The organism is Mycolicibacterium sp. 624 (genome assembly GCF_040548615.1).
Lineage (GTDB): Bacteria > Actinomycetota > Actinomycetes > Mycobacteriales > Mycobacteriaceae > Mycobacterium.
The window spans coordinates 455,224-507,380 of the sequence record NZ_JBEPRZ010000006.1; the positions used below are offsets into that span (position 1 = coordinate 455,224).

Here is a 52,157-nt window from a genome sequence, read left to right on the forward strand (position 1 = left end):
GTGCAGATCCGTGGCGCGGCGCTGCAGTGCCGGATCACCACGGAGGATCCGACGAACGGGTTTCGGCCCGACACCGGTCGCATCGTGGCCTATCGCACGCCGGGCGGTGCCGGGATCCGACTGGACGGCGGCACCAATGTGGGGGCCGAGATCTCGGCGCACTTCGACTCGATGTTGGTCAAGCTCACCTGTCGGGGGCGGGATTTCGCCTCCGCGGTGGCGCGGTCGAGGCGTGCGGTGGCCGAGTTCCGCATCCGCGGGGTGTCGACGAACATCTCGTTCCTGCAGGCGGTGCTTGAGGATCCCGGCTTCGCGGCGGGACGGCTGACGACGTCGTTCATTGACGAGCGACCCCATCTGTTGACGGCACGCACATCGGCAGACCGGGGTACCCGCATCCTCAACTACCTGGCCGACGTGACGGTGAACAGGCCCCACGGGCCGCGGCCGTCGACGGTGTATCCGCATGACAAGTTGCCGTCGTTGGACTTGACGATCCCACCGCCAGCCGGGAGCCGACAGCGACTCGACGATCTCGGTCCCGAGGGTTTCGCCCTGTGGCTGCGGGAGTCACCGGCGCTCGGGGTCAGTGACACGACGTTTCGTGACGCCCATCAGTCGCTATTGGCCACCCGGGTACGCACGACGGGGTTGTTGGCGGTTGCGCCGTACGTCGCGCGGATGACGCCGCAGTTGCTGTCCATCGAGTGCTGGGGTGGCGCGACTTACGATGTGGCGCTGCGCTTCCTGAAGGAGGATCCGTGGGAGCGGCTGGCCGCGCTGCGCGAGGCCGTGCCCAACATCTGTCTGCAGATGTTGTTGCGTGGTCGCAACACCGTTGGCTACACGCCGTACCCGGACCTGGTGACCGACGCTTTCGTGGCTGAGGCGACCGCAACGGGTATCGACATCTTCAGGATCTTCGATGCGCTCAACAACGTCGAGTCGATGCGCCCGGCGATCGACGCGGTGCGTGAGACCGGTTCTGCGGTGGCCGAGGTCGCGATGTCCTACACCGGCGATCTGTCCGATCCAGGGGAGAGCCTCTACACGCTGGACTACTACCTCAAGCTCGCCGAGCAGATCGTCGACGCCGGGGCACACGTGCTGGCCATCAAGGACATGGCCGGCCTGTTGCGCCCGCAGGCGGCGACGACGCTGGTGAGCGCGTTGCGGTCGCGATTCGACCTGCCGGTGCACGTGCACACCCATGACACTCCCGGTGGTCAGCTGGCCACGTATCTGGCGGCGTGGCAGGCCGGAGCCTCGGCGGTCGACGGTGCGGCCGCACCGTTGGCGGGCACCACGAGTCAGCCCGCGCTGTCGGCGATCGTGGCCGCGACCGCGAACACGTGCTTCGACACCGGACTGTCGCTGTCCGCGGTGTGCGATCTGGAGCCGTACTGGGAGGCGCTACGAAAGGTGTACGCGCCGTTCGAGTCCGGGCTACCGGCGCCGACCGGCCGGGTCTATCGCCACGAGATTCCAGGAGGTCAGCTGTCGAACCTGCGGACCCAGGCCATCGCGCTCGGACTGGGGGACCGGTTCGAGGACGTCGAGACCAGCTATGCGGCATCGGATCGGGTACTCGGCCGGTTGGTGAAGGTCACGCCGTCGAGCAAGGTCGTCGGTGACCTGGCGCTGGCGCTGGTGGGCGCAGGCGTGGACGCCGACGAGTTCGCCGCCGATCCGGCGCGCTATGACATCCCGGAGTCAGTTATCGGCTTCCTGCGCGGTGAACTCGGTGACCCACCGGGCGGCTGGCCGGAACCGCTGCGGACCAAGGCGTTGACCGGTCGCTCGCGGGCCAAGCCAACTGAGACGCTGACCGCCACCGACACGATGTTGTTGACCGAGCCCGGCCGGGTGCGGCGGGCCGCGCTGAACAGGCTGCTGTTCCCCGGTCCGGCAATGGAATTCGACGCGCACCGCGAGCTGTACGGCGACACCTCACGGCTGAGCGCGAACCAGTTCTTCTATGGGCTGCGCCAGCGCGAGGAGCACCGCGTACAACTCGAACGCGGGGTCGAGTTGATCATCGGCTTGGAGGCCATCTCCGATGCCGACGAACGTGGCATGCGGACGGTCATGTTCGTCCTCAACGGCCAACTGCGGCCGGTGGCAGTGCGTGACCGCAGCGTCGCCGCCACCGTGCCGACGGCGGAGAAGGCCGACAAGACCGACCCCGATCACGTCGCCGCGCCGTTCGCCGGGGTCGTCACCCTGGTGGTGGGAGCCGGCGAGACGGTAGTGGCCGGCCAGTCCATCGCCACGATCGAGGCGATGAAGATGGAGGCTGCGATCACCGCGCCCAGGGCGGGGACCGTCAGCCGGGTCGCGGTGTCGCGGACCGCGCAGGTCGAGGCGGGTGACCTCCTCGTCGTGGTCACCTGAGCCCGCCACCCTTGACCGCCGCGCGCGATTGCTGCTAGACATGCGGCATCCAACGATGTTGAGCGATTGCTCAACATCGTGTGAGGTGACAGGGGATTGCCATGACAGCCGCGAACGACATGACAACCACGAACGGCACCGAGGTCTACTACGACCCCTATGACGTCAACATCGTCAAGGACCCGTATCCCGTTTACGCGCGGCTGCGCGAGGAGGCGCCGCTCTACTACAACGAGCGCTACGACTTCTGGGCGATATCGCGGTACGCCGACGTCGAGGGGGCGCTTGCCAACTGGGAGACCTTCTCCAACGACCGAAGCGACATCCTCGAGCTGATCAAGTCGGACTTCCCGATGCCCAAGGGCGTCATGATGTTCGAGGACCCGCCCATCCACTCCATGCTGCGGGGCCTGATGTCGCGAGTCTTCACGCCACGACGGATGGCGGCCATCGAGGGGCAGATTCGGGACTACTGCATCAGTTGCCTGGACCCGCACGTCGGCACCGACGGCTTCGACGTCATCGCCGAACTGGCATCGATGATGCCGATGCGCGTCATCGGAATGCTGTTGGGGATACCGGAATCCGAGCAGATCGCGGTGCGCGACGCCAACGACGCGAACCTGCGGACCAAACCCGGGGCACCAATGAGGGTGTCCAATCCCGACGCCATCGCCGACGGTCGGATCTACTCCGAGTACGTCGAGTGGCGATCGCACAATCCGTCCGACGACCTCATGACCGAACTGCTCAACGTCGAGTTCGAAGACGAGAACGGCGAGACTCGCAAGCTCACCCGGAAGGAGGTCCTGCACTACACGCAGGTGGTCGCCGGCGCCGGAAACGAGACCACCGGCCGGCTGATCGGCTGGCTCGCGAGAGTCCTCGCCGACCATCCCGATCAACGCCGCCAGATCAACGAGGACCGCTCGCTGGTGAACCGGGCCATCGATGAGACACTGCGCTTCGAGCCCACCGGACCGCATATCGGCCGCTACATGGCCAAGGACACCGAGTGCTACGGCCAGACCATTCCAGCCGGCAGCGCGATGCTGCTGTTGTTCGGCGCAGCCAACCGTGATCCGCGGCGCTACACCGACCCCGACACCTTCGACGTGCACCGCGACAACATCTCTCACCTCACGTTCGGCAAGGGTGTGCACTACTGCCTCGGCGCGAACCTGGCTCGGCTGGAGGGGCGCGTCGCGCTCGAGGAGATGCTGAACCGTTGGCCCGACTGGGACGTCGACCGCGAGACCGCCGAACTCGCGCCGACCTCGACAGTGCGCGGCTGGGAGAAACTGCGGATTGTGCTGCCCTGAGCGGGAGAGTCTGCGTTCGGTCGCGGTGGGGAGCCTGTCCTTTGAGCGCCGTCCCATGAATCACCGCCATGTCTCAATCTGTCAAGGATCTGTCCCGAGATGTCAAGACGGGCGGGGGTCCGGTGGTGCACAGTAAACTTCCGGTCGGTGTGACGCGGCGATGTGGCCTGCCCAACCCGGGTGGCCACAGCGGCGGTGTGCCTGAGGAAGGGGCAGTGTTGTCTGAGGATCTGGGTGCGCAGGTGGTAGCTCCGGTATTGCCGAACGGCGGTGTGTTGCCTTTCGCGCCTGTGCCCTCGGCCAGTATCGCGGGCCGAACGCTGCAGGAGTCGACATACACCCCACGTAAGGTGCCGCGTCGCCTGCATGAGGACACCCCGAATATTGTCATCGTGCTCATCGATGACGCCGGGCCAGGGTTGCCGTCCACGTTCGGCGGCGAAGTCAACACCGCGACCCTGGACCGGATCTGCGGTGAAGGGGTGTCCTACAACAGGTTTCACACCACCGCAATGTGCTCACCGACCCGAGCCTCGTTGTTGACCGGGCGTAACCATCACGAGATCGGCAACGGTCAGATCGCCGAGCTTGCCAACGACTGGGATGGGTACGCAGGCAAGATCCCGCGCTCCAGCGCCACAGTTGCCGAGGTGCTCAAACAGTACGGGTACGCGACCTCGGCGTTCGGGAAGTGGCACAACACCCCGGCCGAGGAGACCACTGCGGCGGGACCATTCGAGAATTGGCCCACCGGACTGGGTTTCGAGTACTTCTACGGGTTCCTCGCTGGCGAGGCCTCACAGTACGAGCCGCATCTGGTGCGTAACACCACCGTGGTCTCCCCGCCGAAGACCCCTGAGGAGGGCTATCACCTCTCGGAGGATCTGGCCGATGACGCGATCGGTTGGCTGCGCCGGCACAAGGCGTTCAACGCAGACAGGCCGTTCTTCATGTACTGGGCCAGCGGCTGCCTGCACGGCCCGCACCACATCATGAAGGAATGGTCGGACAAGTATGCGGGAAAGTTCGACGACGGCTGGGATGCGTACCGGCAGAGGGTGTTCGACCGGGCAAAGGAGCAGGGCTGGATCCCGCCGGACTGCCTGCTCACCGAACGCGACGGGACCCTGCCCGCGTGGGAGGACATTCCCGAGGACGAGAAACCGTTTCAGCGTCGGCTGATGGAGGTGGCCGCCGGCTACGCAGAACACGTCGATGTTCAGGTGGGCCGTCTCACCGACGAGCTCGAGGCGCTCGGCTACGGCGAGAACACGCTGTTCTTCTACATCTGGGGTGACAACGGGTCCTCGGGTGAGGGCCAGAACGGCACCATCGCCGAACTGTTGGCGCAGAACGGCATTCCCACCACGGTGCGTCAACACATCGACGCCCTTGACGAGTTGGGCGGCCTGGATGTGTTGGGGTCCTCGTTGGTGGACAACCAGTACCACGCAGGCTGGGCGTGGGCCGGCTCCACCCCGTACCAGGGCATGAAATTGCTGGCGTCGCACCTGGGCGGCACCCGTAATCCGATGGCGGTGCGCTGGCCGGCCAAGATCACCCCCGACCCTGCCCCGCGTCCGGTGTTCCTGCACTGCAACGACGTCGTGCCAACCATCTACGAGGTCGTGGGTGTCGCGCCGCCGCGGGTGGTCAACGGCGAACCACAGATGCCGATCGCCGGTGTCAGTTTCGCCCGCACCCTGACCGACCGGACGGCGCCCGGGGGCAAGAACACTCAGTATTTCGAGGTCATGGGCAGTCGCGCCATCTATCACGACGGCTGGATGGCGTCTGCGCGCGGCCCCCGGCTGCCCTGGGTGCCTGGACAGCCCGAAGGTATCGCCACCTGGACCCCCGATCACGATCAGTGGGAGCTGTATCACCTCGACGAAGACTGGTCGCAAGCCAGCGATCTCGCAGACCAGCTACCCGACAAGCTCACCCAGATGCGGGAGATGTTCGCGATCGAAGCGGCCCGCAACGGCGTGCTGCCCATCGGCGGCGGACTGTGGGTACCGCTGTACCACCCCGAGCTGCGGATCGCCCCGCCCTACCGAGAATGGGATTTCGCAGGCGATATGGTGCGGATGCCCGAATTCTGTGCCCCCGCGTTGGGCAACAAGAACAACGTCGTCACCATCACCGCCGACATCCCCGCCAACGCCAGCGGTGTGCTCTACGCGCTGGGGGCCGCGGCGGGCGGGCTCACGTGCTACCTCGACGAGGGCTACCTCTGCTACGAGTACAACCTGTTCATCTTGTCGCGCACCAAGATCCGCTCCAAGACCAAGATCGGCGCCGGCGCCGCGACCATCACGGTGGGGACGAGCTATGCCGAGCAGCGCCCTGGCGGCCCCCTGAACGTGACGCTGGCAGTCAATGAGGACACGGTCGCACAGGGGCAGGTTCCGGTCAGCGTGTCGTTGTTGTTCACCGCCAACGACTGCCTCGACATCGGCACGTGCCTGGGCTCACCGGTGTCGCTGGACTACCGGGAACGCGCACCATTCCCGTTCGAGGGCCGCATCCACCGCGTTCACGTCGAGTACACCTAGAACTAGGCAACGCGCTGCATCCCACGTATGTCATCGCAGAGCTGCATCACACATCTCCGTCACCGGCTGTCTGGGGGAGTGTTGCCGGGAGCGGTGGCAGGCAACCTGCAAGGCTCCCCGGCCCCACCGGCGCTGAGACCACTTCTGTATCACTATGACTCGTATCAACGAGAGGAACGATCGTCGCGTGAGTACTCGATTCCGGAGGCTGACGACCGCGTTGGCTGCCCTCGCCGCCGCGGTGCTGATGACCGCCACTACCTCGTGCTCGGGTGGCTCACCGGTCGAATCTGAGGCGCTGTCGCCGGCCGAGGCCAAAGCCATCGCGATGGATGCCTACATCTACGGCTACCCGCTGGTGACGGTGGAGATGACGCGTCGGGTGATGACCAACGTTGCCACTGTGGAGGCGCCGCGGGCGCCGATGGGGCAGTTGATGCGGATGCGCGAGTACCCCAACGCCGCGTTCCGCGATGTCACCGCCCCCAACGCTGACACTCTTTACACCAACGGGTTCGTCGACGTGGGCAAGGAGCCGTGGATCCTGAGCCTGCCCGACGCCGCCGACCGCTACTACCTGTTCCCGATGTTGTCGGGCTGGACCGATGTCTTCGAAGTCCCGGGTAAACGCACCACGGGTACCGGGGCACAGACTTATGCCATCACCGGACCGGGTTGGAAGGGCACCCTGCCGGCCGGAGTGACAGAGTACAAGTCACCGACCGCGATCGTCTGGCTGTTGGGGCGCATCTACTGCACCGGCACGCCGCAGGACTATGCCGCTGTGCACGCGATGCAAGACGAGATCTCGCTGGTGCCGCTCAGTTCTTACGGCAAGCCCTACACCCCGCCGGCCGGTCATGTCGACCCGAGTATCGATATGACCACCCCGGTGCGTGACCAGGTCAACAACATTGGCACCCAGGACTACTTCAGCCTGCTGGCCACCCTGTTGAAGGACAACCCGCCCGCCGATCTCGACAAGCCCATGGTCGAGAAGATGGCGAAACTCGGCATCAGACCGGGCGAGAAGTTTGACGTCGACAAGCTCGGATCCGACACCGTCACCGCGCTGCAGTCGGTCCCCAAAGACGGCTACGCCAAGATCATGTCTCGGTTTAAAGATCTCGACGATGTCAACGGCTGGCAGTTCACGACCCAGACCGGCCAGTACGGCACCGACTATCTACAGCGCGCCATGATCACCGCGGTCGGGTTGGGTGCGAACCGACCCCAAGATGCGGTGTATCCGACCTCGGAGGTCGATGCCGTCGGTCAGCCCTATGACGGCGCCAACAGGTACGTGCTGCACTTCGACAAAGGTCAGTTCCCTCCAGTTGACGGCTTCTGGTCATTGACCATGTATGACGAAGGATTCTTCTTCGTTGACAACCCGCTCAATCGCTACAACCTCAGCCAGCGTGAGACCTTCACTCCCAACCCGGACGGCTCGGTGGACCTCTACCTGCAGCACGACAATCCAGGGCCAGAGCGGGTTGCGAACTGGTTGCCCGCCCCCGCCGGCAAGTTCAACCTCATGATGCGGTTGTACTGGCCCAAGCAGACCCCGCCGTCGATCATCGACGGCACCTGGAAACCCCCAGCCGTCAACAGAGTCGGTTGAGCGCAACCACCGCGAATCGCCCCATCACACAAGGAGAGGCCATGAGGAAACGCACCACAGTTCTGGTGCCGGCTGCAGTGTTGGTTGCCGCAGCCATGGCGATCGCACCGACGGTCACCGCACCGATAGCGCAGGCCGACATCTGCGCCGGTGCTGGCGGACGCCACTTCGCTGCGGGCGGCTGCGCCAACGTAGCCGGTGACGTCGCCGCCGGCACGGCTATCGCGGCCGCTCATGTTCCCTACGTCCTCGGCGAAATCCCCTGCTACACAGTTGAAGGCGTTCCTTACTTCACTCCACCCGGAGACCCCTGCTAGGCCGCGACCCCAGTGGTGGCCCAGACCATCATGAAGCTGGGCCTCTCGATAGCGCCAGTCCGAGGTGGTCGCGCAGCGTCGTGCCCTCGTAGTCGGTGCGGAAGACGCCGCGCTCCTGCAGGAGCGGGACCACCCGATCGACGAAGGGGTCGAGCCCGCTGGGGGTGACGTGAGGAACCAGGATGAAACCGTCACTGGCATCGTTCTGAACGAGGTGGTTGATCGACTCGGCGACGGTCTCAGCGGAGCCGATGAAGTTCTGCCGGCCGGTGACCTCGATGATCAGTTCCCGTGTCGTCAGATTGTGGGCCTGCGCCCTGGCGCGCCACTCATTGGCCGTCTCGATCGGGTCGCGGTGCATCCGAACGCTGGCGCGGCCGCGCGCGATGGTGTTCTCGCCGACGATCGGATCGACCGACGGCAGTGGCCCGTCCGGATCGTGATCGGACAGATCGCGGTTCCAGAGTTGTTCGAGGAATCGGATCGCCGTCTGTGGCGACACCTGTGCCAGACGCACCTCCTGGGCGAGGTCCGCTGCCTCGGCGTCAGTGTCACCGAGCACGAACGTCGCGGCAGGCAGGATCAGCAGGTCCGCGGGCCGGCGGCCGTACGCGGACAGGCGCCCCTTGACGTCGGCATAGAACGCCTGGCCCTCCTCGAGCGTCCCGTACCGGGAGAAGATCGCGTCCGCGGCAGCAGCGGCGAACTGGCGCCCGCGGTCGGAATCGCCGGCCTGGAAGATGACGGGTCTGCCCTGCGGGCTGCGCGGCACGTTGAATCGGCCGCTGATGTCGAAGTGCGCGTCGGCGTAGGAGAACGCGCCGGCCGCAGGGTCGGACAGGAACGTCCCGCTGTCCTTGTCGGCGACGATCTCGTCACCGCGCCAGGAGTCGAACAGCGTATGGGCCGCGTCGAGGAAGCTCTCGGCGCGTTCGTAGCGCTGATCCTCCGCCAGGAACCCGCCGCGCCGAAAGTTCTCGCCCGTGAACGCATCCCACGACGTGACGACATTCCATGCGGCACGGCCGTCGGAGAGATGGTCCAGCGACGCGAACTGCCGCGCCACCTCGTAGGGCTCGTTGAACGTCGAGTTGATGGTGCCCGTCAGGCCCAGGCGATCCGTCACGGCGGCCAGCGCCGCGAGCACGGTGAAGGTGTCTGGGCGGCCGACGACGTCGAGGTCGTAGATCTCGCCGTTCTGCTCTCGCAGCCGCAAGCCCTCGGCGAGGAACATGAAGTCGAACTTGCCGCGCTCGGCGGCCTGGGCGAACTGGACGAACGAGTCGAACTCGATGTGGCTGCCGGACGCGGGATCGCTCCACACCGTGGTGTTGTTCACGCCGGGAAAATGGGCGGCGAGGTGAATCTGCTTGATGGGCTTGTTCTTGCTTGGAATACTCATGAGCGTTCCTGGATCCTCATGCGGTCGCGTAGCGGTTGGCGGGGCGGGGGAGTCCCAGCGTCCCCCGCAATGTGCTGGCCGAGTAGTCGGTTCGGAAAGCTCCGCGGCGGCGCAACTCGGGTGCCAGACCCGCTGTGATCTGAATCAGATCATGGGGGAGGGTGGCCGGCCGCAGTCGGAATCCGGTCGCCCCTGCCGCATGCCACTGCTGCAGCACATCGGCCAGTTGCGCCGGGGTGCCGACGAATACCTCCGCGTCACTGGTGTATTCGACCCCGGCGCGTTCGTCGAGCCGCTCGCGCCGTGCCGATGCCTCTGCGGCGGTGTCGGCGAGGAAAACCACCAGATCGGCGAATACCCGCACCGGCGCGAGGCCCGTGGGTCGTAGTGCCGCGATGGTCTCGACGACACCGGTCGTCTCGGCGGCTCCGTGTGGCGTCACGAACCCGACGTCGGCGCTCGTCGAGATCAGCGCGTGGGACGCCTCGCCGTGCCCGAGGGCGGCGACGATCGGCTGCCCCTGGGGCGGTCGCGGGGTGATCGACGGACCCTTGACGGAGAACCACGCGCCCTCGAAGTCGATGTAGTGCAGCTTGTTCCGGTCGACGAAGCGACCCGAGGGGACATCGCGTATGACGGCGTCATCCTCCCAGCTGTCCCACAGCCGACGGAGCACCTCGGTGTAATCTCGGGCCTCTGCAAGCAGTTCGCGCGTGCTGGCGCCGTTAAATGAGTCGGCTACGACACGGCGGCCGAAGTGACGCGCGGCATGCGGGTTCGCCGACACCTGAACGCGGACACCCGCGCGACCGGTGCTCACGTAGTCCAGCGTGGCGATCGCCTTGGACAGGTGGAACGGCTCGGTGTGCGTCACCACACCTGTCGGCACAAGCCCGATGTGCCGGGTTCGTGGCGCGACCCGCGCGGCGATCAATACGGCGTCAAGGCGGCCGCGGACCCGGTCGGTTCGGCCGTCGACGCCCACGGCGTCGTCGTACTGCAGTGTCAGGCCGTCCTCGATGGTGACGAAGTCCAGCAGGCCGCGTTCAGCCTCGGTGACCAGATCGGTCCAGTACGCGGGGCTCAGCAGGTCGGCGGGACGGGCGTCGGGCTCGCGCCAGGACGCCGGGTGCCAACCCGTCCCGTCGAGGGCGACGGCGAGGTGTATCGGCTCATCGGACACGGTGGAACCTCACATTCGATCGCTGTCTCTGCGGTAACGCCGAGGCAGCCGCGAGCCATTCCTGCAGGGACGTGGACATACGACCAGTGTCCTGCGGTGTGCAGCGCGTTCAAGGGTCAAACGCAGGCTGATTCCTGCGGCTGCGGCGGGGATTGACTCCCGCCGCGTCTAACCGTCGCCATCGGCGAATGCGGTTCGTAGGGTTGCCGACCGTGACACGTCATCGAGGTCAGGACGCCGCACCGACCAGGCCCATCATCCTCAACGGGTTCTCGATGAACTCGGTATCGCACGTCAACTACGGGTTGTGGCGCCATCCACGGGATCAAACCCACCGATACACCACCATCGACTACTGGGTAGAACTCGCGCAGATCCTGGATCGCGGGCGGTTCGACACCTTCTTCCTGGCCGATGCGCTCGGGTTGCTCGACACCCATGGCGGCAGCGCGGCCGCGTCGCTGCGCACCGGCACGCAGTCGCCCGTCGACGATCCGCTGTTGTTGGTGTCGGCGCTTGCCGCGGCAACCAAGGATCTGGGCTTCGGGGTGACCGTCTCGACGACGTACGAACACCCGTACCTTCTGGCCCGCAAGTTCACGACACTCGACCATCTCACCGGCGGCAGGGTGGCATGGAATGTGGTGACCTCCCAGCTCGACAGCGCCGCCCGCAACCTCGGGTTGAGCCGCCAGATCCCGCACGACGAGCGCTACGAACGGGCCGAGGAGTTCCTCGACGTCGTGTTCAAGCTGTGGGAGGGCTCGTGGGAGGACGACGCGGTCGTGCGCGACCGTGCGAACGGGCTCTACACGGATCCCGACAAGGTGCACGCCATCGGGCACGAGGGACGCTATTTCTCCGTGCCCGACGCGCATCTCAGCGAGCCAAGCCGGCAGCGCACACCGCTGTTGTTGCAGGCGGGAGGGTCGCCGCGGGGGCAGCGTTTCGCCGGTCGGCACGCCGAGATCGTGTTCGTCGCGGGCGCCGATGCCGAGGGAATCCGCCGCAGTGTCGATGCCATCCGGGCCAGCGCCGCCGAGCAGGGACGGGACCCCGACTCGTTGGAGTTCGTCAGCGCGGTGTCGGTGGTCGTCGACGACACCGAGGGCGGCGCGCGGGCCAAGCTGGCCGACTATCAGTCGTACTTCAGCGTCGAGGGGGCACTGGCCCACTACTCGGCCAGCACCGGCATCGACTTCTCGGCGGAGGACCTCGATGCCGTCATCGGACACCACGACACGGACTCGAACCGCTCGCTGCTGTCCATGTTCGCTGCTGCCGACAGGGCGTGGACATTGCGCGAGGCCTTGGCGCCCAAGACGGGGCTGGGGCGCTCGCGCACGTTCGTCGGCACACCGACGGCCGTGGCCGACGACCTCGAGGACTGGTTGGCCGCCAGCAATACCCAGGGCATCAACCTGATTCAGGTGGTGAACCCGGACAGCTTTACCGACTTCGCCGATCTCGTCGTGCCGGAGCTGGATCGCCGCGGTCGACTCCGGCCTCGCCCAACCGAACCCACCACCCTGCGCCGCCGCCTGCATGGCAGCGACCACGTCCGCGACGACCACCCTGCAGCGCGATACCGTCGCACCCCTCGGCGCAGCGACAAGGGCGCCGTGCGGTGAGCGCCGACATCCGGGTCCTGACCGACGAGAGCGACCTCGTCGCTGCGGCCAACCTCTTCCGCACGGCGATGGTGGGGTTCAGGCCGCTTTCCGCGCTCGAGTCCGGCGCGATCGGCAAGCTCGTCGAGCCAGGCCGCACGGTCGGGGCGTTCGTCGCCGGTCAGCTCGTCGCCACCACCGACTCCGCGGGCAGCACCCTGACGGTGCCCGGTGGTCGGCGTGTGGGTCACGCCGCGGTCACCCATGTGGGAGTTCTGCCGTCATACACCCGCCGAGGCATCGCATCAGATCTCATGGCATTTCAACTGCGGGACGCTCACACACGCGGTGAGGTGGTCGCGACACTGCGGGCATCCGAGGCGACCATCTACGGCAGGTTCGGCTACGGAGTGGCCAGCACGTCGCAGACCGTCGAGGTGAGCAGCGCCCGCGCCCGGCTGGGACCCAATGTGGGAGACGGAGGGCCGGTCCGACTCGTCGAACCGTCACAGACGTGGGATGCGTTGCCGCACATCTACGAACGAGCTCGCCCCACACGCCCGGGCACCATCGACCGGCCCGGCGTGTGGTGGGCGAACCAGCGGTTGCGTGCCGAGAACGACGCCGGCCCCCGTTACGTCGCCGTGGCTGGCGAGCCGGGATCGGAGACGGGCTTCGTGCGCTACCACCCGGTGGACACCGACGGCTGGTTCACCAGCGCCGAGCGCACGGTCGTGGTCGACGACTTCTACGCACCGAACCCGCACGCCTACCTTGGCCTGCTGCGGTTCCTCATCGAACTCGACCTGGTCGACCGTCTGATCTTCACATCGCTGCCCCTCGACGATCCGCTTCCCTGGCTCTTGGCGGACCGGCGCGCCGCCCGCGTGACCGCCACCCGCGACGAGACGTGGCTGCGGATCATCGACGTCGGACTCGCCCTCGCCGCACGCAGCTTCAGCGGTGACTCGGTTGTCAGCGTCGCCGTCGAGGATCCCATTCTGCGGCACAACACGGGGACGTTCGAGATCGGTGCGACGGGGGCGGTCCGTACCGACCGGCCCGCCGCGCTGAGCACCGACGTCGCGACGTTGGGCGCACTGCTGCTCGGTGGTGTCACATGGAAGGCCCTGGCCCTGGCGGGCCTGGTCACGGTGCACGATGAGGCGGCGCTCGAGGGCGCCGACGCACTCTTCGGCGGGTGGCCTGCTCCGCATGCGGGAATCTACTTCTAACGCTTGATATCCCGGGCAATAACTTCCCGATGAGCAGAACGGTTTAGATTTCCTGCCGATCGACAGACCATCGAAGTATGTTCGGGCCCAAGGAGAAACAAGCACCAAGACTGGACGATGGCACTCTTTGAGGTCACCGATCTCGCCGTCAACATCCACACCGGAAGTCGCACCCGTGGACGGCAGGTCGTCCCAGCGGTGCGGTCGTTGACGTTCTCCGTCGACCGTGGCCAGACGCTGGCGATCGTGGGGGAGTCCGGCTCGGGCAAGAGTGCCTCGCTACTGGCGGCGACCCGTCTGCTCGGGGACACCGCCGAGGTCACGGGCACCGTGCGCTTCGCGGATCAGGATCTGCTCGCCACCTCGCCGAAGGCGTTACGTCGCATCCTCGGGCGTGACATCGGGTTCGTCTTCCAGGACCCGCAGAGCAACCTGCACCCCTTCAAGACCGTCGGAGCCCAGATCGAGGAAGCCCTCCGGGTCCATCGCGCCGTGCCGAGACGGCAGATGCGCGGACGCGTAGAGGAACTCCTCGACGAGGTCGGCATCGCAGACCCGCGGCACGCCTACGGCAGCCATCCCGCCGAGTTCTCGGGCGGCATGCGACAACGGGTGATGATCGCGATCGCCATCGCATGCAACCCCGCCCTGATCATCGCCGACGAACCCACCACCGCGCTGGACGTCAGTGTCCAGGCAGGCATCATCGCGCTGCTTCGCCGCCTGCAACACGATCACGGCACCGCGATCGTGTTCGTCAGCCACGACCTCGGTGTTGTCGCTGACATCGCCGACGACGTCGTGGTGGTGCGGGGTGGCGTGGTCGTGGAATCGGGCCCACGACAGCGGATCTTCGCCCAACCGAGGCACGAGTACACCCGCGAACTGCTGGCCGCCTCACGCCTGCACAGCGTGGACCGGCTGCTGGCACCCACGGTTCCCGACGGCTCGTCGCGCACGCCGTTGCTCCGGGTGCGTGGGCTACGCAAGACCTACCGCACGCGCACCGGACGGGCCCGTCGCACCGTCATCGACGGACTCGACTTCACCATCGAGCCCGGCGAGGTCGTGGGCCTTGTCGGTGAATCCGGGTCGGGCAAGTCGACGGTCGGCCGCATCGTCGCGGGTCTGCAGTACGCCGACGCCGGCGATGTCACCCTGGGTGAGACCACCTACCCGACCCGGGTGAGTGACGGGATACCACCGCTCCCAGCCGCGGCCCGCCGTTCGGTGCAGATGATCTTCCAGGACCCGTACTCGAGTCTGCACCCGCGGCGCACGGTCGCGGACACGCTCGCGGCGCCGCTCATCGCGCAGCGCGTCGACCGCGCTGAGGTCCCCTCCCGCGTCGCGCAGGCCGCCGCGGCTGCCCGCGTCGGCCGCGAGCTGCTGCAGCGCTACCCGGCCGAACTCTCCGGCGGACAACGGCAGCGCGTCGCGATCGCACGGGCACTCGTGCTCGACCCCGCACTCATCGTCTCCGATGAGGCACTGTCGTCACTGGACGTCACCACGCAGGCCGAGATCCTCACACTGGTCGCCGATCTCGTCAGAGTTCGGCACACCGCGTTCCTGTTCATCACCCATGACCTCGGTGTGGTGTCCTCGATCGCCCAGCGCGTTGTCGTGCTCGGACCCGACGGTGTCGAGGAGACCGGCACCGTGGCGGAGGTTTTCGGCAATCCCCAGTCCAGTTACACCCGCACGCTGCTGGACGCGGTGCCGCGCATCGACGGGGCTCGGGCCTCGTGAGTCAACTGCTGATGCAGGCACCGGTCTCCGAGCCGGCTGGTGCCCCGTCTCGCAAGGGGCGATGGCGCTCTGCGTTCACCGATCCCGGGCTGATTGCCGGTGGTGCGATCGTCGGCGTTGTGGTGCTGGCGGCGCTACTGGCTCCGGTGTTCGCGGCCCTGGTCGGGCACGGACCCGATGCACAGTTCCCCGACGAGACCCTCGACGCCGCTGGGCTGCCGATCTCCGGCGGCAACGGATTCCTACTCGGTGCGGACGGCAGCGGACGCGACGTGCTGATCCGAACCCTCTACGGCGCAAGGGTCTCCCTCGCCATCGGCATCCCGGCAACAACCATCGCGATGCTGGTCGGCGTGTTGGTCGGACTCGTCGGCGGGTACTTCGGAGGCCGCGTCGATGCCGTGGCCTCCGAGGCGACCAACGTCGCGCTGGCCTTCCCCTTCCTGGTCACCGCCCTCAGCGTCGTCACGCTCAACCGCGGTACCGCGGGCACCACGTTGGTGAACCCGGCGGTGGTGGTGATCGGCGTGATCGCCCTGTTCTCGTGGACGTACTTTGCACGCCTGGTGCGCAATCTGGTGATTGAGGTCAAGGCGAAGCCGTTCGTGCTGGCGGCGGTGGGTTCCGGAGCGTCACACGCGCGGGTGCTGACCCGCGAGATTCTGCCGACCATCCTTCCGACGATCGTCATCTACTGGGCGGTGCAACTGCCCACCAACATCATCGCCGAGGCGTCGCTGTCCTATCTCGGCGTGGGAATCCGGCCGCCGACACCGAGCTGGGGCAACATGATCGCCAACGCCCAGGACTCCGCGCTTTACCAGACCCAACCCTGGATGCTGATCGCACCCGCATTCGCCCTGTTCCTCACCGTCCTCGGCTTCAATCTGCTGGCCACCCGGTTGCGTAGCCGCTTCGACCCGACCGCGGCGTGAGGTAACGCTGTTGAATCGATTCCTGCTCTGGCGATCCTTCCGCATGGTCGTCACCGTCTCCGCCGTCGTCCTGATCACATTCGGACTGACGCGCATCGCATATCAGAACCCGGCCCGAATGCTCGCACCCGAGAATGCCTCGGAGGAAACGGTTTCCGCGATCGCGAACAGCTTGCGCCTCAACGACCCGTGGTACGTGCAGCTGTGGCACTACGTGGTGCGGGGCCCGGAGATCAAGGGCACGCCGACAGGTCTGCTGAACTGGCCGCCGAGCCTCGGATACTCGTACCGATCGCAGCGGCCGGTCACAGAACTCATCATCGAGAAGATCCCGGTCACCGTGAGCCTGGCAGTCGGCGCACTGCTGCTGTGGGCGCTGCTCTCGATAGTGTTGGGGGTGTACGCCGCCCGCAGGCCGGGTGGCGTGTTCGACGCGGCGACGAGCGCCCTGTCGTACGCCGCGCTCGCGGTGCCCACCTTCGTCACCGGTGTCGGACTGCTCTACGTCCTCTACTTCCAGCTCTCGCTGGCTGGGGTGAGGATCTTCCCGGGTGGGGGATACGTGCCACTGACCGAGTCGCCCGCGAGGTGGGCGCAGCATCTGCTGCTGCCATGGCTGACGCTGGTGCTCGCCGAGGTCGGAGTCTTCCAACGGGTGGTGCGCGCCTCCGTGCTCGAGGTCGCGGGAAAGGACTACATCCGCACCGCCCGGGCGAAGGGTGTTGCACCGCAACGCGTGTACTTCGACCATGCCCTCTCGGCGGCATTGAACCCCATCCTGACCCTCGGCGGTATCGAGTTCGCCACCATTCTGGGTGGAGCCATCATCACCGAGCAGATTTTCGGACTCGACGGAGTCGGCAGGCTCGCGGTCAGCGCGGCCAAGTCCGGTGACGCGCCGGTGGTGATCGGCGTGACCCTGCTCGGCGCGGTGATCTTCGTGATCACCACCTTCGCCGTCGACGTCGTCACGCACTCGCGCAGCGCCAAATGAGCCCAGATCTCACTAAAGAAGGAGAAGCATGAGAAACCCCGGACGGCGATTCGTCGCCCTCGTCGCCACGCTCGCCGTGTCAGTCGCGTTGGCGGCCTGCAGTACCGACGGCGCTGACTCGACGACGGCCGATCCGGCCGCGCTGCACGGCGGTACGTTGCGCATCGCCTCGGTGGGCGATGTCGACGCACTGGACCCGTTGATCGCGTACTCGGCGGAGTCGTGGCAGGTCATTCGGGCGCTCACCCGGCAGCTGGTCACATACGCGGGTGACAAGAACAGCATCGGCGACGACACCAAGGTGGTTCCCGATCTCGCCGAGAGCTGGGATGTCAGCCCCGACCGCTTGACGTACACGTTCCACCTGCGCGATGACATCGCGTTCTCGGGGGCCAGTACGCGACCGATCACCGCCCAGGACTTCGTCTACGCGATCAAGCGCTTCCCCGATCCGAACGCCCAGGTCAGCGCGATCACCTACTACAACGCGCTATTCGCCGGCTTCGAGGAGTACGCCGACGAGTTCGCCAAGGTGCCCACGGGCGACCTGGTCGCGGCCAAGGAGTTCATCGACACGCACGACATCAGCGGTGTGAAGGCACTGGACGACAAGACGTTTCAGCTGACGCTCACACAGCCTGCCAGCGACATCCTCGACATCCTCACGCTCAACTTCGTCAGCCCGCTGCCCGAGGAGGTGGTGTCCAAGTACTACGCCGACAGCCTCGAGTTCCGACAGAACTACGCGTCCAGCGGTCCCTACTCCATCGCCTCCTACGACCAGGGCAAGCAGTTGACGTTGAAGAGGGCCGAGAACTACAACGCCGAAGGAGATCCCCGCAACGCCTACGCCGATGAGATCGTGTTCGACACGACCGTCGCCTCGGCGGACGCCGCGTCCCAGCAGATCCAGACCGGCACCGCCGATATCGGCCTCTACATCAGGGCATACCCAGCCAACGTCATAGCGTCCTACAAGCAGACCGACCCCGAGCGTCTGCACAAGTCCGCCAGCGGATCGGCAGTCTTCATCAGCTGGAACAACCCCGCCGAACCGAAGACACCCGCCCAGAGCGCATTCAAGGATCTGCGCGTGCGCCAGGCGTTCAACTACTCGCTCAACCGCAGTGACGTCGTCCGCGGTCTCGGCGGACCGGACTCCGCGATCCCCAGCAACGAGATTCTCACGTCGACAATCGTCGGATACACCGACGAGAATCCCTATCCCACACCGGAGGACAAGGGTGACCCGGAGAAGGCCAAGGACCTGCTCACCCAGGCGGGCCAGCAGAACCTGACAGTTAACGTGGCCTACCGCAACACCCCGGAGTTCGAGAAGATCGCCACCTCCGTGCAGAACGCGGCGGCCCGCAGCGGAATCACCGTGCGCCTGACACCGATCCCGGGGGAGAGCTGGGGCACGTTCAGCGCGTTCCTGGGCGACAAGTCGAAGCTCGATCAGTGGGACCTGGCGATCACGAACTGGACTCCGGACTGGCAGGGCAACAGTGCACGGATGACGCTAGGCGGTTGGCTGGACTCCGACTTCGCACCGGGCGGCACCTGGAACGGCGTCACATACGACAACCCGCAGCTCAATGCCGCCGTCACACAGGCCTTCTCGGCAGAGGACTCCGCGCCGCACTGGAGGCAGGCGAACGAGATCGCCACGAAGGACCTCGCGTGGTTCCCGTTGATCGAGCGGGTGAAGTCCAATCCGACATCCGATCGGGTGACCAACTGGACGTGGCAGTCGCTTGGCAACGGTCCAGACCTCACCAATATCGCGGTGACGGGAAGCTGACTGCCCCGGGACCAGGTCGGGCACCTCTCGGTGTCCAGCCTAGTCCCGGAGCCCTGTCAGGCGGAGCAGCATCCGGTGCTGTCACCGGCCGGCGTTGCCGAGGCATCCAGTGGTCGGCTGCAGAAGCATGACGACGCTATCGAGGTGTCCGCTCGTGCCGAGGCCACGTCGAGCAGCGGCTTGATGACGCGCGCCTCGGCGGTGCGCCCGAGGGCCTCGTAGGCGCGGTGCAGTCCGAGCAGGGCCCACACGTTGTTGGGGTGCCGGTTGGAACGGATCACCTCGTCCGTCAGCCCCAGATCGGCCTCATAGACGGCGGCGGCCTCCTCGAGATGACCCTGCTCGAGCAGGAGTGCGCCCAGGGCGTGACGGCTTGGCATCATCCAGCCCCACGGCTCGTCGTAGGGCAGATCGTCCTCACGTCGCACCGCGTTTCGGAGATGGTGGAAGGCGCTATCGTATTCACCTGCGTGATAGGCGATCTCGCCGGCCAAAACCTCACGGGCGACCCCGAGGATGTCCTGGCAGGGCACCACGTGTACGCGTCTGGTCTCCGGGACGGCCGCCGCGGCCGCCTCGAAGTTCCGCTGCGCCTCGGCTGCGGCATCGTGCTGCTTCAGTGCGGCATACGCGACGCCCTTGCCGTAGAAGTTCATCGCGGTCGTCATGGAGTAGATATCGGGGTCGGTGGGCAGCGGATCGTCGATGAGCTCCTGCCACTTGCCGAATCGAGCGAGGGCATGGGTCCCGATCGACATGTAGCCCTCTAGCCAGTCGGCCATGGCGGGGCTCTCCATGCGGACGAGCTCGTCGGGGATGGTGTCGTGCATCGCTGCGACGGCGTCAATCGCGGGCTCGAACTGGCCGAGGAACATCGCGCCGTAGAGCTTGAAGTGATAGTTGTGCACCCGGTAGAGCGAGTAGAAGTTGAGTGCCCCGGCGTGTTTCCAATAGCGGACGTCCCGCTCGATGCCGATGTGGTTCCAGTCGACGACGTCCTGATAGTTGCCGCACAGCACATCGATATGGGTCGGCATGTGCGCGAGATGACCGGAATCCGGTACCAGACGCCGCAATTCGTCACCGACTCGCAGCGCTGACTCCGGGGTGGGCGACATCTCCATGAGATGGACGTAGAGGTGCCACAGCCCGGGGTGCGGCCCGCGGCCCGCGGCGCGGTTGTGGTCGATCGCCGCTTCGAGGACCGCGCGGCACTCGAGCGTGTCGGCACCCGCCGTGGGCAGTCCGCTGCGCAGCTCCCACATCTGCCAAGGCGTGCGGTTCATCATCGCCTCGGCGAACAGGGTGGCGACGTCGGGGTCATCGCCGAACTCCCGGTGCACCCCGCGCATCGCATCGGTGTACTCCGCGCTCCACACGTAGAGATCCGGGGCGGGAACCTCGGACTGGTAACGGGTTTGGAGCGCGTCGATCAGCGCGCGCTCGACCGGGGACGCACCATCGGCGTTGTCTCGCGCGAGAGCGCACGACTGCCGTGACGTCCGCAGCGTCTCGATGATCTCGTCGTCGTCGAACAGCTCCCACGGCCGGTTGTAGTTCGGTCCCGCCACGTATGCCAGACCCCAGTGCGCCATCGCGCAGCGCGGATCATGCTCCAGCGCCTTGCCGAAGCAGAGCGCGGCCTCTTCGTGGTTGTAGGCGAATACCCAGTTCAGGCCGCGGTCGAACCACCGTTGAGCCGTCGCCGACGTCGTCGTGATGGGGCGCGTGTACCCACCGAGGTCGAAGGGATAGTCGTCCATGGCTGGCCTCCCGAGGTCGATGGATCCGAGGCGACCCTAGCGCGTGCGGACATCGGCCGCGACGAACCCGTCCCGTGGTCGTCGACTAATAATCACCCCGACGAGATGGCTGTTCCTCGAGTGCGCTCGGGTGAAGGATCACCCCTCGTGTCTACAGAGATCGTGCCGGAGACAGGGCATTCCGCGGCCGACGTTCCAGTGCGTCGCTACTCGAGCATCGAGAGCCGGTCGATCGACTGGATCACCCCGAGCGAACGTCATGGCACCCCGTGGCGGGTGAGCCCGCTGTTCTTCATCGCCAACTGGAGCTTCTTCACCATCGCACTGGGCTTCACCGGGCCGGCGCTGGGGCTCAGCGTAGGCTGGGCCGTGCTGGCCTCGGCGCTGGGCCTGGTGGTTGGTACGTTCTTCATGGCCTTCCACGCCACCCAGGGGCCTCGGCTGGGTCTGCCGCAGATCATCCAGTCTCGGGCGCAGTTCGGCTTCTACGGCGTCATCGTCGTCGTCGCGATGTCGCTGACCTGCTACCTGGCGTTCGGCGTGGTGTACACCATCCTGACCGCACAGGGGCTGGCGCAGGTCTTCGGCTGGCCGCCGGTGGTGATCGGACTGGTGGTCAACCTGGTGGGCGGCGCATTCGCGATCGCAGGCCACGACTATCTGCACCGGATCTCGCGGCTGGTGTTCTACGTCACCGTGCCCCTGGTTCTGGCGTTCTCGTTGGCCGTCGCGCTCGGGAAGGCCGGCGGCACCGAGCCGTCCTCCAGTGAGCACGGGTTCGTGCTCTCGGCATTCTTCACGGTGTTCGCGGTCTCGGCCGCCTACAACATGGCACTCGCCCCGGTGGTGTCGGACTACACGCGGTACCTGCCCGCCAAGACCTCCTCGCGGTCGCTGATCGCGAGTGTGTATGTGGGAGCCGGCATCTCGGCGCTGTGGTTGATCACCCTGGGTGCGTGGCTCTCCGCCCACTATGAGGCCGAGGATGCGCTGGTGGCACTGCACGAGGCCGGGAACAACGTGGTCGGCGGCTTCGGTGCGGTGCTGGCGCTGGCGTCTGCGACGACTCTGGTCGTGTGCACCGCGACGGCCGCATACAGCGTGACGCTGCAGTTCCTCACCGGCGTGGACCTGGTTCGCCGGGTTCGGCCGAGCCGAGCCCTGCGAATTGCCGTCACGGCGGCAACCATCGTGATCTACCTCGTCGTGGCACTCCCATTCGGTGACCACGTCATCAACGCCGCGAGCAACGCTCTGTCGCTGATGTTGTTCCTGCTGGTGCCGTGGACGGCGGTGAACCTCACCGACTACTTCTTCGTGCGCCGGGGCGAGTATGCGATCACCGACCTGTTCACCCCCCGTGGGGTGTACGGCGGATGGTCGTGGCGCGGAATCGCGGCCTACTTCCTGGGATTTGCCGCGATGGTGCCCTTTGCGGTGCTGCCGTACTTCACCGGCCCGATCGGCGCGTTGCTCGGCGGGATCGACATCTCGTGGCTGGCCGGTCTGGTGGTCTCGGCGCTGGTGTACTACGCCTTCACGCGCGGCCAGGACCGCACAGGCGAGCAGCAGGCGATTCGGGAGAGCGACGCCCGTCTGGCGGCCGTCGAGGAGTCGGCGGAGGTTACCGATCACCGCCCACCGCTGGAACACGGGTTGCTCGACGGGCCCTAGTCCTTGACGCGCCTTACCCCGAATTGCCGACTGTTCGGCCGAACGATGAAGGGATTCACCCGAAGTGTCCTATGACAAGAGGTTTCACCTGGGTTGGTTCGCCAACTTCTGCGTCGACGGGTGGAACGAGCAGTGGGGTTCCACCGGTGGGCAGGACTGGTCGGGCAGCTTCTATGTGGAGCTGGTTCAACACCTCGAGCGGGCGAAGTTCGACTACCTGCTGCTCGAGGACAAGCTCATGGTCTCTGATGCCTACGGCGGGACGTTCGAACGCGAACTCAAACACGCGCTGCACTCGCCCAAACACGATCCGGCACCGCTGATTCCGCTGCTGGGCAACGTCACCCAGAATCTGGGTCTCGTCCTGACCCTGTCGTCGACGTTCTACCCGCCGTTCCTGCTCGCCAGGCTATGCAGCACGCTCGACCACCTCACCGGTGGCAGGCTCGGCTGGAACATGGTCACCTCGGCTGAGGACCGCTCCGCGCAGAACTTCGGGCTGGACCACCTGCCCCGCCATGACGAGCGCTACGCCCGTGCACACGAGTACGTGGATCTGGTTCGTGCACTGTGGAACTCGTGGGAACCCGACGCCGTGGTACGCGACCGGGAGACCGGGACATTCGTCGACCACACCAAGGTGCACACCATCGACTTCGAGGGTGAGTACTACAGGAGCCGCGGCCCGCTCAACACCGTTCCCTCGCCGCAGTACCACCCCGTGCTCGCGCAGGCCGGTGGCTCACCACAGGGTAAGGACTTCGCCGCGAAGTACGCCGACACCGTGGTGGGAACGGCAGCCGACCCGCAGGGAATGATCGCCTACCGGGACGACATTCGCAGACGTGCAGTCGAATACGGTCGCAAACCCGATGACATCAAGGTGCTGTTTCTGTGCACCCCGCATCTCGGTGAGACTGATGAGGAGGCGCGGGCCAAGCTGGAGCGCCTGGTCGACAACGAGTACTACCTCGAGAAGACGCTGGCGCATCTGGCTGCGATCACCGAGATCGACTTCACCAGCTTTGACTTGGACAAGCCGCTTCCCGACGATCTTCAGACCAACGGTGAACGCGGATCCCTCGAGGCGTTCCTGCAGCGCGGCAGCGGAAAGACACTGCGCGAACTGACCGCGGCCTACCTGTCCACTGAGGATGCCCTGGTCGGGACCCCGGCCACGGTGGCCGACCAACTCGAGGCACTGATGGACGAGGTCGGAGGGGACGGTTTCCTGTTCACTGCGCCAGGTATGCGCCTCACCCGCCGGTACGTGGTCGAGGTCGTTGACGGACTGGTGCCCGAGCTGCAGCGCCGCGGCCTCACCCGAACCTCATACGAGCACAAGCTGTTCAAGGACAATCTGTTGGCGTTCTGAGTGCGACCTCGGCGCCCGACGCGGCGACGATGACGTCGTCGAGAACGGCGCGTGAGTTCGCCAGCCCGCGGATCTCCTCGTCGATGCGGTCGCGCTCGGCGGTGAGCCGTTCGACGAGCCGCGGCGTCGCCGACTCGGTGGGGCCGCCGTCGGTGTCGCGCATACACGGTAGAAGCGACGCGATCGTTCGACTGGGCAGCCCGGCGGCGTACAACTCCTGAATGTGGATCACCCGATCCACGGCCGCCTCGGTGTACTCGCGATGGCCGCCGCGGCTGCGTTCCGAGACCAGCAGACCCGCACTCTCGTAGTAGCGCAGGGAGCGCTCGCTGACACCGGTTCGTCGTGCGAGCTCGCCGATTCGCATGTGACCGTTATACCGGATTCGCTTGAACCTGACATTGGTGTCAGCCCTTACCGTGCGGGCATGACGACATCAAAACCCGTACCGCCCTTCACCTACAGCCCGATCATCGAGCGCGCGCCGATCGTCTGGCCCGACGGGGCCAAGGTGGCGGTCTACATCGGATTGAACGTCGAGCACTTCCTGGTGGACCGGCCGTCGACAAGCATCTGGCCGGGTACCGCAGATCTCGTCCCCGACGCATTGAACTACGGCTGGCGCGACTACGGGGCCCGAGTCGGGATCTGGCGGACGATCGAGGCCCTCGACAGCCACGGCATCCGGCCCAGCGTGCTGCTGAACTCGGCCGTCATCGAGGAGCACCCGCAGATCATCTCGGCGGGTGTGGCCCGCGACTGGACGTGGCTGGCGCACGGACGCACGAACTCGGTCCTGCACACCGACATGACGCCCGCCGAGGAGCGCGACGTACTCACCGACATCACCGAGTCGATCACTCACGCCACCGGGCGCCGGCCGCAGGGATGGATGGGTCCGGGTCTCACCGAAACCCTGCGGACCCCCGAACTCCTCGCCGATCTCGGATATCGCTACGTCCTCGACTGGACCAACGACGATCAGCCCTATCCACTCACCGTCCCGGGTGTCATCAGCGTTCCGTACTCGGTGGAACTCAACGACCTACTGATGTTCGGCAGGGGATGCACTGGCGACGAGTTCGTCCAAATCGTCAAGGACCAATACGAGCAGCTGAGGATTGACTCGTCGTCCAGCGGCCGTGTGATGGCGCTGGCGTTGCATCCCTTCGTGATCGGCCAGCCGTTCCGGCACAAGTACCTCGATCAAGCCTTGAGGTACTTGGCCGGACAGTCTGACGCTTGGCTGACCACGAGCGATGAGATCGCCGCCCACTTCATGGACGCGCGCTGAGCTCAGAGCGCAGCGTCTGCGGTCTCCAGCGCCCGATCGAGGATGGCGAGGCCGGTGTTGGCCTCCTCATCGCTGATGTTGAGGGCCGGCACCACGTGGATCCGGTTGAAGTTCGCGAACGGCAACAGCCCGCCCTGCTTGCAGGCGGCGACAACGGCGTTCATGGCCGGGCTACTGGAACCGTAGGGTGCCAACGGCTCCCGCGTCTGCTGGTCGGCGACCAGCTCGACGGCCCAGAACACACCCGTGCCGCGGACCTCGCCGATGCAACGGTGCCGGCCGGCCATCTCGCGCAGCCGTGGCCCGATGACCTGCTCGCCGATGCGTGCCGCGTTCTCGACGATGCCCTCATCGGCCATCGCGTTGATCGTGGCCACGGCGGAGGCGGTGGCCAGCGGGTGGCCGGAGTACGTCAAACCGCCGGGGTAGGCGCGATGCGCGAACGTCTCGGCGATCTTCGCATTGATCGCCACGCCGCCCAGCGGCACGTAGCCGGAGTTGACACCCTTCGCGAACGTCATCAGGTCAGGCACGACATCGAAATGCTCGATGGCGAACCACTTTCCGCTGCGGCCGAAGCCCGACATGACCTCGTCGGCGATGAACACGATGCCGTACTCGTCGCACAGTTGCCGCACGCCGGCGATGTAGCCCGGAGGCGGGATCATGATGCCTGCGGTGCCGGGGATGGACTCGAGAATGATGGCCGCGATGGTCGACGGACCCTCCATGCGGATCGTCTCGTGGAGGTGGTCGAGAGCGCGCTCGGTCTCCTCGGCCTCGGTGGTGGCGTGAAAACGCGACCGGTACAGGAACGGCCCGAAGAAGTGCACGATGCCGGCGTTGCCGTGATCGTTGGGCCAGCGCCGCGGGTCACCGGTCAAGTTGACCGCCGTCTCCGTGCCGCCGTGGTAGGAGCGGTAGCGGCTGAGCACCTTGTAGCGCCCGGTGTGCAGACGCGCCATGCGCACCGCGTGCTCGACGGCGTCGGCGCCGCCGTTGGTGAAGAACACCTTGTTCAGGTCGCCCGGGGTGCGCTCGGCGATCAGCCGCGCGGCCTCGGATCGGGCGTCGTTGGCGTGCTGCGGCGCGACGGTGCAGAGCTTGGCCGCCTGCGCCTGGATGGCCGCGACCACCTTCGGGTGCTGGTGGCCGATATTGGTGTTGACCAACATCGACGAGAAGTCCAGAAGACGGTTTCCGTCGCCGTCCCAGACGTAACAACCCTCCGACGCGGTGATCGTCATCGGGGAGATCTCGGCCTGCGCCGACCAGGAATGGAACACGTGCGCGCGGTCCAGCTCGTAGGCGCGCGCGGCCTCGCGGCGTGCCTCGTCGACGGACAGGCCGTTGGGCAGGATGGCGGCGTCATTGGTCACGGTCATGGAAGACATCTTTCACTCATCAGGCGATGGTCGCGGGGGGAACCCCGTTGTCGAGACTGCGGTGAGATCGTGGAATGAGGGGTTTCGGCGATCTCACCGCAGTCTCGCGGGCTGGGGTTGGGGGATGGGGTTACGCGTTCTGGGGGAAGCCCAGCTCGATGCCGCCGTGGCTGGGGTCCAGCCAGCGCTGGGTGATGGCCTTCTGGCGGGTGAAGAAGTTGACGCCGTCCATGCCGTGGGCGTGGGAGTCACCGAACAGCGAGGCCTTCCAGCCGCCGAAGCTGTAGTAGGCCATCGGGACGGGGATCGGCACGTTGATGCCGACCATGCCGACCTGCACCTCGTTCTGGAAGCGCCGTGCGGCGCCACCGTCGTTGGTGAAGATGGCGGTGCCGTTGCCGTAGGGGTTGTCGTTGATCAGGTTCAGCGCCTCGTCGTAGGTCTCGACCCGCACGACCGAGAGCACGGGGCCGAAGATCTCGTCGGTGTAGATGCTCATCTCGGGCGTGACGTTGTCGATCAGGGTGGGACCCAACCAGAACCCGTCGGCGCCGCCGTCAGCGGTGACGTTGCGGCCGTCGACGACGATCTTGGCGCCGTCGGCCTCGCCTGCGTCGATGTAGGAGGCGACCTTGTCGCGGTGGGCCTTGGTGACAAGCGGGCCCATATCGGAGTTCTTGGTGCCGTCGCCGATCTTGAGGCCGATGGTGCGCTCGGTGATCTTGGCGATGAGGTCGTCGGCGATCGGTCCGACGGCCACGGCCGCGGAGATGGCCATACAGCGCTCGCCAGCGGAGCCGAAGCCCGCGTTGACCATCGCATCAGCGGCCAGATCAAGGTCGGCGTCGGGCAGGATGACGGCGTGGTTCTTGGCCCCGCCCAGGGCCTGGACACGCTTGCCCGCGGCGGTGCCAGTGGCGTAGACGTACTGCGCGATGGGGGTGGAGCCCACGAAGGACACCGACTTCACGGCCTTGTTGGTCAGGATCTCGTCGACGGCGGTCTTGTCACCCTGCAGGACGTTGAAGACTCCGGCGGGCAGGCCGGCTTCCTTCCAGAGGTTGGCGATCCACAGCGCGGCGGTGGGGTCCTTCTCCGAGGGCTTCAGCACAACGGTGTTGCCGGTGGCGATGGCGATGGGGAAGAACCACATGGGAACCATGGCGGGGAAGTTGAACGGGGAGATGATTCCCACGACGCCCAGTGCCTGGCGGATCGAGTAGACGTCGACATTGGTCGAGGCGTTCTCGGTGAACCCGCCCTTGAGCAGATGCGGTATGCCGCAGGCGAATTCGACGACTTCCTGGCCGCGTGAGACCTCGCCCAGCGCATCGGAGACGACCTTGCCGTGCTCGCTGGTGATGATCTCGGCGAGCTCACCCTTGCGGGAGTTGAGCAGTTCGCGGAAGTTGAACAGGATCTGGGTGCGCTTGGCCAGTGAGGTGTCACGCCAGGCGGGGAATGCGGCCGCGGCGGCGTCGATGACCGCGCGGGCGTCCTCGACGCTGGCCAGGGCGACCTGTCCGGTGACCTGGCCGCTGGCCGGATTCGTCACCGGCGCGGTGGCACTGCTGGTGCCGGCGAAGGCCTCGTTGTTCATCCAATGATCGATGGTGCGCATGCAGAGGACCTCTCGTGCTGGTGATAATGGGGCAGGAACCAGCCGCGCTGCTGGTGACACCGTCGATCATTGCAGTGGACGGCCGGGCTTCGCACCGAACACACCGTCACCGATTGGAGCCCAGCCATTACAGTGTGTAAATGCCTCTGACCATCTCAGACGTCGTCGGACTGCCGGTGCTGCAGCGCGGTGAGCCCGAGATCCTCAGCGACCGTCGCTGGAACGACGAGATCCGCTGGATTCACGTCAGCGACGTCGCCGACCTCTCCACGCTGCTGCAGGGTGGCGAGTTGGTGCTGACCACCGGGGCGCCGCTGCACCGCAACGCGCGCACCTATCTCGAGGGTCTCGCTGAAGCGGGCGCGTTGGGCGTGGTCGTGGAACTGGGCAGGGTGTTGGCAAAAGTGCCTGCCACCGTCGTCGACGCCGCCCGGCGGCTGAACCTGGCGCTGGTCGCGCTGCACCGCGAGATCAAGTTCGTGGAGGTCACCGAGGCGGTGCACCGCCGAATCGTCGCCGAACAGTACGAGGAGGTGGCGTTCGACCGTCGCGTGCACGAGGCCTTCACGGAGCTGAGCATGAAGCGGGCGTCCGCCGCCGGAATCGTGGAGGCCGCGGCACGGATCCTCGACGAACCGGTGGTGCTCGAGGACCTAGCGCACCAGGCGCTTGCCGCATCGGCCAGCGGACCCGCCGCGGCAGCGCTGCTGCACGACTGGGAACGCCGTTCGCGGCTCGTGCCCGCTGCGGGGGGCGGTGCCGAATCCTGGGAGGTGACGTCGGTCGGCCCGCGCTCTGAGGAGTGGGGCCGGCTCATCGTGCCGCGCCAGGCGGCAGATCCGGCGCGGGCGAAGCGGGTCCTCGAACGCGCGGCGGCGGCTCTGGCGATGCACCGGATGATCGAACGGGACCGTTCGGGACTGCACCAACAGGCCCAGAGTGGCCTCATCGACAATGTCCTGCGCAGCCGCATCACCGACGAGCGCGAGGCCGCTGCCCGGGCGCACGCGCTCGGGTTACGCAGGGCGGCAAGCTATCTGCCCGCGGTGGTCAGGGTCGAGCGGGCCGAGGACAGTGCGGATCCAGTGGCCGCGCAACGCCGCAACGTCGCGCTGCTCGACGTCGTCGCGCACACCGTGAACGCCGCGCGGCACACCGGACTGTTCACCATTCGACGGGACGGCGAGATCGGCGCGGTGCTGTCTCTGGGGACGGTGCGTGGGGGAGCGAACGACAAGGCGCTCAATGCACTTGGCGATCAACTGCGCGGAGAGATCCGGCGTGTCAGCGGCGCCTCGGACACCGTGCTGGCGATCGGGCCCGCCGGGGAGAGCGTCATCGACACCATCCACGGCCTGGCCGACGCCGCGCACGTGGCGGAGGTCGCCATGGCGATGGGTGCGGGATCGCGGAGCTATTTCCGGGCATCAGACGTGCGGCTGCGCGGGCTGATCGCGCTGTTGCGCGACGACCCGCGGGTGCAGAACTTCGCCGAGACCGAACTCAACGCGCTGTTGGCCAGCGATATCGTCGGTGAGCTGTCGAACCTGTCGGTGCTCCGCCAGTACCTGCAGCTGGGCGGTAACAAGGCCGAACTGGCCCAGCGGTTGCACATCAGCCGTCCCGCGCTCTACAAGCGGTTGGCCGCGATCGCGGGGATCCTCGGCGTCGACCTCGACGACGCCGAGTCGATGGCGTCGTTGCACGTGGCGGTGATGATCCTGGACTCGCGGCGCCGCGCGGCACCCGCCGTCGTCAGCAGCACCTGACGTACTAGCTGAGCGGCGGGCCGAACACGGGCGCGGAGACCGGCTCGGTGTCGAGCACGTGACGCGCGAAACGCGCCTGCACCGGCATGCCGGCACACACCGAGTCAGGCTGGCAGTCAACGATATTGGCGGCGAGACGCAAACCCGGCTGTTCGACGAGTTCGACGATGGCGATGACATACGGCAGCGGCACCGCGGGATTGAAGGGATGGTGGTTGACGGTCCAGGTCAACACCGTGCCGTGGCCGGACACCGCCCGCCCTGTGAGCGTGGCTCCGCAGTCGGGACAGTCCGAGGAGGGCGGAAGACTCCACAGCGCACACGTCTCGCAGTACGGGACGACGAGCTGACCTGCCATGATGGTGAACCTACCGGTCACGTCCCTCTAGGTGGCCCGGATGCCGGACGGGAATGGAGCCTCGTGTCGTCGCATTTCGAGAAGGACGCGATCATCAGTGGGGTCGGCATCTCCCGCATCGGCCGCCGCACCGGCATCCCCGATCTTGAGCTGACCACCGAGGCGGCATCTGCCGCCATCGCCGATGCGGGCCTGAGTCCGGCGGACATCGATGGTGTTGCCACGCTCGGCGACACACCACGCCAGCACGTGGTGGAGGCGCTCGGCCTCGATGCGCAGAACCGAAGTTCGGGCTTCGACACCGCTGGCCTGTTGAGCCCCCTGATGTCGGCGTTCCTCGCGGTGGCGCAGGGCCGTTCGCGGCACGTCCTGGTCTACCGCACCGTCGGCATGCTGGGCGGGTCGATGATCGACTCGTCGGGACCCCCGCCCGAGCCGAACGCGCTGACGTCCCCGCCGGTCGAGCCGCGGGAGCCCGGGCAGCGACGGCGGATCGGAGCCAACGACGACGTCGGCGAGCTGCTCGCCGCCCACGCATACTCGGCGTCGAACTGGGTGGCGATGCACTGTCGTCGTCATATGGACCTCTATGGCACGACGAGGGAACAGCTGGGTTGGCTGGCCATCAACAGCAGACGCAATGCGGCGCTCAATCCGCTTGCGGCCTATCAGGATCCGATGACCATGGACGACTATCTCGCGTCCCGTCCCATATCGACGCCGCTGGGTCTCTACGACTGCGACGTTCCCGTCGATGGGTCGATCGCCGTGGTGGTGTCGCATCGCGACTACGCACCGGACTGCCCGAATCCGGCGGTGGGCGTCGAGGCGATCGGTGGGACGTACGGGTCCGGTGGCTGGTTCCACCGCGACGACTTCCCGAAGATGGCCTCCGTCGACGCCGCAGCGCAGATGTGGTCGCGGACCGACCTCACGCCCGGCGACATGGACATCGCCGAGCTGTACGACGGTTTCACGTTCCTGACGATCGCCTGGCTGGAAGCGCTCGGTGTGTGTGCGGACGGTGAGGGTGGACCCTTCGTGGAGGGGGCATCCCGGATCGCCCTGAACGGGGTGCTTCCGCTCAACACCTATGGCGGTCAGCTCTCCGCTGGCCGGATGCACGGCTACTGGGTTCTGCACGAGGCGTGCCTGCAGCTGCGGGGTCAGGCCGGGCAGCGGCAGGTTCGCCGACAGCCGGAGACGGCGCTGGTTGCCGCGGGCGGCGGTCCCATCGCCGGATGCATGGTTCTCACCCGCTGAGGGCAACCTGGATCTGTCGAATGAACAAGGAGGGCCCAATGGCCGAGAACGAGTTGAACGATTTCAACGCGAAGAACATCGCGGAGTTCCGCGCCAATCACGGCAGGGTCGGTGGTCAGTTCGAGGGTGCGCCGCTGCTGATCCTGCACACGTTGGGCGCCAAGACCGGCGAGCCCCGAACAAACATCATGATGTATCTGGCCGACGGCGATCGCTACCTGGTGTTCGCCTCCAAGGCGGGTGCCGACACCAGCCCGGCCTGGTACTTCAACCTGCGTGCCCATCCGCAGATCCGCATCGAGGTCGGCGATGAGGAGTTCGATGTCGTCGCCACCGAACTCGACGGCGACGAGCGTGACGCGAAGTACGCCGAGCAGGCTCGTCGATATCCGGGCTTCGCCGGCTACGAGAAGAAGACGACGAGGAAGATCCCGGTCGTCGCACTGACCCCGGTGCGGTGACCGCGGAGTTAGCGGTCCGTCATCGGCTCACAGGTTCATGGGCGCCCTGCCGTAACCAGGCTAGGTCCAGGCGAGTGGGGTTCCCCTCCCAATCACCCGTGCTGGTACACGCCATAGCGCCGCACGCCAGCGCAGTGTCGAGCCTCAGACGCAGGTCCGAGCCGCGGGCGACCTCGGCCAGCCAGCCCGCCACGAACGCGTCACCCGCGCCAACGGTGTCGACCACGGGGACCTCGACCGCCTTTCCTGACTCGACAGTGCCGTCCGTTGTCGCGGCGACCGCACCTCTGCTGCCTCGTTTCAGAACGGCGCAGTCGGTTCCGAGCGCGATCATGACCTCGAGTTGTCGGTCCGTACCGGAAACACCTGTCAGGAGATGCGCCTCGTCGTCTCCGGCGAACACGATCTGCGCGCGTTGGGCGAGACCGCGGTAAGCGGCTGCGGCCGCAGCGACGTCAGTCCACAGCGCCTGACGGTGGTTGACATCGAAAGAGATGAGCGCGCCGGCCGCGGTGGCGTAGTCGATGGCCGTGTGCACAGCCGCTAACGAGGTCTCGCCCAGACCGGCGGGAATGCCGGTGACATGGAGGATCTTGGTGCGGGCGATCAACGAGGGTGGGATGTCGGATGCCTGCAGCCGGCTGCCGGCCTGCCCGCGCCGGTAGTAAGTGATGCGGCTGTTACCTGGTTGAGGGCGTTCCTTGAGCATGAGTGCGGTGGCCGTTGTCTCGTCGACGACGACATAGGGCTGCACCCCCTCGGCCCGCAGCTCACGTGCGATCAGCTCGCCGAGTGCATCGGCGCCGACGCGGCCGATCCAGGCAGCCGTACCGCCGAGCCTTGCGACACCGATGGCCACATTGCTCTCGGCGCCACCGAAACCGAGCCGCATAGCCGGGGAGTTGTGTAGGCGCCCGGGCCGCTCAGCGGTGAGTAGTCCGAGGCTCTCCCCGACGGTGACGACGTCGAGTGGTGTATCGCTGCTCATTGCGGCAGCGCCGCCGAATGTGCGACTTCCAAGGCTTCGCGTGCGGCCGCCGCAACCGCTGCTGCACCGTCGTGAGCCGCCGCGGCGATCCAGCTGCCGCTGATCGCGAAAACAGATTGGTGAGCCAGGAATTCGGCAGCGTTTGCGGCATTAAGACCGGCTGATGGCATGAACCGCATATCGGGGAAGACGTCGGCATAGGCATTCAGCATGGCGATAACGTCGACAGCCGCGGCGGGAAACAGTTTGACTCGGGTCAGACCCAGCCGGGCCGCCAGACCGATCTCGGTCGGGGTGAGAATCCCGGGAATGATCGGCAGACCCGCGCGCGCCGCGTAGTTCACCACGTCCACATCGAGACCCGGGGTGACGATGAATTGCGCGCCGGCGTCGATGATCTGACTCAACTGCGCTGTCGAGCGCACCGTACCTGCGCCGACCAGGAGGTCCCCGCGCGCAGCCAACTGCCTGATCGACTGCACCGCCAATTCCCCTCGTAACGCCACCTCGACGACCGGCAGGCCGCCGTCGACAAGGCCGTCACCGATGGCCTCGATATGCCCCTCGGCGCGAACCGAGGCCAGGGGGATGACGGGGTGGGTGAACAGGGCGTGAAAAGGGTCGGAAATGGTCATCGCGCCTCGGCGAACGTCGGATTGGTTCCATAGCGACCGAGACCTTCGGGGTCGAGTGTCACGCCCAATCCGGCAGCATCGGGGATTCTGAGCATGCCGTCGGTATTCAGCGTCCAACTGTCGCGGACGAGATCGTCGATGTAGGCCGAGCCGGTCTTGTACTCGACCAAGTCGGTGGCCGCCAGGGCTGAGGCGAGCTGCAGATCGGCGGCCAGCCCGATCGCGGTGTTCCAGCCGTGCGGTATTAGTCGGACACCGCGATCCTGCGCACTCCAACCGATCCGACGAGACTCACTGAGGCCACCGCCTTTGGTGCAGTCCGGTTGGATGATGTCGAACGCGCCCGCGTCGAGGAACGGGGCGAACGTCTGGCGTCGGGTGAGAACCTCACCCCCACTGATCGCCACCTTCGAATAGGAACGCAGCGCGACGAATCCGTCAACGTCGTCGGGCGACAACGCCTCCTCGAACCACGCCACGTCGTACGCGGCGAGCATGTCGGCAGTACGTCTCGCCCACGACAGACCGCCCGGGAAGAAGGCCTCCGAACCGCCTGCGTCCACAGCCAGCAACCGATCTCCGACTGCCTCCCTAGCCGCGGCGACGGTGCGTTCGTCAGTTGCGGCGTCTACGCGGCCGAACTTCCACCAGCCGATCTTGAATGCCGTGAAGCCGTAATCAACGAGTGCAGAGAGGTCTTCGGCCATGATGGGTGCTTCGTCCATCAACACCGAGGCGTAGGGACGGACCCGGTCGCGGTAGCGGCCACCCAGTAGACGGCCAACAGGCTGCCCGAGTGCCTGACCGGCGACATCCCACAGGGCGATGTCGATGGCGCTTGTGGCATGAGTGAGTGAACCGCCACGGCCCATCCAGAACGCGCTCTGGTGCAAGGTCTCTGTGAGCCGCTCCACCTCAAGTGCGCTCTGTCCCAACAGCTGTGGCCGAAGCAGGTCGATGGCCGCGCGTACCAACCCCTCGGAGGTGAACGCACTGCCGATACCGACCAGGCCGGTGTCGGTGTGTACCGCGACAAGCGTGTGCACCACGTCGTCGGGCCGAAGTTCGTTGGACCAGCCGCCTTCGGGCGTGGCCCCGCGTAGTCCGCAGGTGTCGATGTGGGTGATCTTCATAGGATGTTCCTTTGCTGCTGTTGTTTCGTGTTCACGATTGATGGGGAAGAAAGCGTCCCGGTCGCTGACCTGTGTGCGTGGCATAGCTGATGACGGGAACCCCGTTGACCCAGACATGACGTGCGGCCTCGGCGTACTGCGTTGGCAGAGTCCAGGTGTCGGTGCGCTGGAGAATCGCCGGATCGAACACAACGACGTCGGCGAAGGCGCCTTCGCGTAGGTAACCGCGGTCCCGGATGCCGAAGTGGTCGGCGACCATGCCGGTCATCTTCCGTACGGCCTCTTCCAGGGACAGCGTTCCGGCCGGGACATGTTGAGCGAGGTAGTGAGTGTGTCCGTAGTAGAAGAGCGGATGAAGGGTCCGTGCGTGCAGCGGCCCGTCCCGCCGGGTGGTGTACGCGTCGACACCCAACAGGAAGTGATCGTGGGCGATCGCTTCGGCGAGATGATCATCAGTGAACAACTGACCGAGTAATTGGACACCGCCCAGGTCAGGTCCGGCCGCAGCGAGCACGTCAAACAGGCAGTCCCATTCGTCGAGGCCGTGCAACTCGGCGATCTCAGGAAAGGACAGCCCCTCCCACTCAGGGTGAGTTGGGCTCACGCCCAGCCGAACCCTCTCCCATTGACCCCGGTGCACGAATCTCCAGTAGCGGTCGCTGTCGTTGCGCACCCGATCCCGGATCTCGCGGTCCTTCAGCAGCTCGGCGGCCTCGGCGGCAGGCCGATCGATGAGCCACCCGGGCAGGAGGCCGGCCGCCATGCCGATCCCGTGTGGGTACGGCGTCATATCGGCCAGGACGTCTGTGCCGCGTTGTCGCTCGCCCACCACCCGCTCGGCGGCCCGTTCCCAGGCACCGGGTTCGGCGCCCGTGCCGTGACGCACGTTCAGATGCGACAGCTGGGCCCTCAGTTGCCCTGCGTCGACGATGTCGAAGAATTCGTCCACCGCCTCACCGAGTCCTTGATCGCGATTCCGGATGTGACTGGCGTACATGCCGTTCCGGCGTCCGGCGACGCGGGCCAGCTCGGCCAGCTCCTCGGTGCGCGCAAACCTCCCGGCTCCGTACTCCAGGCCGCTGGAGAATCCGATCGCTCCAGCCTCCATCGCCTCCTCGAGGAGTCGGACGCGCTCGTTCCGTTCGTCACCACCCTCCCGCTCGGCGCGCCACCGGGCAGTCGAACTTATGGCGGTGTGCCCGACGAACCACATCAGGTTCTGTGCCGTGGCATCAGAGTGCACCCGCTGGAGGAACTCCCCGAAGCTGCGCCAGTCAACCGGTCCTTCGAAGCCCAGCGACCTAAGGGCGCTCTGCGTACTCGCGGCGTCCTGCTCACCAAGAGGCGCGTACGTCACGCCACAGTTGCCGACGACCTCTGTGGTCACCCCTTGATGGATTGTGCTGAAGGCGTCGCGGTTGCCGAGCACCGACCAGTCACTGTGGCTGTGCGGATCGATCAAGCCCGGAGTGATCAGCATGCCACGGCAATCCACGGTGTTCACCGCCTGCACGTCCGGGGATTGCCCGACGTACTCGATACGCTCGCCGCGAATCCCGATGTGACAGCGCTGGCGGCCACTGCCGGTGCCGTCGATGATCTCGGCGCCGACCAGCAGGGTGTCGAGTTCGGGCATTTCAGAGCACCTTGCTCAGGAACTCGCGAGTTCTGGACTCCTGTGGGGAGGTGAACAGTGTGGTGGGGTCATTGGTCTCGATGATGTTGCCCTTGTCGATGTAGATCACCCGGTCGGCGACCTCACGCGCGAAGCCCATCTCGTGAGTGACCACCACCATGGTCATTCCCTCGGCAGCAAGTGCTTTCATGACGGCGAGCACCTCACCGACGATCTCAGGGTCCAGGGCGGAGGTGGGTTCGTCGAACAACATGACCTTGGGGTCCATGGCAAGAGCCCGGGCGATCGCGACCCGCTGAGTCTGTCCCCCCGATAGCGAATCCGGATAGACCTCCGCCTTGTCTGCGAGACCGACACGTCCCAGCAGCTCGCGGGCACGGTCGTGGGCTTCAGCCTTGCTGCGCCCCAGCACCCTCCGCGGAGCGAGAGCGATGTTCTCGATGACCGTCATATGCGGGAAGAGGTTGAAGTGCTGGAACACCATGCCGGCATCGCGGCGCACGACAGCCAGGTTCGCGGGCTTCTCCTGTGGTCCGAGTGTGTGACCGTTGATCACGATGGACCCATGGGAGGGACGTTCCAATCCGTTCATACACCGCAGCAGAGTGCTCTTACCGGAGCCCGACGCGCCGATGATGCAGACCACCTCGCGCTCAGCCACCTGGCATGAGACGCCGTGTAGAACTTCATTACTGCCGTAGCTCAGGCGCAGCTCGTGGACTTCGATCATCTTGATGCTCCGGGGTTGAGGGTGAGTGCGTCGCCGACTTCGGGTGCGGGAACTCGAACTCCGAGCGAGCGCTCCCAGCGGTGCCCGAGGGCGGACAGCGCGTAGCAGACGACGAAATAGCAGGCGCCGACGACGAGGTAAGTGGTGATCGGGTCCGCCGTGAGCGAGCTCACGACATTGCCGGCTCGCGTGAGTTCGACTAGACCGATGACAGCGACAAGAGAACTGTCTTTGACGAGGACCACCAGGAACCCGACGCCGGGCGGGACGATCATGCGCGCGGCCTGCGGCAGGATGACCCACCGCATGCGCTGAACGTACGACATCCCGAGTGCCTCTGCGGCTTCGAACTGTCCCCGCGGCACCGCTTGGATACTTCCGCGGACCAGCTCACCGATGTACGCCGAGGCGAAGATGGACAATGCGATGACAGCTGCCCAGTACTCGGGAAGGCTGCTGCCGGGGTTCAGCAACGGTAGGCCGAAGTAGACGAAGAAGATGATCAGCAGGACGGGGATGCCGCGGATCAAGGCCACGTAGATGGTGCTGAACCAGCGCAGCGGTCGTATGGTTCCCGTCGACATCAGACCGATGAGAACCCCGAGAAGTCCGCCGAAAAGCACTGATAAGACACAGATCTGAACTGTGATGACCGCACCCTGCCAGATGAGCCACAGGTGTTGGGCGCCGAACTCCTCGAACATCACGCCACCTTCCACTTGATGAACCGGGTTTCGACGAGCCGTGACGAGCTCGCGATGAAGAATGCGACGGCGAAGTAGAGGAGTCCGCCCACCGTGAACGCTTCGATGGTGCGGAAGGTCGTCGAGGTGATCCCCATCATCACGTGCATCAGGTCCGGCAGCGCGATCACTGAGGTGATCGACGAGGCCAGGAAGAGCAGGATCGTCTGGTTGGTGATCGCCGGCAACACATTTCGCATCGCCGGTGGGAACAGCACCCGCCAGAACGTGTCACTCGAACTCAACCCCAATGCCGCTCCGGCCTCCCGCAGCCCGTCGGGCACGGATTGCAAACCGGCACGGTATATCTCGGCCATGTACGCGGCGTTGTTGACGCTCAGCGCCAAGATGCCCGCCGCGACCGGATCCAGATTGACTCCGGCATCGGGGAGTGCGAAATAGATGAGGTAGAGCTGCAGAAGCAGGGGAGTGTTCCGAATGACCTCGATATACACCGAGGCGGCGACGCGGAGTGCCCGCAACCCGGACGTGCGCCCTGCATAGAGCAGGATTCCGAACGCGCCGCCTGCCACTGCCGCGGCCAGGCTCACCCCAACGCTGACGCCCAGTCCCTTCATGAGCACGCCGAGAAAGGGGATCATATCTCCGTAGTAGAGCTGCATCATCTGTTCCTGGACGTTGGCTGCGTTGCGTGCCGGCTACTTGATGAGTTCGGGGACGTCAATGCCGAGCCATCGGTTGTAGGAGTCGTTCCCGGCCTGGCTGATGTTGTAATTCATGATGAAGTTGTTCACGTAGTTCAGCCAGATTTGGTCACCCATCTTGACGCCGAATGAGACGAGTGACGGTGCGAGAGCGGGAACGTCGAGAACCCGAATGGCAGCACCCTCGCTCTTGCGTATCTCTGCAACGACGGCGGTGCTCTCCATGAGTGCGTCCACCTTGCTGCTTCGCAGCGCCTGGATGGAGTCGGCCACCGCCTCGAACAGGCTCGGATTAGCCTCAGGGAACTGCGATTCCAGAATGGTCGCTGGAACACTGCCACGGGTGGCGGCTACCGCGCGGCCGGACAGATCGTCGTAACTGCGGATCGGGCTGTCGACGGGCACCACAACAAGTTGCCCTTCCGAGGCGTATGGCCGGCTCATAGCGACCACCTGGGCGCGCTCGTCCAAGTTCGTTAGAGCCGCGATGACCACATCGACCTTGCCGGTTTCGAGCATGGGTATCCGGCTGGCGTTGGTCGCGCTGACGAACTCGACCTCGGCACCCAGTGACTCGGCAAGCGCTCGTGCCTTGTCGATGTCAAATCCCTCGTACTCACCCGAGCTGTTCATCACGGCATACGGGGGTGCGTCGGCGAAGACTCCGACAGAGATCTTCTTCGAGCTGAGGACCTTCGAGAGCGTGCTTACTTGAGCGGACACCGGTCCGGCCTGATCCGAGGACGTGCAGCCGGACGTGAGCACCACAGCGGTCGCGGCGAGCGCCGCAAGGGCGGTGCAAATGCCTTTTCGCATGAGTTTCCTTTAATCGGTGGGGGTTTGGCAGCGGAGGAGGCCACAGGCCGGACCTGAACTGGCCCCTGAAGCAGATCAGAGATTATCTATAATCTGTAATCTGTGCAAGACTTCTTCGCAAGTCGTCGAGGTGCATCGCCTGGGCGGGTGGTGCTGCATAGGATTTCGACGAGTACTCGCGGGTGACCGCGCGAAGGGAGATGGGCGATTGACCGGTGCCATGGAACCGCTGGCCGTCCCGGCGCCCAGCCCGGTCCCGTCCTCCAGGCGTCACCAGATCGCTGACTGGCTGCGTGAACAGATCGTGAAAGGGCATCTGGCCCCTGGCGCGCAGCTCAAACAGGACGTTCTCGCCGTACACCTGCAGGCCAGTCCGGGACCGGTCAGGGAAGCGCTACGCCAACTGGAAAGCGAGGGACTCGTCCATCACATCCCCAACCGGGGCGCCTTTGTCACGGCGGTGAGTGCCGACGAGCTACTCGGCGTACTGCTGCCTGTCCGTCTGGCGATCGAGACCTTCGCGATCGAGAACGCCAGCTCCGACCCCGGGACCATGTCGGAGTTGGGGCAGTTAGTGGAGCGTATGGACGAGGCGGCCAGGCATGGCGACCTCGACCTTCTCAATGAGTTGGACGTGCTATTCCACGAAACGATTGTCAAGAGTGCCCATTCCGAGCACGCGCTTCAGCTGTGGGCCAGTGTGCAGCCGCGGATCCGGATGCAGATTCATCGGCTGGCCAAAAGCCATGTCAGCCCACTCGCGATCCCCGAGGAGCACCGGGCGCTGATACACGCGATGGTTCACGGTGGGCCGGAGGGACGGAAGGCCGCGCTCGACGAGCACATAGTGGCAAGCGCGCGGTCATTGCTCGCCGCGACACGGTGACCCCGAGCACGATGCCGCATCGTTTACAGTAAGAGCTTCAGGTGTAAGGCCGGCTGACGACGATGTTGGGAGTCCTGACGTGATCAAGGTGATGGAGGGCGTACGCGTTCTCGAGGTTGCACAGTTCACCTTCGTGCCCGCCGCGGGCGCGATTCTGGCCGACTGGGGAGCCGACGTCATCAAGGTCGAGCACCCCGTGCGCGGCGACACCCAGCGCGGCTTCATCAACATGGGCGGCTTTCAACTCGACCCCAACCGTCACCCGCTGATCGAGCACCCCAACCGCGGCAAGCGAAGCGTCGGCATCGACGTGTCGACCGCCGACGGGCAGGAAGTCCTCTACGAGCTCGCCAAGACCGCGGACGTGTTCCTCACCAATTACATGCCGGCGCAGCGTCAAAAGAACAAGTTCGACGTCGAGCACATCCGCGCGGTCAACCCGAACATCATCTACGCCCGCGGCAGCGCCTACGGCGACAAGGGGCCGGAACGACTGGTCGGCGGATTCGACGGCACGGCGTTCTGGACGCGCAGCGGCGTCGGACACGCGCTCACGCCGGAGGAGATCGGTGGCGCACTGTCCCAGGGCATCCCCGCGTTCGGCGACTCGATTGGCGGGATGAACATCGCGGGCGGGATCTCGGCCGCGCTGTTCCATCGGGAGCGCACGGGGGAGACCGCCGAGATCGACGTCTCGCTGCTGAGCACGGCGTGGTGGGCCGCGGGTGCGAGCGTGACCCAGGGCATGGAGACCGGGGAGACGATGCGTTCGCTGATGCCGGATTCCGTTGCCCCGTCGGTGAATCCGTTCCTAGGCAACTACCTCACCTCCGACGGTGGCACCATCAACCTGTGCATCGTCAGCCCGACTGGCTACATCCGCGACGCCTTCGAGCACCTGGGCCTGCCGCAGCTCGCCGACGACCCGCGATTCTGCGATGTGATGCCTCTGATCGAGAACGCCTCGGCCGCCGTTGAGTTGATTGCGGATGCGTTCCGCAGCAAGCCCTTCGACTACTGGCGCGAGCACCTCAAGACGATGCGGGGCCAGTGGGCGCCGTTCCAGAGCCTGACCGATCTCGCCACCGACGAACAGGCCATCGCCAACGACATGATCGTCGAGGTCGAGTCGGCGGACGGTGGCGCCCCGTTCAAGGTGGTGCGCGGCCCGGTTCAGTTCAACCACGAGCCGCTCGAGACCACGCGTGCGCCACAGGCGTCCGAGCACACTGAGTTGGTGCTGATGGAGATCGGCCTGGACTGGGATCGGATCGCAGCCCTCAAGGACTCCGGCGCGATCGCCTGACATCTGCCCACGTCTCTGTAGGGTCGGCACGATGACGTCACAGTGGTCGCCGGCGCGGCTCGGCAACTTGAGTGGACAGCGGATCGTCGTGACCGGAGCCAGCAACGGCGTTGGCCTCGGCACGGCCCGAGCGCTGGTGCGCGCCGGCGCACACGTCGTGCTCGCCGTCCGTAACACCACCCTGGGGGCGCAACGCGCCGCCGAGATCGGCGGATCCACCTCGGTGGTCGCACTCGACCTGGCCGACATGGCCTCGGTGCGCTCGTTCGGCGATCGACTCGATGGCGACGTGGACATCCTCATCAACAATGCGGGCGTGGTCACCCAGCATCGCGCCGAGACCGTCAACGGCTTCGAGATGACGCTCGGAACCAACCTGTTGGGGCCTTTCGCCCTGACCAACCTGATGCTTCCCAGGGTGCGGTCCCAGATCATCAACGTCGGCTCCGAGGCGCACAAGTCCGCCACGCTGCGCCTTGACGATATGCACCTGCGCACCAACAAGTGGACCGCCATGGGTGCCTATCAGCGCTCCAAGCTCGCCGTCATGCTGTGGGGACTTGAGCTGGATCGCAGGCTGCGCGTGGCACATTCGCCGGTCGTCGCCCAGCTCACCCACCCGGGATGGGTGGCCTCCAACCTGTCTCATGTCTCGGACAAGCCGCTGATGGCGCTGGCGCATCGCGGGGTGCAGGCGGTCGGCAAGTACCTCGCCAACGATATCGAGCAGGGAGCGGCGCCCACTCTGTACTGCATCAGCGAGCCGATCCCGCCCGGCAGCTACGTCGGGGTTGAGGGCCGGATGGGTCTACGCGGGGGTCCGGTGCTGATCGGGCGATCCACCGTCGCGTGCGACTACGAGTTGGGTGCGCGGGTTGTCGAGTTCGCCGAGAACGAAACCGGCACAACGCTTCCCGTCTAGGTGCTGCGCGATACCATGCGGTGAATCAGTCTCATCGACCGGAGGTTACGTGGCAGCGACACGTCGTAGGCGCCACGGCGCGATCACGCGCAGCGCAATCGGCTCGAGCGCCGCCGAGGCGTTCATCATCATCGCCATCCTGACGATCCTGATCACCAGGGGCTATCTGGAGCTGACCGGCTACCCCCAGATCGGCGGTGGCAACCTGCACATCGCGCACGCGCTGTGGGGCGGCGCGCTGATGATGCTGGCGCTCGTCATCGGGTGGATGGCACTGGGTTTCGGCACCCGCATGCTGTGCGTGGTGTTGGGCGGCATCGGATTCGGGCTCTTCCTCGACGAGATCGGGAAGTTCGTCACCAAGGACAACGACTACTTCTACGGACCCGCCGCCGAGATCATGTACATCCTGGTGGTCGTCATCCTGGTCGGAGCCCGGATGGTCCGCGACATTCGGCCGCTGAATGCCGGCGAGTGCCTGGCATCGGCAGCGAGCATCGCGGCCGACGGTGTCGCCAGAGGCCTGGCCACCCGTCGCCGCGAGATCGGACTCACCCTCGTCGACCGCGCCCGCGAACTCGGCGCCGATGCCGACGAGGCTCGCCTCGTCGGGGGACTGCTCGTCGCGGCTGACCCCGCGTCCGATCGGGTGCACGCCGCCAGGCAGTGGGCGCTCGGGCTGATCCCCGACTTCTTCCGCAGCCCCCGGTGGGTACCCGTCGTCGGCTGGCTGCTGGTGCTCGGATCATTCCTTGGTGTGTCGCTGGGCGCCCTTGGCGTCGCGCTGGGCGGCTACTTCTACCAGGACGACGACCTCACCGTGAGACTCGACGGCCTCAGTGTGCCGTCAGTGATCCTGCTCGTCACCGCGGTGCTCACTCTCGGCATCGCCCTGCCGGCCATGATCGCGCGACGCCGCACCCGCGAGGTGTGGCCGCTGCGCTGGCTGCGTAACGCGGCGCTGATCTTCACTCTCCTCAACGCGCTCGTCGACTTCGCCACGGAGGGGTTCGGTGCGTTGATCAACCTGTCGATCGGACTGTTCGCGATGGCGGTGCTGTCCTATCAGGTCGAGGTCGCCGCGCGGTCGACCGCAGACAGCCCTGACCCCGCTACACAGCCCGCACGTAGCGCTTGCTGATCACGTGCTGGACCAGCGAGGTCAGCGGACCCGCCAACCTGCTCCACCAGGCGCCGTGCCGGGAGAAAGCCGTCACCTCGGCGTACACCGTGTCATCGGCGGCGTCGTAGCGGACGGCGAACAGTTCCTCCCCGGTCTCGGCGTGACCGGGCAGCGTGCCGTAGGCGAACCCGCGGTGGTCCGGGTCATCGAGTACGTAGACGACCCGGCACGGCACGCTCACCGGCCCGAGGGTGACGATGACCTCCGATCCCACGGCGGCCACTTCCGACGTCGCCTCGACCCGTGCGCCGGCACCGCGCAGCATGCCCCACCGCATCACCGCGGCCGCCGCCTCCTCGAAGCGGGTCCTGCCGTGCCCGATCGCCGCCGACTCGTGCACGTGGTGATATCCGGCAGGCAGCGGCCCCGCCGTCGCGCCCACCTCGGCGTAGGTCAGGGGCAGGTCGGACAGGTCGCTCAGTGCTCGCCGGCGCATCACCCGGCCCACCTTGCCACCAGGTGCGATGAACCAGCCCATACGGTGGGACTCGTGACACTCGACAACGCACACGCCGGAGGTGGGTTCAACCCGCCGGTGCCGACCAACCAGGGCGGCCCCGACTACGGCCGGTTCGTCGAGGCCGTTCGCGAACTGCAGGACCACGCCAGGGCCGCCGACGCGCCGGACGACGTGATCACCAAGGCCGCCGACCTCCTCGACGACGTCAACCGCCTGCTGGCGCCGTTCGACGCCGACGAGTGGCACTCACCATCGGGCCGGCGGATGGATCTGCCGGGCCGCGGCAGCGTGCTGTCGATACCGACCGACCTGCACACGGGCGAGGATGGACGCCTCCGCGGCACCACCTCGTTCCGCCGCTACCACCTCGGCCGCAACGGAGCCGTGCACGGCGGCGTCCTTTCGCACCTGTTCGACTCGCTGTTGGGCTTCACCGCCTTCACACTCAGCGGGAGCCCGAAGAACCGCACGGCGTTTCTGCACGTCAACTACCGCAGGATCGCACCCATCGACAAGGAGTTGCAGGTGGACGCTGGGATCGACCGGATCGAGGGTCGAAAGATCTTCGTCGTAGGCCGACTACTCGACGGCGATGACGTGCTGTGCGAGGCCGAGGCACTGTTCGTGAAGCTCAACCCGGGACAGCCGTGACAGGGGACACCGAAGGCGATCTGCAGCGGGTCCGGAGTTGGGCGCGCTGGCGCGACAAGCTTCGCGAGCGCCCCGCGGCGAACTTCACCTACCGCATAGTCGTCGGGGTCGTGGGTGCGGTCGTGCTCTTCGTCGGCATTCTCGCGATCCCGTATCCCGGCCCGGGCTGGGCGATCGTCTTCATCGGCCTGGCCATTCTGGCCTCCGAGTTCGCCTGGGCCCGGCACGCGCTGAGGTTCACCCGCGAACGCTATGACCGCGTGATGGACTGGTTCAAGGCGCAGGGCATGTGGGTGCAGGTGCTGGGCGTGGTGTTCACGTGTGCCGTGGTTCTCGCGACGCTGTGGCTTTTCGGTGCGCTCAGTTGGTCGGCGAATCTGGTCGGCATCGAGTGGCCCTGGCTCAAGAGTCCGATCGGCCTGGGGTCGTGAGCACCCCCACCGATAGCATGGTCGCGTCCGTGAACACCCAGGATCCACTATTAGGAGTCGACCGATGACTGCCGTCGCCAGCACCGCCCCCGCAGCCCCGATCCGGGTCGCTGCCGGGACGACCGCGGCGGCCGCCGTCCGCGCGGCAGATTTGCCCACCCGGGGCGCGTCCAATGCGATCGTCGTCGTGCGCGACGCCGAGGGCCGGCTGCGTGATCTGTCCTGGACTCCCGACGCCGATGTCGAGGTGACGCCCGTCGCGGCCGACACCGAGGACGGTCGCAGTGTCATCCGGCACTCAACGGCACACGTTCTGGCCCAGGCGGTGCAGGACCTGTTCCCGGAGGCGAAGCTCGGCATCGGCCCGCCGATCGCCAACGGTTTCTACTACGACTTCGACGTGCCCCGCGCCTTCACCCCGGAGGACCTCGCGGCGCTCGAGAAGCGCATGCAGAAGATCGTCAAGGATGGCCAGCTGTTCGACCGTCGGGTCTATGAGTCCAAGGACGCCGCGCGCGAGGAGCTCGCCAACGAGCCCTACAAGCTCGAACTCGTCGACGACAAGTCCGGTGATCCCGATGTGATGGAGGTCGGCGGCGACGAGCTCACGGCCTACGACAACCTCAACCCCCGCACGCGCGAACGCGTTTGGGGGGATCTGTGCCGCGGCCCGCACATCCCCACCACCAAGTTCATTCCCGCGTTCAAGCTGACACGCAGCTCGGCGGCGTATTGGCGCGGTGACCAGGCCAACGCCAGCCTGCAGCGGGTCTACGGCACCGCTTGGGAGTCGCAGGAGGCGATGGAGGCGCACCTCGAACTCCTCGAGGAGGCGCAGCGCCGCGACCACCGCAAGCTCGGTGTCGAACTCGATCTGTTCAGCTTCCCAGACGAATTGGGCTCAGGTCTGCCCGTTTTCCACCCCAAGGGCGGCATCATCCGCAAGGAGCTGGAGGACTACTCGCGGGAGAAGCACTCGCAAGCCGGCTACCAGTTCGTCAACACCCCGCACATCACCAAGAAGGACCTGTACGTCACCTCAGGTCACCTGGAGTGGTACGCCGACGGCATGTACCCGCCGATGCACATCGACGCCGAGTTCGACGAGGCCGGCGCCGTCCGCAAGCCGGGCCAGGACTACTACCTCAAGCCGATGAACTGCCCGATGCACCATCTGATCTACCGGTCGCGGGGCCGGTCGTATCGGGAACTTCCTTTGCGGCTCTTCGAATTCGGCTCGGTGTACCGGTACGAGAAGTCCGGTGTCGTGCACGGCCTGACCCGAGTGCGCGGGATGACGCAGGACGACGCGCACATCTACACCACCCGCGAGCACATGCGTGACGAGCTCACCTCGCTGCTGCAGTTCGTGCTCGACCTGCTGTCCGACTACGGGCTCGACGACTACTACCTGGAGCTGTCGACCAAGGACCCGGAGAAGTACGTCGGCGACGATGACGTCTGGGAGGAGGCGACCGCGACTCTGCGTGAGGTCGCCGAGGCCTCCGGCCTGGACCTGGTACCCGATCCAGGTGGCGCGGCGTTCTACGGACCGAAGATCTCCGTGCAGGTCAAGGACGCGCTCGGGCGCAGCTGGCAGATGTCGACGATCCAGCTCGACTTCAACATGCCGGACCGGTTCGAACTCGAGTACACCGCTGCCGACGGCACCCGCCAGCGCCCGGTGCTCATCCACCGCGCGCTGTTCGGGTCGATCGAGCGCTTCTTCGGAGTGCTCACCGAGCACTACGCGGGAGCGTTCCCCGCCTGGCTGGCGCCGGTGCAGGTGGTCGGGATCCCCGTCGCCGACGGCCACGTCGAGTATCTCGATGACGTTGTCGCGCAACTGAGGAAGCGCGGCATTCGCGCGGAGGTCGACGCCAGCGACGATCGGATGGCCAAGAAGATCGTGAACCAGACCAACCAGCGGGTGCCGTTCATGCTCCTGGCGGGGGATCGTGACGTCGAGGCCGGAGCGGTCAGCTTCCGGTTCACCGATCGCACTCAGATCAACGGTGTGCCGCGCGACGCCGCCGTCGAGGCCATCGCGGGCTGGATCGCGGCACGCGAGAACGTTATTCCCACTGCGGAACTGCTCGAGGTGGGCGCCCCGACGTGAGTGGCGATGAGCGCTTGCGCGAAGAGCAGACGGCGCACGACAGACCAGGCGACGACAGACCCGGTGACGACGCGGCCACGGTGGTCGATCGCGGTGTCGGCGACGTCGACCACCTGCAACGGCTCTGGACGCCACACCGGATGACCTACATCGTCGGGGCGATCAAGTCGGGTTCGGCGAAGTCCTCCGAACCGTTCTCCGACATCCCCACCATGTCGGACGAGGACGGCCTGGTGGTCGCCCGCGGTGAACTGGTGTACGCGGTACTGAACCTCTATCCGTACAACCCGGGCCACCTGATGGTGGTGCCGTACCGCCGGGTCGCCGAACTCGAGGACCTGACCGAACCCGAGAGCGCTGAACTGATGGCCTTCACGCAGAAGGCGATTCGCGTTATGAAGAGCATCTCGCGGCCGCACGGCTTCAACGTCGGACTGAACCTCGGCACCTCGGCCGGCGGGTCGCTGGCCGAGCACCTGCACATGCACGTGGTGCCACGCTGGGGCGGTGACGCCAACTTCATCACCGTCATCGGCGGCGCCAAGGTCATCCCGCAATTGCTCCGCGACACCCGTGAACTCCTCGCGACCGAGTGGGCCAACCACCCGTGAGCGACTTCTACCTGCTGACCCGTGCGGCCTACGCGAAGTTGAGCCGCCCCGTCGCCAGGGCCGCGCTGCGCACGGGGCTGACCCCGGACAGCATCACCATCATCGGCACTGCGGGCACCGTGATCGCTGCGCTGACGTTGTTCCCGATGGGCCAATTGTGGTGGGGCGCATTCGCGGTCGCGTTCTTCGTCCTGGCCGACATGCTCGACGGCGCGATGGCGCGCGAGCGCGGCTACAGCACGCGGTTCGGCGGGGTTCTGGACGCGACGTGCGACCGGATCGCCGACGGCGCGGTGTTCTGCGGTCTGCTCTGGTGGGCGGCGTTCGGCGCGCACAGCACCGAGCTGGTGGTCGCGACGATGATCTGTCTCGTCACGTCACAGGTCATCTCCTACATCAAGGCCCGCGCCGAGGCCAACGGGCTGCGCGGTGACGGCGGGATGATCGAACGCCCCGAGCGACTGCTCATCGTGCTGATCGGTGCCGGTCTGTCGGGCGTGTGGTTCCTGCACGTGCCGTGGCTGATCCACGTCGCCATGTGGGTGCTCGCCGCCGCAAGCCTCATCACACTCGGTCAGCGACTGCACTCGGTGCGGACCTCCCCAGGCGCGATGGAACCGCTGCGGGACGGCGCCCCGCCGCCTGCCGACGCCGAGGATGCGAGCGAGTCATGAGTACGCCCTCCGCTGGACTGCCGAGTGTGCGCGGCATCCGCCTGCCACTGGGCGGCCAACTCAGCGACCTCGGCTACGCCGCCGGGTGGCGGATGGTGCGCGCGATGCCGGAGTTCGCGGCCCGCAACGCGTTTGAGGCCGGCGCCTGGTACGCATCACGTGGCGGCGGACCCGCGCAGCTCCGCAAGAACCTGGCCCGAGTGCTCGGCGTCCCCGCCGCCGAGGTGCCGGAGGGTCTGATCCGTGCTTCGCTGGCCTCCTACGCCCGATACTGGCGGGAGGCCTTCCGGTTGCCCTCGATGGATCACCAGGTGCTGGCTCAGCGGCTGAACGAGGCCGTCCAGGGCGATGAGCACGTCGCCGCCGCGTTGAAGGCGGGCAAGGGTGCCGTCATGGCGCTTCCGCACAGCGGCAACTGGGATATGGCCGGGGTCTGGTTCGTCAACACGTACGGCCCGTTCGCCACCGTCGCCGAGCGGCTCAAGCCCGAATCGCTGTACAACAGGTTCGTCGACTACCGGGAGAGCCTGGGCTTCGAGGTGCTGCCGTTGACGGGCGGAGAACGGCCACCGTTCGAGATCCTGACCGAGCGTCTGCACGCGAATGGTCTGGTCTGCCTGATGTCCGACCGTGATCTGACCCGGTCGGGCGTGCCGGTGGATTTCTTCGGCGAGCCCACGCGCCTGCCTGCGGGGCCGGCCCGGCTGGCTCTGGAGACCGGTGCGGCGCTCATTCCGGTGCACACCTGGTACGAACCCGACGTGACCGCGATACGGTTCCACGCGCCACTGGACACGGCGTCGGGGGACGTCGGCGCGATCACCCAGGCGTTGGCCGACCAGTTCGCCGCGGATATCGCGGCGCACCCCGCTGACTGGCACATGATGCAGCCCCAGTGGATCGCCGATCTGTCCGAGGAGCGCCGGTCCCGGCTCATGGGCGAGCCGCAGACTCCTCCCGTGCGTGGGGGAGAACCGGGGACTGAAGGCGGGCCCTGATGCGGATCGGGATGGTTTGCCCCTACTCGTTCGACGTGCCGGGCGGAGTTCAGGCGCATGTACTGCAACTGGCCGAGGTGATGCGCGGCTACGGCCATGACGTCAGCGTGCTCGCGCCGTCATCGAAACACGTGACGCTGCCGGACTACGTCGTCTCGGGTGGCAAGGCCGTCCCCATTCCCTACAACGGATCGGTGGCGCGCCTGCGCTTCGGGCCGGCGACACACCGCTTGGTCAAGCGGTGGCTCATCGAGGGTGACTTCGATGTCCTGCACCTGCACGAGCCGAATGCGCCGAGCCTGTCGATGCTGGCGTTGATGATCGCCGAGGGTCCCATCGTCGCCACGTTCCACACCTCGACCACCAGATCGTTCACGCTCTCGGTCTTCCAGGGTTTTCTACGGCCGTGGCACGAGAAGATCGTCGGCCGTATCGCGGTGTCCGACCTGGCCCGGCGCTGGCAGATGGAGGCGCTCGGGTCCGACGCCGTCGAGATCCCCAACGGTGTCGACGTCGCATCCTTCGCCTCGGGCCCCAAGTTGGACGGTTACCCCCGGCCGGGGCGCTCGGTGCTGTTCCTCGGCCGGTTCGACGAACCCCGCAAGGGCATGGCAGTCCTGATCGGTGCGTTGCCCGGCCTGGTTGAGGCGTTTCCGGATGTCGAGGTGCTGGTCGTTGGCCGCGGCGACGAGGAGGAACTCGCCGAGGAGGCTGGCGACCTGGCGGGTCACCTGCGCTTCCTCGGGCTGGTCGACGACGCCGAGAAGGCTGCGGCGATGCGCAGTGCCGACGTGTACTGCGCGCCGAACACCGGCGGCGAGAGCTTCGGCATTGTGCTGGTCGAGGCGATGGCAGCGGGAACCGCGGTGGTGGCCAGCGACCTCGACGCGTTCCGGCGGGTCCTCGAGGACGGCAGGGCGGGCCGGTTGGTGCCAATCGACGACTCCGCGGCGCTGTCCACGGCGCTGATCGAGGTGCTGAGCGATGACGAGGCACGGGCGCGTTACGTGGCGGCGGCCGCCGAGGCGGTGCACCGCTACGACTGGTCGGTGGTGGCGCGGCAGATCATGCAGGTGTACGAGACGGTGGCCGGTGCGGGCGCGAAGGTGCAGGTGGCGTCGTGACCACCTGGCTCGTGGTGATAGTCCTCGCGCTCGTCGCCGCAGTCCTGCTGCTCGGCGGCGTGTGGGCCTTCCAGACCGCCAACCGCCTCGATCGACTACACGTCCGATACGACCTGTCCTGGCAGGCGCTCGACGGGGCATTGGCGCGGCGCGCCGTGGTGGCCCGTGCGGTCGCCACCGACGCGTACGGGCGCACCGCGCCGGGGCACCGTCTGACGGCGCTGGCCGACGCCGCCGAACGCGCACCGCGGTCCGCCCGCGAAGCCGCTGAGAACGAGCTGTCGGACGAGCTGACGCTTGTCGATCCGGAATCGGTGCCCGTGTCACTGGTGGCCGAACTGGCCGACGCGGAGGCCCGGGTCCTGCTGGCACGACGCTTCCACAACGATGCGGTTCGCGACACTCTCGCGCTGCGTGAGCGACCTCTGGTGCGCTGGCTGCACCTCGGTGGAACCGCCGCGATGCCAAGCTATTTCGAGATATCAGAACGTGGGACGCGCACCATCGTCGGGCAGGCAGGCCGTCGCACGTCGGCGCGAGTGATTCTGTTGGACGAGACCGGCGCCGTGTTGTTGCTGTGCGGATCCGACCCGGCGAAGCAGTCGAGTCCCGCGCCGCGGTGGTGGTTCACCATCGGCGGCGAAGTTGATCCCGGGGAGGACCTCGCCGACGCCGCGGCGCGTGAACTCCGCGAGGAGACCGGGCTCGTGGTGGCTGCCGAGGACCTGATCGGCCCGGTGTGGCGGCGCGATGCGGTGATCGACTTCAATGGCGCGGTGATTCGCAGCGAGGAGATGTTCTTCCTGCACCGCACGACCCGTTTCGAGCCGGCGTCAGGCGGCCGCACCGCGCTCGAGCGCCGGTACATCCACGGGCACCGGTGGTGTGACGCTGCTGACATCCGCGAGTTGGTGGCCCGGGGAGAGATGGTCTATCCGGTGCAGCTCGGCGACCGATTATCCGAGGCCAATGCGTTGGTGAGCGCGGCGCGACCGGCCCGCGGGGGTGAGCTTCAGTCGATCCGCTGAGCCCGTGATGCTCTGCGGATCGATTCGATTTGTGCTGGCCACTAGACTGAATCAGTACTTAATTGGAGGAGATAGCAGTGAATACCGCACCTGGTACCAACGGGTCGGTCAATGCCGGCCAGACCGGCACCGCCCGCGTGAAGCGCGGTATGGCCGAAATGCTCAAGGGCGGCGTCATCATGGACGTCGTCACCCCGGAGCAGGCTCGCATCGCAGAGGCCGCAGGCGCCGTCGCCGTCATGGCGCTCGAGCGCGTGCCCGCCGATATTCGAGCCCAGGGTGGCGTATCGCGGATGAGCGATCCGGACATGATCGAGGGCATCAT

At 66.3% G+C, this 52,157-nt stretch carries 45 protein-coding genes and 1 pseudogene (1 of these 46 running past the window's edge); 30 read left to right on the top strand and 16 right to left on the bottom strand.

Translation table 11 applies throughout. The features are described 5' to 3' along the window. From ABIA65_RS24605 to ABIA65_RS24625, 5 genes are all read left to right on the top strand, one after another. Window positions 1–2,394 carry the 3' portion of a pyruvate carboxylase gene (locus tag ABIA65_RS24605; protein WP_354525175.1) on the top strand. Its footprint begins 990 nt before the window's first position, so the window shows 2,394 of its 3,384 coding nt (coding positions 991–3,384); its start codon lies off the left edge, out of view; the stop codon is at window positions 2,392–2,394. A gap of 119 nt (window positions 2,395–2,513) precedes the next feature. Further along, window positions 2,514–3,716 carry a cytochrome P450 gene (locus ABIA65_RS24610; RefSeq protein WP_241405707.1) on the top strand — a complete coding sequence of 401 codons (1,203 nt, stop codon included), beginning with the start codon at window positions 2,514–2,516 and terminating at the stop codon, window positions 3,714–3,716. Between the two features lie 215 nt (window positions 3,717–3,931). Beyond that, window positions 3,932–6,274, top strand: a complete 2,343-nt coding sequence (locus ABIA65_RS24615; RefSeq protein ID WP_354525176.1) for an arylsulfatase — start codon at window positions 3,932–3,934, stop codon at window positions 6,272–6,274. Between the two features lie 247 nt (window positions 6,275–6,521). Further along, window positions 6,522–7,898, top strand: a complete 1,377-nt coding sequence (locus ABIA65_RS24620) for a DUF1254 domain-containing protein (RefSeq protein ID WP_241405706.1) — start codon at window positions 6,522–6,524, stop codon at window positions 7,896–7,898. Between the two features lie 41 nt (window positions 7,899–7,939). Continuing rightward, on the top strand, window positions 7,940–8,215 hold the full coding sequence (locus ABIA65_RS24625) for a hypothetical protein (RefSeq protein WP_241399401.1): 276 nt from the start codon (window positions 7,940–7,942) through the stop codon (window positions 8,213–8,215). Window positions 8,216–8,243: 28 nt separating this feature from the next. Here the strand turns inward: ABIA65_RS24625 and ABIA65_RS24630 are convergent, their stop codons facing one another. Then, window positions 8,244–9,617, bottom strand: coding sequence for an NtaA/DmoA family FMN-dependent monooxygenase (locus tag ABIA65_RS24630; RefSeq protein WP_354525177.1), 1,374 nt, complete (start codon window positions 9,615–9,617; stop codon window positions 8,244–8,246). A gap of 16 nt (window positions 9,618–9,633) precedes the next feature. Further along, window positions 9,634–10,800 (bottom strand): LLM class flavin-dependent oxidoreductase, encoded by a 1,167-nt coding sequence (locus ABIA65_RS24635; protein WP_354525178.1) that lies wholly within the window; start codon window positions 10,798–10,800, stop codon window positions 9,634–9,636. A gap of 275 nt (window positions 10,801–11,075) precedes the next feature. Between ABIA65_RS24635 and ABIA65_RS24640 the strand changes: the two genes are divergently transcribed. The 6 genes from ABIA65_RS24640 to ABIA65_RS24665 all read left to right on the top strand — a co-directional run bounded on the left by ABIA65_RS24640 (window position 11,076) and on the right by ABIA65_RS24665 (window position 19,130). Then, the gene (locus ABIA65_RS24640; protein WP_354525218.1) at window positions 11,076–12,431 is read left to right on the top strand and encodes an NtaA/DmoA family FMN-dependent monooxygenase; all 1,356 of its coding nucleotides are present in this window, start codon (window positions 11,076–11,078) and stop codon (window positions 12,429–12,431) included. Beyond that, window positions 12,428–13,645: a GNAT family N-acetyltransferase gene (locus ABIA65_RS24645; protein WP_354525180.1), complete on the top strand. Its 1,218-nt coding sequence runs from the start codon at window positions 12,428–12,430 to the stop codon at window positions 13,643–13,645. Before ABIA65_RS24640 ends, ABIA65_RS24645 begins: the two co-directional genes overlap by 4 nt. Before the next feature lie 117 nt (window positions 13,646–13,762). After that, window positions 13,763–15,397, top strand: coding sequence for a dipeptide ABC transporter ATP-binding protein (locus ABIA65_RS24650; RefSeq protein WP_354525181.1), 1,635 nt, complete (start codon window positions 13,763–13,765; stop codon window positions 15,395–15,397). After that, on the top strand, window positions 15,394–16,332 hold the full coding sequence (locus tag ABIA65_RS24655; RefSeq protein WP_241399396.1) for an ABC transporter permease: 939 nt from the start codon (window positions 15,394–15,396) through the stop codon (window positions 16,330–16,332). The genes ABIA65_RS24650 and ABIA65_RS24655 overlap by 4 nt, the downstream gene beginning before the upstream one ends. 10 nt (window positions 16,333–16,342) lie before the next feature. Beyond that, on the top strand, window positions 16,343–17,326 hold the full coding sequence (locus ABIA65_RS24660) for an ABC transporter permease (protein WP_354525182.1): 984 nt from the start codon (window positions 16,343–16,345) through the stop codon (window positions 17,324–17,326). Window positions 17,327–17,354: 28 nt separating this feature from the next. Further along, on the top strand, window positions 17,355–19,130 hold the full coding sequence (locus ABIA65_RS24665) for an ABC transporter substrate-binding protein (protein WP_241399394.1): 1,776 nt from the start codon (window positions 17,355–17,357) through the stop codon (window positions 19,128–19,130). A gap of 56 nt (window positions 19,131–19,186) precedes the next feature. On the opposite strand, the gene ABIA65_RS24670 is transcribed toward ABIA65_RS24665, so the two are convergent. Beyond that, window positions 19,187–20,893 carry a tetratricopeptide repeat protein gene (locus ABIA65_RS24670; protein ID WP_354525183.1) on the bottom strand — a complete coding sequence of 569 codons (1,707 nt, stop codon included), beginning with the start codon at window positions 20,891–20,893 and terminating at the stop codon, window positions 19,187–19,189. A gap of 147 nt (window positions 20,894–21,040) precedes the next feature. Between ABIA65_RS24670 and ABIA65_RS24675 the strand changes: the two genes are divergently transcribed. Beyond that, on the top strand, window positions 21,041–22,567 hold the full coding sequence (locus ABIA65_RS24675) for a purine-cytosine permease family protein (RefSeq protein ID WP_241399392.1): 1,527 nt from the start codon (window positions 21,041–21,043) through the stop codon (window positions 22,565–22,567). 64 nt (window positions 22,568–22,631) lie between these two features. Next, window positions 22,632–23,942, top strand: coding sequence for an NtaA/DmoA family FMN-dependent monooxygenase (locus ABIA65_RS24680; RefSeq protein ID WP_241399391.1), 1,311 nt, complete (start codon window positions 22,632–22,634; stop codon window positions 23,940–23,942). Here the strand turns inward: ABIA65_RS24680 and ABIA65_RS24685 are convergent. Next, window positions 23,917–24,309, bottom strand: coding sequence for a MerR family transcriptional regulator (locus ABIA65_RS24685; RefSeq protein ID WP_241399390.1), 393 nt, complete (start codon window positions 24,307–24,309; stop codon window positions 23,917–23,919). The genes ABIA65_RS24680 and ABIA65_RS24685 overlap by 26 nt on opposite strands. A gap of 60 nt (window positions 24,310–24,369) precedes the next feature. Between ABIA65_RS24685 and ABIA65_RS24690 the strand changes: the two genes are divergently transcribed. Then, on the top strand, window positions 24,370–25,236 hold the full coding sequence (locus tag ABIA65_RS24690) for a polysaccharide deacetylase family protein (RefSeq protein ID WP_354525184.1): 867 nt from the start codon (window positions 24,370–24,372) through the stop codon (window positions 25,234–25,236). Between the two features lie 2 nt (window positions 25,237–25,238). On the opposite strand, the gene ABIA65_RS24695 is transcribed toward ABIA65_RS24690, so the two are convergent. Both ABIA65_RS24695 and ABIA65_RS24700 read right to left on the bottom strand, forming a co-directional pair. Next, a complete protein-coding gene (locus tag ABIA65_RS24695) occupies window positions 25,239–26,621 on the bottom strand; it encodes an aspartate aminotransferase family protein (RefSeq protein ID WP_354525185.1) in 1,383 nt (460 codons plus the stop codon). A gap of 130 nt (window positions 26,622–26,751) precedes the next feature. Then, window positions 26,752–28,242 carry a CoA-acylating methylmalonate-semialdehyde dehydrogenase gene (locus ABIA65_RS24700; protein ID WP_241399387.1) on the bottom strand — a complete coding sequence of 497 codons (1,491 nt, stop codon included), beginning with the start codon at window positions 28,240–28,242 and terminating at the stop codon, window positions 26,752–26,754. A 140-nt stretch (window positions 28,243–28,382) separates the two neighbouring features. On the opposite strand from ABIA65_RS24700, the gene ABIA65_RS24705 reads away from it, so the two are divergent. Continuing rightward, on the top strand, window positions 28,383–30,011 hold the full coding sequence (locus ABIA65_RS24705; protein WP_241399386.1) for a PucR family transcriptional regulator: 1,629 nt from the start codon (window positions 28,383–28,385) through the stop codon (window positions 30,009–30,011). Window positions 30,012–30,015: 4 nt separating this feature from the next. On the opposite strand, the gene ABIA65_RS24710 is transcribed toward ABIA65_RS24705, so the two are convergent. Then, window positions 30,016–30,372: a Zn-ribbon domain-containing OB-fold protein gene (locus ABIA65_RS24710; protein ID WP_354525219.1), complete on the bottom strand. Its 357-nt coding sequence runs from the start codon at window positions 30,370–30,372 to the stop codon at window positions 30,016–30,018. Between the two features lie 60 nt (window positions 30,373–30,432). On the opposite strand from ABIA65_RS24710, the gene ABIA65_RS24715 reads away from it, so the two are divergent. Together ABIA65_RS24715 and ABIA65_RS24720 are read left to right on the top strand one after the other, a co-directional pair. Then, a complete protein-coding gene (locus ABIA65_RS24715) occupies window positions 30,433–31,632 on the top strand; it encodes a thiolase family protein (protein WP_354525186.1) in 1,200 nt (399 codons plus the stop codon). Window positions 31,633–31,670: 38 nt separating this feature from the next. Beyond that, window positions 31,671–32,093: a nitroreductase family deazaflavin-dependent oxidoreductase gene (locus ABIA65_RS24720; RefSeq protein WP_241399384.1), complete on the top strand. Its 423-nt coding sequence runs from the start codon at window positions 31,671–31,673 to the stop codon at window positions 32,091–32,093. Window positions 32,094–32,112: 19 nt separating this feature from the next. On the opposite strand, the gene ABIA65_RS24725 is transcribed toward ABIA65_RS24720, so the two are convergent. From ABIA65_RS24725 to ABIA65_RS24760, 8 genes are read right to left on the bottom strand one after another with little or no spacing between them, the layout of a single operon-like run. Next, complete coding sequence (locus ABIA65_RS24725) at window positions 32,113–33,081, bottom strand: sugar kinase (protein ID WP_354525187.1); 969 nt, start codon at window positions 33,079–33,081, stop codon at window positions 32,113–32,115. After that, entirely contained in the window at window positions 33,078–33,716 is a 639-nt protein-coding gene (eda, locus tag ABIA65_RS24730) for a bifunctional 4-hydroxy-2-oxoglutarate aldolase/2-dehydro-3-deoxy-phosphogluconate aldolase (protein ID WP_354525188.1), read from the bottom strand. The genes ABIA65_RS24725 and eda overlap by 4 nt, the downstream gene beginning before the upstream one ends. Further along, window positions 33,713–34,849 carry a mandelate racemase/muconate lactonizing enzyme family protein gene (locus tag ABIA65_RS24735; RefSeq protein ID WP_241399381.1) on the bottom strand — a complete coding sequence of 379 codons (1,137 nt, stop codon included), beginning with the start codon at window positions 34,847–34,849 and terminating at the stop codon, window positions 33,713–33,715. The genes eda and ABIA65_RS24735 overlap by 4 nt, the downstream gene beginning before the upstream one ends. A 31-nt stretch (window positions 34,850–34,880) precedes the next feature. Further along, window positions 34,881–36,485 carry an N-acyl-D-amino-acid deacylase family protein gene (locus ABIA65_RS24740; protein ID WP_354525189.1) on the bottom strand — a complete coding sequence of 535 codons (1,605 nt, stop codon included), beginning with the start codon at window positions 36,483–36,485 and terminating at the stop codon, window positions 34,881–34,883. A gap of 1 nt (window position 36,486) precedes the next feature. Then, window positions 36,487–37,215, bottom strand: coding sequence for an amino acid ABC transporter ATP-binding protein (locus ABIA65_RS24745; RefSeq protein ID WP_241399379.1), 729 nt, complete (start codon window positions 37,213–37,215; stop codon window positions 36,487–36,489). Further along, window positions 37,212–37,919, bottom strand: a complete 708-nt coding sequence (locus ABIA65_RS24750; RefSeq protein ID WP_241399378.1) for an amino acid ABC transporter permease — start codon at window positions 37,917–37,919, stop codon at window positions 37,212–37,214. The genes ABIA65_RS24745 and ABIA65_RS24750 overlap by 4 nt, the downstream gene beginning before the upstream one ends. Further along, a complete protein-coding gene (locus ABIA65_RS24755; RefSeq protein WP_354525190.1) occupies window positions 37,919–38,560 on the bottom strand; it encodes an amino acid ABC transporter permease in 642 nt (213 codons plus the stop codon). The genes ABIA65_RS24750 and ABIA65_RS24755 overlap by 1 nt, the downstream gene beginning before the upstream one ends. Window positions 38,561–38,617: 57 nt before the next feature. Next, entirely contained in the window at window positions 38,618–39,439 is an 822-nt protein-coding gene (locus ABIA65_RS24760) for a transporter substrate-binding domain-containing protein (RefSeq protein ID WP_354525191.1), read from the bottom strand. A 208-nt stretch (window positions 39,440–39,647) separates the two neighbouring features. Between ABIA65_RS24760 and ABIA65_RS24765 the strand changes: the two genes are divergently transcribed. The 4 genes from ABIA65_RS24765 to ABIA65_RS24780 all read left to right on the top strand — a co-directional run bounded on the left by ABIA65_RS24765 (window position 39,648) and on the right by ABIA65_RS24780 (window position 43,694). Next, window positions 39,648–40,325 (top strand): GntR family transcriptional regulator, encoded by a 678-nt coding sequence (locus ABIA65_RS24765; RefSeq protein ID WP_354525192.1) that lies wholly within the window; start codon window positions 39,648–39,650, stop codon window positions 40,323–40,325. 91 nt (window positions 40,326–40,416) lie between these two features. Then, window positions 40,417–41,631 carry a CaiB/BaiF CoA transferase family protein gene (locus ABIA65_RS24770; protein WP_354525220.1) on the top strand — a complete coding sequence of 405 codons (1,215 nt, stop codon included), beginning with the start codon at window positions 40,417–40,419 and terminating at the stop codon, window positions 41,629–41,631. Between the two features lie 31 nt (window positions 41,632–41,662). After that, window positions 41,663–42,553, top strand: a complete 891-nt coding sequence (locus ABIA65_RS24775; protein WP_354525193.1) for an SDR family NAD(P)-dependent oxidoreductase — start codon at window positions 41,663–41,665, stop codon at window positions 42,551–42,553. Window positions 42,554–42,602: 49 nt separating this feature from the next. Further along, entirely contained in the window at window positions 42,603–43,694 is a 1,092-nt protein-coding gene (locus ABIA65_RS24780) for a hypothetical protein (protein WP_354525194.1), read from the top strand. Here ABIA65_RS24780 and ABIA65_RS24785 read toward each other — a convergent pair. Further along, on the bottom strand, window positions 43,666–44,172 hold the full coding sequence (locus tag ABIA65_RS24785) for a DUF1990 domain-containing protein (RefSeq protein ID WP_354525195.1): 507 nt from the start codon (window positions 44,170–44,172) through the stop codon (window positions 43,666–43,668). The genes ABIA65_RS24780 and ABIA65_RS24785 overlap by 29 nt on opposite strands. Before the next feature lie 54 nt (window positions 44,173–44,226). Between ABIA65_RS24785 and ABIA65_RS24790 the strand changes: the two genes are divergently transcribed. The 9 genes and pseudogenes from ABIA65_RS24790 to ABIA65_RS24830 all read left to right on the top strand — a co-directional run. Further along, window positions 44,227–44,847, top strand: a complete 621-nt coding sequence (locus ABIA65_RS24790) for a PaaI family thioesterase (protein WP_241399371.1) — start codon at window positions 44,227–44,229, stop codon at window positions 44,845–44,847. Beyond that, entirely contained in the window at window positions 44,844–45,278 is a 435-nt protein-coding gene (locus ABIA65_RS24795) for a TIGR02611 family protein (protein WP_354525196.1), read from the top strand. Before ABIA65_RS24790 ends, ABIA65_RS24795 begins: the two co-directional genes overlap by 4 nt. Before the next feature lie 64 nt (window positions 45,279–45,342). Further along, window positions 45,343–47,397 (top strand): threonine--tRNA ligase, encoded by a 2,055-nt coding sequence (gene thrS / locus ABIA65_RS24800; protein ID WP_354525197.1) that lies wholly within the window; start codon window positions 45,343–45,345, stop codon window positions 47,395–47,397. A gap of 14 nt (window positions 47,398–47,411) precedes the next feature. Further along, complete coding sequence (locus tag ABIA65_RS24805; RefSeq protein WP_241405702.1) at window positions 47,412–48,008, top strand: ATP adenylyltransferase; 597 nt, start codon at window positions 47,412–47,414, stop codon at window positions 48,006–48,008. Next, on the top strand, window positions 48,005–48,682 hold the full coding sequence (gene pgsA / locus ABIA65_RS24810) for a phosphatidylinositol phosphate synthase (protein WP_241399368.1): 678 nt from the start codon (window positions 48,005–48,007) through the stop codon (window positions 48,680–48,682). Before ABIA65_RS24805 ends, pgsA begins: the two co-directional genes overlap by 4 nt. Beyond that, entirely contained in the window at window positions 48,679–49,680 is a 1,002-nt protein-coding gene (locus ABIA65_RS24815; RefSeq protein ID WP_354525198.1) for a phosphatidylinositol mannoside acyltransferase, read from the top strand. Before pgsA ends, ABIA65_RS24815 begins: the two co-directional genes overlap by 4 nt. Then, window positions 49,680–50,804, top strand: a complete 1,125-nt coding sequence (locus tag ABIA65_RS24820) for a glycosyltransferase family 4 protein (protein ID WP_241399366.1) — start codon at window positions 49,680–49,682, stop codon at window positions 50,802–50,804. Before ABIA65_RS24815 ends, ABIA65_RS24820 begins: the two co-directional genes overlap by 1 nt. After that, window positions 50,801–51,832: an NUDIX hydrolase gene (locus ABIA65_RS24825; RefSeq protein WP_354525199.1), complete on the top strand. Its 1,032-nt coding sequence runs from the start codon at window positions 50,801–50,803 to the stop codon at window positions 51,830–51,832. Before ABIA65_RS24820 ends, ABIA65_RS24825 begins: the two co-directional genes overlap by 4 nt. 77 nt (window positions 51,833–51,909) lie before the next feature. Further along, window positions 51,910–52,157 (top strand): annotated as a pseudogene (locus ABIA65_RS24830) (pyridoxal 5'-phosphate synthase lyase subunit PdxS); the annotation flags it as partial.

What these genes read in the sequence shown, in the direction of transcription:
- ABIA65_RS24760 (WP_354525191.1), bottom strand. Translation starts at nt 39,439, where the DNA reads ATGCGAAAAGGCATTTGCACCGCCCTTGCGGCGCTCGCCGCGACCGCT.
- ABIA65_RS24770 (WP_354525220.1), top strand. Translation starts at nt 40,417, where the DNA reads ATGGAGGGCGTACGCGTTCTCGAGGTTGCACAGTTCACCTTCGTGCCC.
- ABIA65_RS24695 (WP_354525185.1), bottom strand. Translation starts at nt 26,621, where the DNA reads ATGACCGTGACCAATGACGCCGCCATCCTGCCCAACGGCCTGTCCGTC.
- thrS (WP_354525197.1), top strand. Translation starts at nt 45,343, where the DNA reads ATGACTGCCGTCGCCAGCACCGCCCCCGCAGCCCCGATCCGGGTCGCT.
- ABIA65_RS24740 (WP_354525189.1), bottom strand. Translation starts at nt 36,485, where the DNA reads ATGCCCGAACTCGACACCCTGCTGGTCGGCGCCGAGATCATCGACGGC.
- ABIA65_RS24815 (WP_354525198.1), top strand. Translation starts at nt 48,679, where the DNA reads ATGAGTACGCCCTCCGCTGGACTGCCGAGTGTGCGCGGCATCCGCCTG.
- ABIA65_RS24640 (WP_354525218.1), top strand. Translation starts at nt 11,076, where the DNA reads ATGAACTCGGTATCGCACGTCAACTACGGGTTGTGGCGCCATCCACGG.
- ABIA65_RS24625 (WP_241399401.1), top strand. Translation starts at nt 7,940, where the DNA reads ATGAGGAAACGCACCACAGTTCTGGTGCCGGCTGCAGTGTTGGTTGCC.
- ABIA65_RS24630 (WP_354525177.1), bottom strand. Translation starts at nt 9,617, where the DNA reads ATGAGTATTCCAAGCAAGAACAAGCCCATCAAGCAGATTCACCTCGCC.
- ABIA65_RS24690 (WP_354525184.1), top strand. Translation starts at nt 24,370, where the DNA reads ATGACGACATCAAAACCCGTACCGCCCTTCACCTACAGCCCGATCATC.
- ABIA65_RS24670 (WP_354525183.1), bottom strand. Translation starts at nt 20,893, where the DNA reads ATGGACGACTATCCCTTCGACCTCGGTGGGTACACGCGCCCCATCACG.
- ABIA65_RS24665 (WP_241399394.1), top strand. Translation starts at nt 17,355, where the DNA reads ATGAGAAACCCCGGACGGCGATTCGTCGCCCTCGTCGCCACGCTCGCC.
- ABIA65_RS24775 (WP_354525193.1), top strand. Translation starts at nt 41,663, where the DNA reads ATGACGTCACAGTGGTCGCCGGCGCGGCTCGGCAACTTGAGTGGACAG.
- ABIA65_RS24620 (WP_241405706.1), top strand. Translation starts at nt 6,522, where the DNA reads ATGACCGCCACTACCTCGTGCTCGGGTGGCTCACCGGTCGAATCTGAG.
- ABIA65_RS24610 (WP_241405707.1), top strand. Translation starts at nt 2,514, where the DNA reads ATGACAACCACGAACGGCACCGAGGTCTACTACGACCCCTATGACGTC.
- ABIA65_RS24745 (WP_241399379.1), bottom strand. Translation starts at nt 37,215, where the DNA reads ATGATCGAAGTCCACGAGCTGCGCCTGAGCTACGGCAGTAATGAAGTT.
- ABIA65_RS24650 (WP_354525181.1), top strand. Translation starts at nt 13,763, where the DNA reads ATGGCACTCTTTGAGGTCACCGATCTCGCCGTCAACATCCACACCGGA.
- ABIA65_RS24735 (WP_241399381.1), bottom strand. Translation starts at nt 34,849, where the DNA reads ATGAAGATCACCCACATCGACACCTGCGGACTACGCGGGGCCACGCCC.
- ABIA65_RS24705 (WP_241399386.1), top strand. Translation starts at nt 28,383, where the DNA reads ATGCCTCTGACCATCTCAGACGTCGTCGGACTGCCGGTGCTGCAGCGC.
- ABIA65_RS24700 (WP_241399387.1), bottom strand. Translation starts at nt 28,242, where the DNA reads ATGCGCACCATCGATCATTGGATGAACAACGAGGCCTTCGCCGGCACC.
- ABIA65_RS24685 (WP_241399390.1), bottom strand. Translation starts at nt 24,309, where the DNA reads ATGCGAATCGGCGAGCTCGCACGACGAACCGGTGTCAGCGAGCGCTCC.
- ABIA65_RS24720 (WP_241399384.1), top strand. Translation starts at nt 31,671, where the DNA reads ATGGCCGAGAACGAGTTGAACGATTTCAACGCGAAGAACATCGCGGAG.
- ABIA65_RS24755 (WP_354525190.1), bottom strand. Translation starts at nt 38,560, where the DNA reads ATGATCCCCTTTCTCGGCGTGCTCATGAAGGGACTGGGCGTCAGCGTT.
- ABIA65_RS24820 (WP_241399366.1), top strand. Translation starts at nt 49,680, where the DNA reads ATGCGGATCGGGATGGTTTGCCCCTACTCGTTCGACGTGCCGGGCGGA.
- ABIA65_RS24785 (WP_354525195.1), bottom strand. Translation starts at nt 44,172, where the DNA reads ATGCGCCGGCGAGCACTGAGCGACCTGTCCGACCTGCCCCTGACCTAC.
- eda (WP_354525188.1), bottom strand. Translation starts at nt 33,716, where the DNA reads ATGACCATTTCCGACCCTTTTCACGCCCTGTTCACCCACCCCGTCATC.
- ABIA65_RS24725 (WP_354525187.1), bottom strand. Translation starts at nt 33,081, where the DNA reads ATGAGCAGCGATACACCACTCGACGTCGTCACCGTCGGGGAGAGCCTC.
- ABIA65_RS24750 (WP_241399378.1), bottom strand. Translation starts at nt 37,919, where the DNA reads ATGTTCGAGGAGTTCGGCGCCCAACACCTGTGGCTCATCTGGCAGGGT.